The sequence below is a fragment of the Allobacillus halotolerans genome (assembly GCF_018967645.1).
In the GTDB taxonomy this organism is placed as follows: domain Bacteria; phylum Bacillota; class Bacilli; order Bacillales; family Alkalibacillaceae; genus Allobacillus; species Allobacillus halotolerans.
Map to the genome: position 1 here is coordinate 189,715 of NZ_JAHLZF010000002.1, position 57,671 is coordinate 247,385.

At 39.8% G+C, this 57,671-nt stretch carries 55 protein-coding genes (2 of these 55 only partly in view); 17 read left to right on the forward strand and 38 right to left on the reverse strand.

All coding sequences use genetic code 11. The annotated features are described in order from the left end of the window. From curA to KQ486_RS02640, 5 genes are all read right to left on the reverse strand, one after another. Nucleotides 1-631, reverse strand: partial view of an NADPH-dependent curcumin/dihydrocurcumin reductase gene (gene curA, locus KQ486_RS02620; protein ID WP_144163732.1) — the 5' portion only. It extends 389 nt beyond the left edge of the window; 631 of the gene's 1,020 nt are visible here — the first part of the coding sequence; its start codon is at nt 629-631; its stop codon lies beyond the left edge, outside the window. A 172-nt stretch (nt 632-803) separates the two neighbouring features. Beyond that, nucleotides 804-2,087 carry an acetyl-CoA hydrolase/transferase family protein gene (locus KQ486_RS02625; RefSeq protein WP_144163731.1) on the reverse strand — a complete coding sequence of 428 codons (1,284 nt, stop codon included), beginning with the start codon at nt 2,085-2,087 and terminating at the stop codon, nt 804-806. Nucleotides 2,088-2,217: 130 nt separating this feature from the next. Further along, on the reverse strand, nt 2,218-2,802 hold the full coding sequence (locus tag KQ486_RS02630; protein ID WP_144163730.1) for a hypothetical protein: 585 nt from the start codon (nt 2,800-2,802) through the stop codon (nt 2,218-2,220). Beyond that, entirely contained in the window at nt 2,786-3,025 is a 240-nt protein-coding gene (locus KQ486_RS02635; RefSeq protein ID WP_144163729.1) for a hypothetical protein, read from the reverse strand. The genes KQ486_RS02630 and KQ486_RS02635 overlap by 17 nt, the downstream gene beginning before the upstream one ends. A 191-nt stretch (nt 3,026-3,216) precedes the next feature. Next, nucleotides 3,217-3,546 carry a hypothetical protein gene (locus KQ486_RS02640; protein ID WP_144163728.1) on the reverse strand — a complete coding sequence of 110 codons (330 nt, stop codon included), beginning with the start codon at nt 3,544-3,546 and terminating at the stop codon, nt 3,217-3,219. Between the two features lie 327 nt (nt 3,547-3,873). On the opposite strand from KQ486_RS02640, the gene KQ486_RS02645 reads away from it, so the two are divergent. Next, nucleotides 3,874-4,920 (forward strand): C45 family autoproteolytic acyltransferase/hydrolase, encoded by a 1,047-nt coding sequence (locus KQ486_RS02645; RefSeq protein WP_375713318.1) that lies wholly within the window; start codon nt 3,874-3,876, stop codon nt 4,918-4,920. Nucleotides 4,921-5,539: 619 nt separating this feature from the next. Here KQ486_RS02645 and KQ486_RS02650 read toward each other — a convergent pair. Then, nucleotides 5,540-5,830: a DUF3450 domain-containing protein gene (locus KQ486_RS02650; protein WP_216686694.1), complete on the reverse strand. Its 291-nt coding sequence runs from the start codon at nt 5,828-5,830 to the stop codon at nt 5,540-5,542. A gap of 108 nt (nt 5,831-5,938) precedes the next feature. Next, nucleotides 5,939-6,436 carry a CarD family transcriptional regulator gene (locus tag KQ486_RS02655; protein WP_144163725.1) on the reverse strand — a complete coding sequence of 166 codons (498 nt, stop codon included), beginning with the start codon at nt 6,434-6,436 and terminating at the stop codon, nt 5,939-5,941. A 138-nt stretch (nt 6,437-6,574) separates the two neighbouring features. Here KQ486_RS02655 and KQ486_RS02660 point away from each other — a divergent pair, with 138 nt between their 5' ends. Continuing rightward, nucleotides 6,575-7,012, forward strand: coding sequence for a MarR family winged helix-turn-helix transcriptional regulator (locus KQ486_RS02660; protein WP_216686695.1), 438 nt, complete (start codon nt 6,575-6,577; stop codon nt 7,010-7,012). A gap of 65 nt (nt 7,013-7,077) precedes the next feature. Here the strand turns inward: KQ486_RS02660 and mqo are convergent, their stop codons facing one another. From mqo to KQ486_RS02695, 7 genes are all read right to left on the reverse strand, one after another. After that, nucleotides 7,078-8,604 (reverse strand): malate dehydrogenase (quinone), encoded by a 1,527-nt coding sequence (gene mqo, locus KQ486_RS02665; protein ID WP_311379121.1) that lies wholly within the window; start codon nt 8,602-8,604, stop codon nt 7,078-7,080. Between the two features lie 204 nt (nt 8,605-8,808). Continuing rightward, on the reverse strand, nt 8,809-9,705 hold the full coding sequence (locus KQ486_RS02670; RefSeq protein ID WP_216686697.1) for a 3-hydroxyacyl-CoA dehydrogenase: 897 nt from the start codon (nt 9,703-9,705) through the stop codon (nt 8,809-8,811). Nucleotides 9,706-9,770: 65 nt separating this feature from the next. Next, on the reverse strand, nt 9,771-11,429 hold the full coding sequence (locus tag KQ486_RS02675) for an ABC1 kinase family protein (RefSeq protein ID WP_216686698.1): 1,659 nt from the start codon (nt 11,427-11,429) through the stop codon (nt 9,771-9,773). Between the two features lie 56 nt (nt 11,430-11,485). Then, nucleotides 11,486-11,788, reverse strand: a complete 303-nt coding sequence (locus KQ486_RS02680) for a phasin family protein (RefSeq protein ID WP_216686699.1) — start codon at nt 11,786-11,788, stop codon at nt 11,486-11,488. 136 nt (nt 11,789-11,924) lie between these two features. Further along, nucleotides 11,925-13,121, reverse strand: a complete 1,197-nt coding sequence (locus KQ486_RS02685) for an aminotransferase-like domain-containing protein (protein WP_216686700.1) — start codon at nt 13,119-13,121, stop codon at nt 11,925-11,927. 1,074 nt (nt 13,122-14,195) lie between these two features. Further along, nucleotides 14,196-15,578, reverse strand: a complete 1,383-nt coding sequence (locus tag KQ486_RS02690; protein WP_216686701.1) for a YjiH family protein — start codon at nt 15,576-15,578, stop codon at nt 14,196-14,198. 183 nt (nt 15,579-15,761) lie between these two features. Continuing rightward, nucleotides 15,762-16,901, reverse strand: a complete 1,140-nt coding sequence (locus tag KQ486_RS02695) for a TIGR04053 family radical SAM/SPASM domain-containing protein (protein ID WP_216686702.1) — start codon at nt 16,899-16,901, stop codon at nt 15,762-15,764. A gap of 692 nt (nt 16,902-17,593) precedes the next feature. Here KQ486_RS02695 and KQ486_RS02700 point away from each other — a divergent pair. After that, entirely contained in the window at nt 17,594-18,484 is an 891-nt protein-coding gene (locus tag KQ486_RS02700; protein WP_216686703.1) for a fructose bisphosphate aldolase, read from the forward strand. A gap of 58 nt (nt 18,485-18,542) precedes the next feature. Here KQ486_RS02700 and KQ486_RS02705 read toward each other — a convergent pair whose 3' ends face one another. The 9 genes from KQ486_RS02705 to KQ486_RS02745 form a co-directional block, all read right to left on the reverse strand. Continuing rightward, nucleotides 18,543-19,691, reverse strand: coding sequence for a dicarboxylate/amino acid:cation symporter (locus KQ486_RS02705; protein ID WP_144162752.1), 1,149 nt, complete (start codon nt 19,689-19,691; stop codon nt 18,543-18,545). A 207-nt stretch (nt 19,692-19,898) separates the two neighbouring features. Further along, a complete protein-coding gene (locus KQ486_RS02710; RefSeq protein ID WP_144162754.1) occupies nt 19,899-20,810 on the reverse strand; it encodes a glycine betaine ABC transporter substrate-binding protein in 912 nt (303 codons plus the stop codon). A gap of 604 nt (nt 20,811-21,414) precedes the next feature. Beyond that, nucleotides 21,415-22,053, reverse strand: a complete 639-nt coding sequence (locus KQ486_RS02715; RefSeq protein WP_144162756.1) for an SGNH/GDSL hydrolase family protein — start codon at nt 22,051-22,053, stop codon at nt 21,415-21,417. 399 nt (nt 22,054-22,452) lie between these two features. Next, nucleotides 22,453-23,361, reverse strand: a complete 909-nt coding sequence (locus KQ486_RS02720) for an ROK family protein (protein WP_274236399.1) — start codon at nt 23,359-23,361, stop codon at nt 22,453-22,455. Nucleotides 23,362-23,392: 31 nt separating this feature from the next. Continuing rightward, nucleotides 23,393-24,670: a TRAP transporter large permease gene (locus KQ486_RS02725; RefSeq protein ID WP_216686705.1), complete on the reverse strand. Its 1,278-nt coding sequence runs from the start codon at nt 24,668-24,670 to the stop codon at nt 23,393-23,395. After that, nucleotides 24,671-25,147: a TRAP transporter small permease gene (locus KQ486_RS02730; protein WP_216686706.1), complete on the reverse strand. Its 477-nt coding sequence runs from the start codon at nt 25,145-25,147 to the stop codon at nt 24,671-24,673. It abuts the gene before it with no gap. Nucleotides 25,148-25,172: 25 nt separating this feature from the next. After that, on the reverse strand, nt 25,173-26,261 hold the full coding sequence (locus KQ486_RS02735; RefSeq protein WP_216686707.1) for a sialic acid TRAP transporter substrate-binding protein SiaP: 1,089 nt from the start codon (nt 26,259-26,261) through the stop codon (nt 25,173-25,175). 15 nt (nt 26,262-26,276) lie between these two features. Continuing rightward, on the reverse strand, nt 26,277-26,945 hold the full coding sequence (locus KQ486_RS02740; RefSeq protein WP_216686708.1) for an N-acetylmannosamine-6-phosphate 2-epimerase: 669 nt from the start codon (nt 26,943-26,945) through the stop codon (nt 26,277-26,279). A gap of 25 nt (nt 26,946-26,970) precedes the next feature. Then, complete coding sequence (locus KQ486_RS02745) at nt 26,971-27,846, reverse strand: N-acetylneuraminate lyase (protein WP_216686709.1); 876 nt, start codon at nt 27,844-27,846, stop codon at nt 26,971-26,973. Nucleotides 27,847-28,076: 230 nt separating this feature from the next. Here KQ486_RS02745 and KQ486_RS02750 point away from each other — a divergent pair, with 230 nt between their 5' ends. The 4 genes from KQ486_RS02750 to KQ486_RS02765 all read left to right on the forward strand — a co-directional run bounded on the left by KQ486_RS02750 (nt 28,077) and on the right by KQ486_RS02765 (nt 30,691). After that, nucleotides 28,077-28,919, forward strand: coding sequence for a MurR/RpiR family transcriptional regulator (locus KQ486_RS02750; protein WP_216686710.1), 843 nt, complete (start codon nt 28,077-28,079; stop codon nt 28,917-28,919). A gap of 110 nt (nt 28,920-29,029) precedes the next feature. Next, nucleotides 29,030-29,728, forward strand: a complete 699-nt coding sequence (locus KQ486_RS02755; RefSeq protein WP_216686711.1) for a DUF421 domain-containing protein — start codon at nt 29,030-29,032, stop codon at nt 29,726-29,728. A 193-nt stretch (nt 29,729-29,921) separates the two neighbouring features. Then, nucleotides 29,922-30,161: a DUF2249 domain-containing protein gene (locus KQ486_RS02760; RefSeq protein WP_216686712.1), complete on the forward strand. Its 240-nt coding sequence runs from the start codon at nt 29,922-29,924 to the stop codon at nt 30,159-30,161. Between the two features lie 53 nt (nt 30,162-30,214). Beyond that, on the forward strand, nt 30,215-30,691 hold the full coding sequence (locus tag KQ486_RS02765) for a hypothetical protein (RefSeq protein ID WP_216686713.1): 477 nt from the start codon (nt 30,215-30,217) through the stop codon (nt 30,689-30,691). Between the two features lie 194 nt (nt 30,692-30,885). Here KQ486_RS02765 and KQ486_RS02770 read toward each other — a convergent pair whose 3' ends face one another. After that, a complete protein-coding gene (locus KQ486_RS02770; protein ID WP_216686714.1) occupies nt 30,886-31,800 on the reverse strand; it encodes a DMT family transporter in 915 nt (304 codons plus the stop codon). A 201-nt stretch (nt 31,801-32,001) separates the two neighbouring features. Between KQ486_RS02770 and KQ486_RS02775 the strand changes: the two genes are divergently transcribed. From KQ486_RS02775 to KQ486_RS02795, 5 genes are all read left to right on the forward strand, one after another. Further along, nucleotides 32,002-32,259 (forward strand): DUF2249 domain-containing protein, encoded by a 258-nt coding sequence (locus KQ486_RS02775; protein WP_216686715.1) that lies wholly within the window; start codon nt 32,002-32,004, stop codon nt 32,257-32,259. Continuing rightward, a complete protein-coding gene (locus KQ486_RS02780) occupies nt 32,256-32,474 on the forward strand; it encodes a DUF2249 domain-containing protein (RefSeq protein ID WP_216686716.1) in 219 nt (72 codons plus the stop codon). Before KQ486_RS02775 ends, KQ486_RS02780 begins: the two co-directional genes overlap by 4 nt. A gap of 2 nt (nt 32,475-32,476) precedes the next feature. After that, on the forward strand, nt 32,477-33,715 hold the full coding sequence (locus KQ486_RS02785) for a hypothetical protein (RefSeq protein ID WP_216686717.1): 1,239 nt from the start codon (nt 32,477-32,479) through the stop codon (nt 33,713-33,715). 23 nt (nt 33,716-33,738) lie between these two features. Further along, the gene (locus KQ486_RS02790; protein ID WP_216686718.1) at nt 33,739-34,029 is read left to right on the forward strand and encodes a metal-sulfur cluster assembly factor; all 291 of its coding nucleotides are present in this window, start codon (nt 33,739-33,741) and stop codon (nt 34,027-34,029) included. 423 nt (nt 34,030-34,452) lie between these two features. Beyond that, nucleotides 34,453-35,856 carry a purine-cytosine permease family protein gene (locus KQ486_RS02795; protein WP_216686719.1) on the forward strand — a complete coding sequence of 468 codons (1,404 nt, stop codon included), beginning with the start codon at nt 34,453-34,455 and terminating at the stop codon, nt 35,854-35,856. Nucleotides 35,857-36,375: 519 nt separating this feature from the next. Here the strand turns inward: KQ486_RS02795 and KQ486_RS02800 are convergent. Next, entirely contained in the window at nt 36,376-37,578 is a 1,203-nt protein-coding gene (locus KQ486_RS02800; protein ID WP_216686720.1) for an IS110 family RNA-guided transposase, read from the reverse strand. A gap of 297 nt (nt 37,579-37,875) precedes the next feature. On the opposite strand from KQ486_RS02800, the gene KQ486_RS02805 reads away from it, so the two are divergent. After that, nucleotides 37,876-38,223, forward strand: coding sequence for a DUF3221 domain-containing protein (locus tag KQ486_RS02805; protein WP_216686721.1), 348 nt, complete (start codon nt 37,876-37,878; stop codon nt 38,221-38,223). Nucleotides 38,224-38,337: 114 nt separating this feature from the next. Next, nucleotides 38,338-38,520 (forward strand): hypothetical protein, encoded by a 183-nt coding sequence (locus KQ486_RS02810; protein WP_068446700.1) that lies wholly within the window; start codon nt 38,338-38,340, stop codon nt 38,518-38,520. A 256-nt stretch (nt 38,521-38,776) separates the two neighbouring features. Here the strand turns inward: KQ486_RS02810 and pdxA are convergent, their stop codons facing one another. From pdxA to KQ486_RS02850, 8 genes are all read right to left on the reverse strand, one after another. Next, complete coding sequence (gene pdxA / locus KQ486_RS02815; RefSeq protein ID WP_216686722.1) at nt 38,777-39,772, reverse strand: 4-hydroxythreonine-4-phosphate dehydrogenase PdxA; 996 nt, start codon at nt 39,770-39,772, stop codon at nt 38,777-38,779. After that, entirely contained in the window at nt 39,765-41,066 is a 1,302-nt protein-coding gene (locus KQ486_RS02820) for a four-carbon acid sugar kinase family protein (protein WP_216686723.1), read from the reverse strand. The genes pdxA and KQ486_RS02820 overlap by 8 nt, the downstream gene beginning before the upstream one ends. 21 nt (nt 41,067-41,087) lie before the next feature. Further along, nucleotides 41,088-42,074: a 2-keto-3-deoxygluconate permease gene (locus tag KQ486_RS02825; protein WP_216686724.1), complete on the reverse strand. Its 987-nt coding sequence runs from the start codon at nt 42,072-42,074 to the stop codon at nt 41,088-41,090. A 217-nt stretch (nt 42,075-42,291) separates the two neighbouring features. Further along, complete coding sequence (locus tag KQ486_RS02830) at nt 42,292-44,010, reverse strand: sigma-54-dependent Fis family transcriptional regulator (protein WP_216686725.1); 1,719 nt, start codon at nt 44,008-44,010, stop codon at nt 42,292-42,294. A 539-nt stretch (nt 44,011-44,549) separates the two neighbouring features. Further along, on the reverse strand, nt 44,550-45,809 hold the full coding sequence (gene codA, locus KQ486_RS02835) for a cytosine deaminase (RefSeq protein ID WP_216686726.1): 1,260 nt from the start codon (nt 45,807-45,809) through the stop codon (nt 44,550-44,552). A gap of 3 nt (nt 45,810-45,812) precedes the next feature. Continuing rightward, nucleotides 45,813-47,066, reverse strand: a complete 1,254-nt coding sequence (gene codB / locus KQ486_RS02840) for a cytosine permease (RefSeq protein ID WP_216686727.1) — start codon at nt 47,064-47,066, stop codon at nt 45,813-45,815. Nucleotides 47,067-47,513: 447 nt separating this feature from the next. Beyond that, nucleotides 47,514-47,963 (reverse strand): hypothetical protein, encoded by a 450-nt coding sequence (locus tag KQ486_RS02845; protein ID WP_212370542.1) that lies wholly within the window; start codon nt 47,961-47,963, stop codon nt 47,514-47,516. Nucleotides 47,964-48,376: 413 nt separating this feature from the next. Further along, nucleotides 48,377-48,859, reverse strand: coding sequence for a nucleoside deaminase (locus tag KQ486_RS02850; RefSeq protein WP_216686728.1), 483 nt, complete (start codon nt 48,857-48,859; stop codon nt 48,377-48,379). A 227-nt stretch (nt 48,860-49,086) separates the two neighbouring features. Here KQ486_RS02850 and KQ486_RS02855 point away from each other — a divergent pair, with 227 nt between their 5' ends. Both KQ486_RS02855 and KQ486_RS02860 read left to right on the forward strand, forming a co-directional pair. Then, nucleotides 49,087-49,839: a spr1630 family ClpXP-sensitive toxin gene (locus tag KQ486_RS02855; protein ID WP_216686729.1), complete on the forward strand. Its 753-nt coding sequence runs from the start codon at nt 49,087-49,089 to the stop codon at nt 49,837-49,839. Nucleotides 49,840-49,866: 27 nt separating this feature from the next. Then, nucleotides 49,867-51,048: a spr1629 family repressor/antitoxin gene (locus KQ486_RS02860; protein ID WP_216686730.1), complete on the forward strand. Its 1,182-nt coding sequence runs from the start codon at nt 49,867-49,869 to the stop codon at nt 51,046-51,048. Between the two features lie 83 nt (nt 51,049-51,131). On the opposite strand, the gene KQ486_RS02865 is transcribed toward KQ486_RS02860, so the two are convergent. The 4 genes from KQ486_RS02865 to hutG all read right to left on the reverse strand — a co-directional run bounded on the left by KQ486_RS02865 (nt 51,132) and on the right by hutG (nt 56,469). Then, nucleotides 51,132-52,472, reverse strand: coding sequence for a YjiH family protein (locus tag KQ486_RS02865; RefSeq protein WP_216686731.1), 1,341 nt, complete (start codon nt 52,470-52,472; stop codon nt 51,132-51,134). Between the two features lie 70 nt (nt 52,473-52,542). Beyond that, on the reverse strand, nt 52,543-53,805 hold the full coding sequence (gene hutI / locus KQ486_RS02870; protein WP_216686732.1) for an imidazolonepropionase: 1,263 nt from the start codon (nt 53,803-53,805) through the stop codon (nt 52,543-52,545). A 27-nt stretch (nt 53,806-53,832) separates the two neighbouring features. Then, nucleotides 53,833-55,488 carry a urocanate hydratase gene (gene hutU / locus KQ486_RS02875; RefSeq protein ID WP_186278610.1) on the reverse strand — a complete coding sequence of 552 codons (1,656 nt, stop codon included), beginning with the start codon at nt 55,486-55,488 and terminating at the stop codon, nt 53,833-53,835. A gap of 36 nt (nt 55,489-55,524) precedes the next feature. Then, entirely contained in the window at nt 55,525-56,469 is a 945-nt protein-coding gene (gene hutG / locus KQ486_RS02880; protein WP_216686733.1) for a formimidoylglutamase, read from the reverse strand. A gap of 138 nt (nt 56,470-56,607) precedes the next feature. Here hutG and KQ486_RS02885 point away from each other — a divergent pair, with 138 nt between their 5' ends. Continuing rightward, entirely contained in the window at nt 56,608-57,489 is an 882-nt protein-coding gene (locus KQ486_RS02885) for a LysR family transcriptional regulator (protein ID WP_216686734.1), read from the forward strand. A gap of 153 nt (nt 57,490-57,642) precedes the next feature. Here KQ486_RS02885 and KQ486_RS02890 read toward each other — a convergent pair whose 3' ends face one another. Then, nucleotides 57,643-57,671: the end of a cytosine permease gene (locus tag KQ486_RS02890; protein WP_216686747.1), read on the reverse strand. It continues 1,246 nt past the right edge of the window; 29 of the gene's 1,275 nt are visible here — the last part of the coding sequence; the start codon falls outside the window, past its right edge — the gene reads right to left on this strand; the stop codon is at nt 57,643-57,645.

The following is a 57,671-nucleotide window of genomic DNA, read 5'->3' on the forward strand; positions in this document are numbered from 1 at the left end:
TCTTTAAATCTTCTGCTAAGTTTTTCGTTGTTTTGTAATTGATTCCTTCGTCAAAACCTAATTCATCTTTTAAAAACTGAATCTTTTCATCAGATCCCGCAATGCCGACAACATGTGCACCTTTGATTTTAGCAATTTGTCCGACAATCGAACCGACGGAACCGGCTGCACCAGATATGACTACCGTTTCGCCTTCTTTCGGTTGGCCAATATCTAACAAGCCAAAGTAAGCCGTCAATCCCGTCATACCTAGGATTCCTAAATGTGTCGAGATTGGAGCTACTGATGGGTCAATTTTACGAATTTCATTCGCTTGAGCGACATAGTATTCTTGCCAGCCAAAGTTTCCGATTACAACGTCACCAACTGTGTAATGCTCTGACTTCGATTCGATCACTTCACCGATTGAACCGCCTTCGATGACTTCATTTAATTGAAAAGGCTCAATATACGATTCTGCGTCTACCATTCTTCCACGCATATATGGATCGACGGAAACATATAGGGTGCGAAGTAAAACTTCATCCTGCTGAATTTCGTTGATTTCTTCTGTCTTGAATTGGAATGTCTGCTCATCAGGCATTCCCTTTGGACGTTCTGCTAACGTAATTTGTCTATTTTTTATTGTCATGGAATTCCCCTTTCAATTTATCGAAGTCGTTTCTTTTCATAAGTATCACAACACAGCGACCTTCTTAAGATTAATCTAGTTCTAGCGTATCACAGCTTCCAATTCGTATGTCAATTCAGACCACTTAAAAAAGCATGCCGCAATTAGATGTGCGGCATGCTTTTTTTCTTTCTTATAAATAACCCATGTGTTTAGCTTCCTTGGTCAATTGCTCCCTGAATTTTGGATGAGCAATTTCGATCAGAGCCTTCGTCCGCTCCCGAATTGTTTTGCCTCGAAGTCTTGCAATACCGTATTCCGTAACAATATAATCAACATCATTTTTATGCGTTGTCACTGGGGCACCCTGCTGAAGCGTTGGAACAATTTTCGTGATCTCGTCATTTTTCGCAGTGGAGTGCAGGCAAATCACACCTCTCCCATTCTCAGAAAAATGTGAAGCGAGTTGGAAATCTGATTGTCCACCTGTTGATGAAAAATACGTGTTACCCACTTTTTCCGCATTTACTTGTCCTAAAAAATCAACTTCGACTCCAGCATTCACAGTCACCAAGTCGTCGATTTCTTTCAGCTTACATGCATTGTTCGTCTGGCTAACTGGTAGCATATAAATATCATCGTTTTCATGCATGAAGTCGTATAGTTTTTTCGAACCATAAGCGAATGTTGCAGTCATTTTCCCTTTTTTGAATGGGTTGTTTTCATTCGTGACTGCTCCACTCTTAAATAATTCGATAATCTTTTCAGGAATCATTTCCGTATGAATCGTTAAATTACGGTAACCTTTCAAGTTGTCAATGATCGCGTTCGGTATCGAGCCAAACCCAACCTGCAATGTGTCACCATTTTTAATCAAACTAGCGACATGGTCACCAATCTTCATATCCTTCTCTGACTGACCGGGTGTACTAGGTAACTCAGGTAATGGTTGATGATGCTCAACGATTGCTGTCACGTCAGAAATATGGATTTGATTTTCGCCATATGTCCGTGGCATGTGCTCATTGACTTCCACTAAAATCGTCTCTGCCTCTTTCACCATCGAAATGGTATGATCTGCGTTTGTGCCCATTGAAAAATAGCCATTTTCATCCATCGGAGAGACAACAGTCATCACGACAGGTTTTCGAGCAATTTGTTTCAATAATTTTGGTAGATCCGAAAAGTGATTCGGCAATAAATCTATTTTTCCTTCATTGAATGCTTTACGTTCAGAAGCCCCTAAAAATAAACTTGTTATCTTTAATTTATCTGGGTCAACATCAATTAATTCACGGGTGGTCAACATCGTAAATAGACGGTTGTCACTTAAGCCGTCATGATTCTCCAATTGTTTGATCAGTGCATCCGGTTCTGCACAGCCTAACGGAGAAATAATATCGGTTCCAGGTTGAATATGTTGAACAGCTTCTGCGACTGATTGTAGTTTTTCATTGTATAAGGCTTGATAATTCATCTGATTTCCTCCTTGATGTCAATACGAATCATACTATAATAAAATATTTCCCTGATCGATCTATTCCAATCAAAATAAAAACCCGTCGTTAAACGAGATATAAGAAAAACAGGCCCTCCAAAATATAGATTTACTTTTTTAACCATTCATTGATAAGCTGATCCGTTTTTGTTTCCTTCGCTTTTCTCATGAGATATTCGATGTCCATGATCTGATCATCCTCTTTATGGATAAAGAACATTCGCTCCGCCCATTCGTAATCTTCCGTCCATTCAGGATGAGCTGATTGAGAAACAATCGCTGATTCCAAACGATGAATGATCAAATCTTCAATTCCTATAACAGATACTTCTCTGCCACTATCTAATTCAATTTGAATGACTTTCTCTAAATTCCCTTCTAAAAAGTTGCCGGGTATTTCGAGGGAAAGTTCCAGTTTTTCATGATACCAGACGCGACCTTCCCTTTTAAAACCTAATTCTTCGGTTAGAAGGGAATCTATTTGGGCCCGTCCATCTGATATCAAATCAATATCCTGCGTTGTATAGTGATTTCGCGTGTAAATTTCAACAGATAAGCCACCAACGATAATCGGAGTTATTTTACTTTCACTCAAATAAGATGTCAATAACCCACATAACTCCAACATACGTTCATGCTTACTTAACAGATTTAACTTAGAAAACTCTGCTTTCAACTCACTCAGACGGATCATAATACATTCTCCGTTTCCCAATCATTTTCATTTTATCTTCTTTTTTGGCTCGGTCTACACTTGCTTTAGCGACGGCTGTCAGTGCTCTCCGTTCATCTGCTGATCGTCGCTTAATTTTTTTTACTTGTGGTTGTTGTGCTTTACGAGAATGAATCCGTTCATTTACTTTTTTTCGATTTTTATCAATGTTTTGTTCGATTTGCGACATCTTAATATACCGCATAAGAACCCACACCTTCACAATAGTCTATATTCATTTTAACTGAATGGTGAGTAGATATCTATTATCTCTATCATTGCTTAATAAAAATTCCACACCAAAAACGGCATCAATTATTTGAATCATATGATTGATGCTATTTTTTATTTTTCTAGATGGCTATGCCCCTCCCTTTTTTTAATTTAAATTGAGTCTTAGACACTGAAGAACCATAAACCGCCAACAATCCAAAAAAACAAAACATAGAGAATAAAAAGAGCCTTATAAAGCTTATTAACTTTCGGCGTCACTTTTTCTTCATCGAAATAACCATGTAATTCAGCGGGGAAATAAATCAATAAAACCCATGGAAAAGTAATTCCTATGAAGAAAAATGGATTTCCGAATTCGGCAACCATCACCTCACTACCAAATAGGAGAAGTGGGATGAATAAGAAAGTAGATATAACTAAAATCAATCGAACAGGTTTACCTTTTTCACTAAACAAGAAACGATCTGCTTTCTTAAATGGATCATTTCCCATATCCTTATCATCACCCTCTAAGAAAATTATGTATTAGGTTTATTCATTTCAATTCTTATCTCTTTAATAAGTGTAAACGAAATTTTAAAGAGATGGTAATTGATTAAACACCCCTGGAAGAATATGGATGTGTTCAGAAATGAGTTGGTTTCTTCACATTTACTTTTGGATAAGTCGCTTACTCGACTATTAAGGAATATTACTATATGTTGTGCTCTATCCATTTATGCTTTTAAGTATATCCAACAGTCACAAGCATTCCAATTCTCTTCTTACCATTCTTGGATTAAACTGACTGTACAATGAAAACAACAAGGAATGAAATCCATGAACTATTATAGCGACGTCATACAATACCGTGGGAACCATTACGATTTTGGCTATTATCAAGGTAAGTTACTACTTGATTCCCCGATTATTCATAACCGAAGAAAACAATGGGGTCCGAAGAAGGACCGTCATTTTATTATTGATCAGGACAGTTTCGAGCAGGTCATGAAACAATTTTCTCCAGCTATTTTGGAAGAAATTCACGGGCTTGCTGATGCGCTTGAAATGAATTTGACGGAGGCTTATCGACTCTTTGGTGGGTACTATCATGAGTTCGTCCGGAGTGGTTGTTCGATTTTCACAGAACCAGATTTTATGGTCAGAAATTACGACAGTCATCCTGTAGGTTACGAAGGAAGGTACCTATTTTACAAACCGACTGATCAAGGATTCGCTACACTTGGTCCTTCCATGCAAATTACCGGCCGAATCGATGGGATGAACGAAAAAGGTCTTGTCATGGGCTACAACTTTACCCATAGTAAAAAATCAGGTAATGGCTTTCTTTGTAATATGATTGGGCGATTGATTTTAGAGAACTGTTCAAACGTCGAAGAGGCAGTCGACTTACTGAAAGAAATTCCACATCGACATTCATTTAGCTATGTACTTCTGGATCCGAGTGGTGAGTCATTTGTCATAGAAGCTTCTCCAAGAAAAGTCATTGCCCGGAAATCGAATGTATGTACGAATCACTTTCATTTACTTGATGAAGAAAATCGATATCGACAAGAAGAAACGAGACAGCGTGAGCAAACCATTCAAGAACAGCAAAAGCATTCAACGAACCCAATGGAAGCTTTTCGTGTGATGAACGATCCTCAATATGATGTTTTCTCCAAGAAGTATGATGCATCCGCTGGTACCATTCACACATCTGCCTACTTTCCGAAAGAGATGAAAGCTTGGCTTGTCATCGGTGCAAATCGCATGCCTGTTATTTTTGATTTCAATAAATGGCTTCAAGGAAACCAGGTTCTTGTTAAACGAATGAAAGGCGAACTGGATTATTCGAGACCTTTTGTGAATATGGAAAAACTATAAATTTCTCAGCCTTGGAATCTTTCCTTGGCTTTATCATTCAATTACCACCCGTATGCAAACAAAAGAACACGATGACCAACGAGAACCCTTGTATGCTAAAGTGGAGACCGATCAATAAAAATGATAAGTATCGTTTCGAATAAATCTGTAATTATTTAAAAAAGAGTAATGTGTCGAGTGGAATTTATAAAGATTTATCAATCGCTCGGATCATAGCTCCTTCGTCTTTTTCTTGTATTAATTGTATAATGAGTATATAATGAGAATAGAATATGGGCAGGGAATGAAGAAACCCTTTCGGGAATCTTCAAACCCTGTGAAGTTACCGGGATTTCCGCTTTGCAGAGCGGGAGTCCTTTTTCCTGTTACGATAGTTCATTTTTGCAACAGCAAAATTGATAATAGCTATTACAAAATTAATGACTGACGTAACAATGATCAGCACTTCAACCATACCTATTCACCCCTTTCCAGAAGAAAGAATCTTCTTCCCTTAAACAAATTTAATTGTTTGGAAAAGGGATAACTCTATTATACCATAAAAACAGACCAACCAGAACAAGGGTTCTTATTTTATGACACCTTTTCCCTCGCTTAATAATTTAATCATAACCCGTATTTAAAATGAAGCGATGAAATGAACTTGACGGAGACTTATCGGCTTTTTGGTGGGTACTATCATGAGTTCGTAAATTTGTGCGAGCCGCTCGATAAACTGTTCCAACCGCTCGATAAACTGTTCCAACCGCTCGATAAACCGTTCCAGCCGCTCGATAAACCGTTCCAGCCGCTCGATAAACCGTTCCAGCCGCTCGATAAACCGTTCCAGCCGCTCGATAAACCGTTCCAACCGCTCGATAAACCGTTCCAACCACCCGACAAGGCGGTTTCGTTTATTGAAATGTTTCAACAGGCAACCTATTATACTAAACTACACGCAAAAAAAAGCTTGAGACTAAATGTATGTTCAATCACACATTTTGATCTCAAGCTTCATTTGTATATTTATTTCATCGATTTATTGTGCAACTAATTCATCGATTCGTTTCACGACTTTTTCATATGGTTTGTTCAAAACAATAGCGACTTCTCTAAACAGAATGTCTTGGATGTTTTTCAGCAGTTTGCCATCCAGCTCACTAAACTTTCGGCCTTCTTCTTCTGTTTCTTGCTTCTTGCGTAACAACGTACTTGCTACCTTCGCAATTTCCAAGCGGTCACCTTGATTCAAAATACTTTTATAATCTCTCGTTCTTTGTTGGGGTCTTTCAATCCATTCAACCCCTTCTCCACTGAAAGTTTCGATGACTTTTTCAGCTTCTGATCTGTTCATGATTCGTTGCATGTTTTTTTGTTTACTTTCAACAGGAGCATGAATTGTCAAATTCTGATCATTATCAACCGGCTGTAACATGTAATACTTCTTCGTAACGCCACCATACGTTTGATCACAAATATCTTCTACCCGACAAATTCCATGTGATGAATAAACAATCAAATCTCCAATGCTCAGCATTATATTGGCTCCCTTATGTTGAATTGTCAACTTAGTTTACTTTAAGTATATCTCTTTAAAACTTTTTTGTCAACTAAGTTGATTTAATGCCCATCTTTTTGTATAGTAGCTTAAGAAAATAAAATAGGAGTGAACAGAGTGAGCTTCAACTTACATCAATTAGATTTACTTGATTTAATCAGTGAAAGGTATTTAAAATTACGTAAAATATCTGAAGCACAGTGGAATAGTCACCACGAACTCCCCATTTCAAAATCTGAATGGTTTATATTGTTACGAATATACCAGGAGAAAGAAACAACCGTTTCCTTTATATCCAAAAGCGTCGATATTACCCGCCAAGCAACCCATAAGTTCATCAAGCAGCTTCAAGAAAAAGGACTTGTTGAAGTAGGCGAACAAGAAAACAATCGAAAAGAAAAACGTATTCAACTAACAACTTTCGGAAAAGAATGCTATGAAAAAAATGCGCAATTACAAGCGAATTTAGAAAAGGAAATTGCCGAGCACATTGGTCAAGAACGACTAGAACAGCTAAAAGATATCTTAAAGATGAACTGGGGAATCGAACAATAGATTTTTTCAATTGTACATAAAAAAGGAGCATGAACTGTCACTTCGACAGTTGATGCTCCTTTTTATTATGAATGAGTTGCTTCAAACTCAACGTCATGAAAATCTAATTTTTTAGCAGTAAACTCTTTCATTTCACGTACAAGCTCTGGATTGTCCCTCAATGACTGACCGTAGGATGGAACCATTTCTTTTAATTTCGGTTTCCACTCTTCAACACGATCCGGGAAGCATGTTTCAATCAATTCGAACATAATGGAGACAGCAGTTGACGCTCCTGGTGATGCACCTAGTAAAGCTGCCATCGAACCGTCTTCCGAACTGACCACTTCCGTACCAAATTTCAGGATTCCTTTACCTTCTTCTGTATCTTTGATAATTTGTACACGCTGTCCAGCTGTTGTCATTTCCCAATCTTCATCTTTCGCTGTCGGGATAAACTCACGCAACTGATCCATCCGCTTCTCTTTCGATAACATTAGTTGAGAAATGAGATATTTGGTGAGCGTGAAGTTTTTCATTCCTCCCGCTAACATCGTCGTTAGGTTATTCGGTTTAATCGAACTGAACAAGTCTGCGTTTGATCCCGTCTTCAAAAATTTCGGAGACCAGCCCGCAAACGGACCGAAAAGCAATGACTCCTTCCCTTCGATCATACGTGTATCCAAGTGTGGAACGGACATCGGTGGTGCTCCAACTGGTGCTTTTCCATACACTTTCGCATAGTGTTCTTTAACTAGTTCTGGTTTTTGTGTGTAAAGGAACTCCCCACTGACCGGGAATCCGCCTACACCTTTACTGCCTGGAATGCCTGTCTTTTGAAGTAAATGGATACTTCCGCCACCGGCACCGATAAACACGAAGTTCGCTTCATGGAAGGTGACGTTTCCGCTTGCGACGTTTCGAACTTTCACTTCCCATGTGCCATCTTCGTTTTGTTCAAGTTCGTCGACACTATGCTTGTAACGAAGGTCAACGCCTTGGGTTTCCAGGTGTTCGAACAATTTACGCGTCAACGCACCAAAGTTGACATCTGTTCCATCGTCGATACGTGTTGCAGCAATGGGTTCACTAACTTCGCGTTCTTTCATCATTAACGGAATCCATTCCTTCAATTGTTCAGGGTCATCAGAGAACTCCATATTTTCAAATAGCGGGTTATCGACTAATGCTTCATACCGCTTTTTCAAGTACTCGACATTTTCTTTTCCATGAACAATGCTCATATGTGGTAGCTGAATCAAGAACTCTCTCGGTTGATCCATGAGTCCCTTCTCAACTAAATAAGACCAAAACTGTCTCGACTCTTGGAATTGTTCGTTGATTTTCAAGGCTTTTGCCGTTTCGATTGTTCCGTCCGGCTTTTCTGGTGTATAGTTCAGCTCGCATAAGGCTGAATGGCCCGTACCAGCATTATTCCATTCGTTAGAGCTTTCTGCACCAGGGCTGTCCAGCTTTTCAAACACTTTAATGCTCATTTCCGGAGCCAATTCTTTTAAAATAGATCCCAATGTCGCACTCATGATTCCTGCGCCAATCAAAATCACATCTGATTTATTTGTTGTTTCACTCATAAGTAACCTTCCCTTGCATATTGTAGTGAGTGTTCGCTTATGTAAGCGCTGTCCTTCAGCACAATTTTATTATTCAAACATAACTTATAAACGTTATATATTATATCACAAATATTTACATGCTTAAATACCTCTTGTGTGTTTTGTGACACATTGTCAATCAAATTTAAGAAAAAGCGTATAACCTCTTTATCGAAAAAGGTTATACGCTATCCTTAATTGGTCCTACTTTTTCAAGAAATCTGGATCTTGATAAGATGGGTTTGGGTACGTGTAAAACCCTTCTCCTGATGAAATGCCCATTTTTCCTTTGTCGATATAGTTTTCTTTTAGATAATCTGCAATCTTCTGGGAGTCTGGATCACCATGTTGACCTTTTTGAGCGTTAATGTTGTATGGGGTCGTCATGCCGATAATGTCTAATGTTCCCATTGGGCCTCTTGGTGCGCCCGTGGCAATCATCCATGTTTTATCGATTGTTTCAACATCAGATACTTCATTCACTAAAAGCGACAAGCCTGAATTCAAGAAGGGTACAAGCAAGCTATTTAAAATATACCCTGGCTGTTCTTTGTGTAGCTCTAGTGGGACCATACCGATTTCTTTTGCAAATTCAACAACTTCGTAAAAATGGTCCATATTCGTCTTTTTATGTCTCATGACTTCCGCCGTATTATTGATCCAAATTTCGTTGGCAAAGTGCAAGGCGAGGAATTTTTCCGGACGACCTGTCGCTTCTGCAAAATCGCTTGGTAGCAATGTGGATGAGTTGGTCACAAAGACCGTTTTTTCTGGAGCAACTTCTGCTAGTTTGTTATAAAAGTTAATTTTGATATCTGTTCTTTCTGGTACAGCTTCAATCACTAAGTCTGCATCCTTCGTTGCTTCCTTCAGATCTGTAAAAAAGGTAATGCGTTCATAGGCTTGCTGCGTCTCTTCTTTCGTTGCATCAAGATCTTCTTGATAACGCTGCATCCATTTTTGATAGCGTTCTTTTGCTTTTTCAATTGCTTCATCGTTAATGTCATACACTGAAACAGTGAATCCATGAAAAGCTGTTTGATAGGCAATTTGACTACCTAATACGCCGCTTCCTGCTACTGTTATATTTTTAAAGCTCATTGAAACATCTCCTTGTGAAAAGTTTTATTACAATACTATTTTACAATAACTATTTTGTTTTTCCACTAAAAACGTCCAGAACGGAATATCGAGTAGATCATCCATGCCAGCATGCCGACAGCGATCACAAAGCCAATTTCAAGAGCGGGTATATCCCATAGTACAGAGCCTTGGCCGGCAATGGCAGAACCGATGATGATACCGGTCATAATCAAACTGAATGCTAACAAGATGATACTGAAGGATAATAAATTACTGACTCGATCCATTTTTGACAAAATATAGTTCAATGCCGGAATTCTTAACTCGACAGGTATCTTACGTTCCTTCGCTAATGCCGTCAGCTCTCTAACAATTTCTGGCATCTCTTCAATGACATCGGCGTACTCATCGACTTGATCATAGATCTCTTTTGCAAACCGCTTCGGATGGTACTTATCTCTTATTAGTTTTCGACCAAATGGTTCAGCAGCTGTGATGATACTGAAGTCCGGATCCAACTGGGCAACGACACCTTCTAATGTCAGCATCGTTTTTCCGATTAGCGTGAAATCAGAGGGCACTTCAATTTGATGTTTATGAGCGATTTGAAACATATCGGTAATCGATTGCCCTAAACTGATTTCACTGAATGGAACGTCATAATATTTGATGAGGAATTGGTCGACATCACCTTCCCATTCATGCTCATCAATATCGGCGGGAACGACTCCCATGCGTTTCATTGCTCGAGTCATCTTTTTTGTGTCTTGGCTTGTCATAGCAATGACGATCGAAGCGAGATTTCGTTGCATATCCTTTGATAGTCTTCCTACCAATCCGAAGTCCATGAAGGCAATTCCGTTTTCTTCAGGTAATGCAAAAAAGTTTCCGATATGAGGGTCGGCATGAAAATAACCGTCTTCAAACATTTGATAAAATATGGCTTGGACGAGTTTTTCAGCGAGCCACTTATTATCACATTGTGCTTGCGCTAAACCTTCTTGGTCATTTAATTTAATGCCTTCAACATATTCCATCGTCAGCACTTTTTTGGTTGTATAATCCCAATATATTTCTGGAATATACACTTGCGGGTCGTCTTCAAACTGTTTGGCCATCAGATCTGCATTCCGGCCTTCATGCTCATAATCCAATTCACTCGTAATGGATTTTTTAAATTCTTCGACCACATCGACAACCTGATAGCGCTTCGCCCAGTCTAAGCGCTTTTCTGCCCGCTCTGCCATTTCATGAAGGATTTCCAAGTCGATATGTACTTGTTTACCGACATTGGGACGTTGGACTTTCACGGCTACTTTCTCACCAGTTGGGAGAACAGCTTCATGTACTTGCCCAATCGATGCAACGCCTAAAGGTGACTCTTCGAATGAATAGAATAGTTCTTCCATTTCCCCTTCCAGTTCATCCTCAATAATCTTCCTCACTTGTTCAAAGGGAACAGGAGATATATGGTCTTGAAGTTTCGATAATTCCATTCGGATATCTTTTGGAATCAAATCTGGTCGCGTGCTCGCAAGTTGCCCGACTTTAATGAACGTCGGTCCAAGATCTTCTAAAAATTGGCGTATTCGTTCACCAACCGTTTTATCCTCCAAATTTTGATCACGATTGACCAATAAGCGACGAGGCAATGAAAAAACACGGTCCAAACCTAATTCCCTTACGAAATAGCCAAAACCATTTTTCGTAAAGGCTGTAGCAATATCCCGATATCTAGCCATATGACGCATCTGCTTTCGAATAATTCTTATCCCCTCCTTTCCATTTCCAAAACCTTTTACTGATCCTTATTGAGCTGGCGTTCCAACTGATGAAGACGGTTTTCCAATCGCTCATAATCCTCTCGTGTTGGCACATCTAATTCTTCAAGCTTCTTTTTCAATTTCGCTTGTGCTTTCTGGTTCCACTCTTCTTGGCTTTGTTCGCCCTTCGACTCAATCTCTGATAATAAACTGTTCGACTCTTGTTGGGATAGCTCCCCTTTTTCACGCAATTCTTTTAAAATTTTATCAGCTTGCTCTTTCCCGACAGCTGCCAGTCCTGCACCGATTGATAAGCCTTTCTTGAATAAGTCGCTCATGTCGACAAACGCCTCCCGATCAATTTTGTCTTTGTGTTGACAATACCCTATACAAAACAAACGGAAACTTTGTGAGTAAAAGTTAGCAATTGAAAAAGGATTCGTGTGTGAATGCTCCACAGACGAATCCTTTTTTCTATTGATCTATATGCTTTTTAATGACTTGGCTTAACTTTTCAACAGCTGTTACCATTTCTTCACGGCTGACATAGCTAAAAGATAGCCGCAAATAGGATAAACCTTCTTGTTCATGAACGAAAAAATGCTTACCAGGGACATAGGCAACACCTGCTTGCATCGCCTCATTCAATATTTTTGATGTATCCACACCTGGTACATGCACCCATACAAAATATCCTCCAGAAGGATTTTTCCATGTGGCAATATCTCCCATATACTTTTCAAGCGATGAGATTAAGGTTTTGCAATTTTGTTGATAGACTTTTCGAAGCATCTCGAATCGTTTTTTCATATCTGTTTGAGATAGATATGAACCCAGTGTTGCCTCGGCAAACGGATGACCTAAGTCTTTTTTAAACCAAGCGAGCGGCTCGAGTAAATCACTTCTTGCAGCGACATAGCCGACACGCAATCCGGGAGCCACGATTTTGGAAAAGGATCCGATATAGAACACGCGACTTCCGCTATCCATTGCTTTAATTGGTGTAGGTCGTTCGCCGAAATACAGTTCACCGTAGGCATCATCTTCAATAATCAAAAAATCAAACTCACTTGCAAGTTCCAATAAATGCCTTCGACGATCGATCGACATCGTTGTTCCTGATGGATTATGAAAGCTCGGAATCGTGTACACTAGTTTCGGCATCGGCAGGTTCTTCTCTTTTCGGTCTTTCAATGTTTTTTCAAGCTCTTCTGTTTGCATTCCATTTTCATCGATAGGAACAGTGATGTAATGATCTGTATAATTACGGAATGTTTCCAAGCCTTCCATATAACTTGGGGATTCGACGACAATCCATGTATCGCGGTCAATAAATGTCCTTGCGATTAAGTCAATCCCCTGAATGGCACCCGCTGTCACGAGAATCTCTTTCTCCAGGAGGACAACTCCCCGTTCAGCCAATCGCTCACGAACAAATTTTTTCACCGTATTTACTTTCTTACTACCCAAATACTGAAAAGGGAGGTCTTTCTCCTCCTCAATTAAATCCTTCACTGCCTCATTCATCTCTTCATACGGAACGAGACTATGCGCTGGATAACCCGCATTAAGCGGTATGCTATGATCCGGAACAGGAGGCATCCATTCGCCAGGCGGATCATGCTTAAGAGCAGCTTTCGTATTTTTGGTGAAAAATGATTCAGGTTCCATTATGTATTCACCCTTCCATTCGGTTTTTCGTTAAGTTGATCACTATTTTCTTTAATATAAACGTATTCTGCAAGTGTATAATTTATTTTTGCTCTGTTTTTGTTCGATGGGACATTGCGTTATGCGACCTATTTTTGAAAATATACGTCCCAGCGATTGTGATATGCTCCCACACTATGTGGATATGCACCCTGGTGTGCAATTTATGCGACCGATGCGGTAATATATGGACCCGAATCCTAATTATATGGGCCGCTCCTATTTTTCGTGGAGAAGATGGATCGTTTAACCGGGATATGCGACCTATTTATGAAAATATGCGCCCCGGCGATTCCGATATGCTCCCACACTATGTGGATATGCACCCTGGTGTGCGGTTTATGCGACCGGCGCGGTATTATATGGATCCGAATCCTAAATATATGGGCCCCGTCTAGTTTTCGTGGAAAAGACGGATCATTTGCCCGGCTTATGCGACCTATTCCTGAAAATATGCGCCCCGGCGATTCCGATATGCTCCCACACTATGTGGATATGCACCCTGGTGTGCGGTTTATGCGACCGGCGCGGTATTATATGGTCCCAAATCTTAAATATATGGTCCGCTCCTATTTTTCGTGGAAAAGATGGATCGTTTGCCAGAGATATGCGACCTATTTTTGAAAATATGCGCCCCGGCGATTGTGATATGCTCCCACATCTTGCGGATATGCACCCTGGTGTGCGGTTTATGAGACCAGTGCGCCAATATATGGACCCGAATCCTAAATATATGGGCCGCTCCTATTTTTCGTGGAGAAGATGGGTCGTTTAACCAGGATATGCGACCTATTTTTGAAAATATGCGCCCCGGCGATTGTGATATGCTCCCAAACTACGTGGATATGCACCCTGGTGTGCTATTTATGAGCCCGACGCGGGAATATATGGACCCAAATCTTAAATATATGGTCCCCTTGCCAAGTTTTCGTCCCGTTGTTCCACCTCACAAAAAAACGAACAGAAAGTATTCAAAAATTTGAACACCTTCTGTTCTAAAGATAAAGGAGTTACCGTTAACTTTCAATTACAGATTTAAAAGAATAATACATGAGCCATTAAAGCAGCGATCGGCAATGTTATTACCGTACGTTGAACGAAAATGATAAAGAGCTGACCAAACGATACAGGTATTTTCGATTTAATCAACAAAATACCAATTTCGGACATGTAAATGAGTTGTGATAACGACATGACTCCGATGACAAAACGGGTCAATTCGGATTCGATTCCACTTCCGACAACAGCTGGTAAGAACATATCGGCAAATCCGACGAGCATGGCCGGAGCGGCTGCCTGTGCTTCAGGAATTTGCAAAACCTGAAGCAATGGAACGAATGGATAGGATAAATAATCAAAGATTGGTGTAAATTCAGCAATCATCAATGCGATCGTACCGAGTGCCATAACGAGAGGAATTAAGGAGAACCAAATATCAATGACATTTTGCACGCCGCTTTTGACGACACTTTTATAGCTTTTAACTCCTTCTGCTTTTTCCACTGCTTTTTGAAAACCCCATTGAAGTGTTGAAATTCCATCAGGTACTTCTTCATTAATTTGCTTGCCTACGGGTCCATAATACGTATCTTTTTTCCATGAAAGAGGAGGGATTCTCGGACAAACTACTGCAGCGACAACTCCACAAACAACCACCGTTGCATAAAATTGAACGAACATGTGATCAATACTTAAGAAACGTGCAATGACTAAGCTAAATGCAATTGAAGCGATTGAAAAATTCGTTGCCACGACAGCCGCTTCTCTTTTTGTATAATAACCGGATTCATATTGTTGAGTCGTTAGCAGCACACCAACGGTTCCGCTCCCCATCCACGAAGCAAGCGCATCAATGGATGAACGTCCAGGAAGCTTGAATAATGGCGCCATCACTTTACGCACGACGGTTCCGATAAAATCCATTAAGCCGAATTGCAATAACAAAGGCATGAATAAACATGCAAATAAAAACCAAACCATCAAAACTGGTCCTAAATCAAATAATACCGTACCTCCCGTCAACCCTGACCAAATAACTTCCGGTCCGAGTTCAGTCAAGGTGAGAACGGCAAAAATTGCTCCGAAAATACGAAGTACCAACCAAATTGGCGATACATCCAAGAGACCTGTCAAAAAAGAACTGTTTTTCACCGCATTGATTGGAACGCTTTTTATCCATACTGTAGCCAGGGCAGACAAGACAACAACTGCCGTAATAAACAGCGGAATATAGTCGGCAACTGCTGCTTGCAGCGCATCAGCCATAACACCAAGGCCGATCGTTACCGTTCCGTCCACTGAGAGAGGCACTAAAAATAAAAGCACCCCAATGAGTGATGGGACTAAAAATTTCAAGGTTTGTTTTACTGAGTACCCTTTCTTCACACCGAACTGTTCAACGTGCTGAACTTTTTCCATCGTGATCCTCCTTCTGCCCTCTTCGTTTTTATCATTTTGAATAATGTATCATATTTATGTATAAATAATCAATACTATTTTATAAATAAATTTATTTCTTCACTCTCATACTTTTTAAATTACATAAAAAAGAGCGCCTATCTAAGGCGCTCTACATATAACTATTTTTACATGAAAGTATAATTATTCATTCGAAATTTTTCTAGCTCTCTTCTTTTCCTCACGCATCGCTTTTGGAATATACACGCAATAGGGTTCACTTTCCATGTAGTCACCGGTCATCGCATAAGCACGAGAACGTGAGCCACCACACACATGTCTGAACTCGCATACACCACATTTCCCTTTATATTGATCAGGATTCCGTAAATTTTTCAGCACATCGGATTCACGATAGATCTCTTTTAATGATTGCTCCTTCACATTTCCGACTTTGATCGGAAGCAGTCCACTTGGAAAAACTTCGCCGATATGTGAAATAAAAATAAACCCATTTCCGTCATTGACGCCTTTCGGTGCTCGACCTAAACCATCAATGCTCCCAGTCATACCTTTGTTTAAAGCATCTTCATAGGCAATCCCGTTTGAGTTAGCTACTTTTTCGCGCATTTTTTGTTGGATGACGACACGACGGTAATGCTGACCTGCTGTTGTTTTAATATCGAATGGAGCACGTTTTGAGTATTCATACAACCAACGAAAAACACGTTCATGGTCGGCTGGGGAAATCATATCATCTCTTTGGCCCCGTCCAATCGGAACAAGAAAGAACACACTCCAAAGAACACATTCCAATTCTTCCATCAATGCGGCCATTTCTTCTAAATAGTCGATATTATAGTTTGAAATAACGGTATTGATTTGTAATGGCATTCCAAGTGACTTTAAATGATCGATTGATTTCATCGTCAAATCGAATGACCCTCTCGTCCCTCTGAAAAAGTCGTGCACTTCTGCATTATGTCCGTCTAAACTGAACGCCCAACGAGACAGCCCGACTTCTTTTGCCTTATTCATCGCTTCCTTGGTGACATTCGGTGTTGCAGACGGTGTCATCGATACACGAACGCCTTTTTTTACAGCATACTCTGCAATGTCAAAAACGTCTTCTCGTTCCAATGGGTCTCCTCCGGTAAAAACAAGCATTGGATTATTCATCTCATATATATCATCAATTAACTTCTTACCTTGTTCAAATGTCAATTCTCTAGGATCTCGGTAATACTGCGCATCTGCTCTACAATGTAAACATTTCAGTGCACAAGCTCTTGTTAATTCCCATATGACAATAAACGGATCTTGATCATAATCTCGCTGAAACATGACACATTCCTCCTAATGGATGAACAAATAGTCTTTACATTTGATTTCATCGTATCAGCTATTTTCATTGGCTGATATGATTCAAATCACAGTTCAACTGGAACATTTTTTATAAAAATAAGATGAATGGGAGAACGTAAAAAAGCTCTATAGGACTTTTCCTATCAATTTTGTCGTTGCTCGAAGGGATAGAACATCTCTATAAGACTTTCCGTCGGATTTTTTTCTTCATTCGGGGGTATAGACTGCTTCTATAGGACTTTCCAACACGTTTTTTTCGACGCTCGGGAGTATAGAAGGCTTCTATAAGACTTTCCACCACGTTTTTTTCGACACTCGAGGGTATAGAACGCATCTATAAGACTTTCCAACACATTTTTTTCGACGCTCGGGGGTATAGAAGGCTTCTATAAGACTTTCCAACACATTTTTTTCGACACTCAAGGGTATAGAACGTATCTATAAGGCTTTCCACCACGTTTTTTTCGACACTCGAGGGGTATAGAACGCATCTATAAGACTTTCCGCTGTAATTTCAACGCCGCTTGAGCGGATAGGCGTGAGCATATGCAGCTGATACGTCATAGACCCGACTGATTACGTGTATTCCTTAGGATGTGGCTGTATTAGATGGTCAGAAAATGTTAGAATAATGAGAGGGCAAAGACAATCAATAATAGGAGTGAGTTTAAATGAACGAAAATCATTTCAACAGAATGAAAAATGATGATGGATTCGTTGCTGCATTGGACCAAAGTGGTGGCAGTACACCAAAAGCACTTGCTGCTTACGGTATTCAAGAGGATGCTTATTCAAACGAGGATGAAATGTTTGATCTTGTCCATGAACTTCGGACAAGAATCGTCACTTCACCAGCGTTTTCTTCGGATAAAATTTTAGGTGCAATTCTTTTCGAACAAACGATGGATCGCAAAGTCGAAGGTAAATATACGGGCGATTACCTAGCAGATAAAGGCATTGTTCCATTTTTGAAAGTCGATAAGGGATTAGCTGAAAAAGAAAATGGCGTTCAAATGATGAAGCCTATGCCTGAGCTAGATGAGCTATTACGTCGTGCGAATGAACGTAATATGTTTGGGACGAAAATGCGTTCAGTCATCCATGAGCCGAATGAAGAGGGAATTAAAGCGGTTGTCGACCAGCAGTTTGAAGTAGCGAAACAAATTATTGACGCTGGGCTAGTTCCAATCGTTGAGCCAGAAGTCGATATCAATAGTTCTGATAAAGAGAAATGTGAAGAGATATTGAATCAAGAAATCCTTAAACATGTCAACGAACTATCTGAAGACGAAAACATTATGCTTAAACTGACTATCCCGACAAAGGTCAACCTTTATAAAGAGTTGATTGAACACCCTCGTGTTGTTCGTTTCGTCGCCCTTTCTGGTGGTTATTCACGTGAAGAAGCTAATGAAAAATTAAAAGAGAATGATGGCATGCTTGCCAGTTTCTCTCGTGCACTTGTCAGTGAATTGAATGTCGATCAAACAGATGAAGAATTCAATAAAACACTTCAAGAAGCCGTTGACTCCATCTATGATGCTTCTGTGAATAAAAAATAACGTAACATTTAATAAACCTGAGCCTTCATTTGAAGGCTCAGGTTTGTTTTTTATTTATTTAGTTTAACTTCTTTGTAAACTTGTCGACCATTATGGCGATTGCACCGTCACCAGTAACGTTTGCAGCTGTACCGAAACTGTCTTGCGCCATGTACAACGCAATCATTAGACCTAGTGCTGTTTCGCCAAATCCTAGCATGCTACCAAGTAATCCTAAAGCAGCCATAACCGCTCCACCTGGCACACCCGGTGCAGCAATCATAATGATTCCTAGCATCATAATAAATGGAAGCATTGTAGCGAAGCTTGGTAGAGAAAGCCCTTCAGTCAACATCATAACCGCGACGGAGCATGTAACGATTGTAATTGTACTACCTGCTAAGTGAATCGTTGCACTTAATGGGACCGCTGAGTCCGCTACTCCATCAACGACATTGTTTTGCTTTGATTGTCTTACAGTTACTGGAATCGTTGCCGCACTAGACATTGTTCCTAACCCGGTAAAGTAAGCTGGTAACATCGTCTTTAACGCACGGAATGGATTTCTTCCAGTAATCCCTCCAGCAACTACATACAAAATCAATATCCAAATCCAATGAACGATAACTGCCATGATGAGGACGACTCCGAATGTCTGAAGCGTTCTGAACACCGCCCCATCGGCAGCTAGCTCACCAAAAATACTCGCGATGTAAAACGGTAAGAGCGGAATGATAATTTTCCAGATCAACCGCTCGACAATTTCTTTACCTTCGTCAAAAAACGCTCTAATTGTTGGAGTATGTATGCGCGTAATTCCTATACCGAAAACAAAAGCCAATACAAGCGCTGTCATGACTCCCATAATTGGATCAATTGTCAACTCAAAGAATGGTTCAAAGCCAGCAGTCTCTTCAGCACTTCCTCCACCTTCATTCACAAGCATCGGGATAATAATAATTGCAATAAAAAATGCCAGTGTACCCGCTAGAACTGTTGATGAATATGCAATCGCGGAAGTCACGCCGAGCATCTTCCCCGATTCCTTCCCAAAGCTCGCTAGTCCACTAATAATGAAAAAAACGATAATCAACGGAATTGTAAATCCTAAAAATTGGCCAAAAATTTCTTTAAATGTAACGATGATACGAATTAGAAATTCAGGAGCAACCAAGCCTACAGCAATTCCCAAAATCACTCCAATTAGTAATTTTACTATTAACTTCACGTGAATTCCCCGTTTCCATTTTTGACGTAGTATAGCATTGAAACAAAATCACGACAAGAATAAATTCGTATACCTTCATTAATTTTGCTTTTAATATAAGTATAATCTGCTATTGTATCATGTTATGTTTCAGAATATAAAAAAAGAAGCCAGGAAATATTCATTGTGACATTAGTTTCCTGGCTTCTTTATGAATTTTCTATTCTATTATTTTTTAGGTTCTAAGTCTTCAATCGAGTCAATATCCATGTAAGTCGGTACACCTAAACCTATTTTCGCACCTTCTAGGTTCTTCCCTAAATCTTCATATTCGCCTTCATATTTTTCGTAGAAATCCCTGTGCGTTTGCGGCATCCAAGGAGCTAAAGAAGCATCTGCGTCTCCAGCAGATACAGCTTGGAAAACGATTTGTGGATCAACGGGTGTCAATGTTACATTAAACCCTTTAGATTCCAAGGCAATTTTAGCGACATGGGCAGATGCACGTTCAGAATCCCATGGAGTCAACGCTAACTCAATATCCTGACCATCAACAGAGTCTACACCTTCAGACCAGCTATCGACTGTTTCTTGGTTTTCGTCAACCCAATCTTGTGCTGCTTCTTCAAAGTCTTTTTCTTGAGCTGCTAGCATGATCGATTCCATATCGTCTACTTCCCAGAAGAAATTATCAAGAATTTCATACGCTTCAGGCATGTCTTCTTTTAACCCTTTACGAGCAATTGTAGTGATATATTCTTCCCCACCGTAGACACCTTTTGGATCATCAATATATTTAATGTCATACTTTGCGAACATATAATGCGGGTTCCAAGCTGCTACAATAATTTCTTCTTCATTATCAAGCGCTTCACCTAGTTCCGTCAACATGGCTGCTGTAGAGGATTCTTCATGTGTCCAACCCTCAAGGTTGTCATACTCTTCCAACGCCTTATTTGTCGCCTGGGAAATTCCAGCGCCAGGCTCAATCCCAGTGATGGTGTACTCAACTTCTTCACCAACATTCACATCGCCATTTGATTCACTTTCCGCACTACTTTCATCTGCATCTTCTCCACCACAAGCAACTAATGCCAATGATAATCCAGCAACAATTCCTAATTTTTTCAGTTTCATCATAATAAACTATTTCTTCCTTTCTTATTTAAATTCTTTTTGAGATTTTAAGTATATTAAAAGAGATCGATCAAAACCCTCCTTAATCTTTATCTCTACCCACCCTTTAATGTTACAGTGTTTTAATTTTCTAAACAATTCGCATTTTCGGGGTTTATTCAGCAAATGAGCTACTAACCTGTTAGATACACATCTTATTCTGAAATAATAAAAGATAGCGTTGAAATCATCTAAATAGCTACTGAATAGTCTCGGTGCTTTAGCAGACTAACTTAATAAATCAGAGAAATCAGTAGAAAACCTTGTAATAATGAGATGGCTATAAATAGAACCTTTTGTGCTGATTCTCCGTCTTTCCAGCGATTTTAATAATAAGGGTCCAGAAAAAACACGCCTTCTTAAACACATAAAATAACACCCTACCATTTACTTTTTCATGGTAGGGTGCTATTTTCGATATTTTGAACTAGATTATAATAGATATTATTCAGTAGGTTTAAGTTTTTCAACCGATTCAATTTCCATTTAAGATGGTACGACCAGATCGACTCTAGTGCCTTCCAAATTCGGTCCTAGGTCTTCGAGTTTTTTTCACCATTTGAATCATTTACAGTAAGAAACGAACCTTTTCTAATACGAGCTCGCTTAATTGTTTATGACCGTTTTCATTTAAGTGCATGTAATCAACTTGGTTCATGGTGATCGATTTACTAGCATCCAAGAAAGATAGATTCGTATCATCCAAAAACGCTTTCAAGTGACCTGGTAACTCCCTCGATTTCACGTCACAATTGAAACCCATCGACTTCCGGACCTCAGTCTTTTGATAGTCTGAACCGATTACTGGTGGGGCAATGACTAATACTTGAGTTGATTTGTTGTAAATTTCCTTGTGTGCGTGTTGAGCCTTTTTAGCCAGTCTAGTAATACCTTGAGCAATATTGTGAGCCGTCAGTCCAAACCGTTCTTTCGTATCATTCGTTCCTAACATAATGATGACCAATTCTACAGGTGCATGGCTCTTTATACAAGGAACGATATAATCCATTCCGTTCATTCCTTCTAGTAAGGGATCGTCCATGACACTTGTCCGACCAGGAAGCCCTTCTTCGATAATTTGATATTCATCACCTAATTTTTCTTGTAAAAGGCAAGGCCATCTGACTTCTTCCGGAAATCTTCTCATTGTTTCTGCATTTAATCCCCAAGTATTCGAATCTCCAAAACAAACGATCCGTTTTCTCATAAATAACGGTACCACCTTATCTTGATATTTTTTGATATGCACCCGAAGCGTGATTATATGTCCCTTATTTTATCTTATATGGGTTTAAATTCGGAATTTATGTAACCTATTTGGCATGATATGTGACTTCTTTTTGGTGATATGCACCCCCATAAAAGATATATGCGCCCTGGCATGAATATTCCCGAGAAAGATGACTATATGCACCCAAATTACAGTTATATGAGCCAGATCCTCTCGATATGCACCCTCAACTGAACTTTATGCGACCTATTCGGAAACTTATGGGACCAAATAAAATAAATATGCGCCCAAAACCGAATTAAATGCGCCCAAAACAAGTATGGTTATTGGATAAAACAAAAATCACTACATTATGCAGTGATTTTTGAGTCGTGCTTATATTTCCTTCATATATTGCAATAATTGATAGACAGCACCTTGTAAGTTGGCGTCGTTTCCGTTTTGAGCAAGTTTAATCGTTAAGGATTTCTCAAAAGATACCATAATACGATTGTTTACTCGCTGTTCCAGTTTCTCCAGCAAATAATCTCCTTGCTCCGAAACGCCTCCACCGATGACAACCATGGGTGGATTGAAGATATGTACCAACGTTTTGATTCCTAAGGCAACATCATCTACCCAGCGGTTAATGACAGACTCTGCTAACTTGTCCTCATTTTTGGCTCGCCAAAACAAATCCGGTAAAGAATCATAGTCTTCGATGATGTTCCGTGCCCGCTTACTTAAAGCTTGACTGGAAGCGTATCGTTCATAACATCCTTCATCTCCGCACGTGCATGGCTCTCCTCCTGGATAAAGGTTCATATGACCAAATTCACCAGCAGAATAAGCAGCTCCATCATAAATCTCTCCATTAATCACAATCGCACCGCCAATGCCTGTGCCAAGTGTCATGCAAAGAAATTGATCAACCTGCTTTGCTGCACCTTTCCAATACTCCCCAACAGCTGCACAGTTGACGTCATTATCCACTGTGACAGGTAAACCGAATTCAGATTCTAATTCCTGTTTGATATTCAAACCTGTATAGCCTGGAAGCGAATCAGTCGCATAAATGACTGTTCCTTCCTTACGATTGATTTGTCCAGCAGTACTGACAGCTATACCAGAAAGTTTATGATCGGCTTGCAATTCCCACACAAGATTTTTCACTTGATTAAGGATTGCTTGGCCGCCGCCTTTTACGTCCGTTGGAATCTTTGCCTTCTTTAAAATCTTGCCATGATCATCCAAGACACCGTATTTGATACTTGTTCCGCCTATATCAATTGCTCCTGCTAACACGTTGCCTTCCTCCATTCATTTTCTATTATTACTATCTTAAGATGTCGACGAGGAATGTTGAGATTCCAGGGAGAAAGACGAGTAATAACATAACGACAACGATTGGTATAAGAAATGGTAGGACACCTCGGTACATGGTTCCAACCGGTATATTACCAACCCTTGATACGACGAATAATGCCATTCCCATAGGAGGCGTCAAAATACCGATCATTAAGTTTAGAATGACGAACGCACCGAAAAAGATCGGATCGATTCCAACACTCGTGACGACCGGAATCAATACTGGTACAACAAGAACCAGCAATGCCAACGCATCGATAAACGTTCCTAATATAATCAAGAGTAAACTGATCAATAATAATAAGAAAATCGGTTCCTCGGTAATTCCTAGAAATGTGTCAGCTACTTTAATCGCCACACGCTCTCTTGCTACGAATTGACCGAAAAATTCAATCGCCGCAAGCATAAGGATGACGACACCTGTCATTTTAAACGATTCAACAAAGTTTTCGTATGCCTTTTTCAATGTCAGTTCTTTATAAATAAAGAAACCAAGGAACATGGCATACACCGTACTGACAACAGCAGCTTCAGTCGGTGTGAAAAACCCCGAGAAAATACCTACGATGATAATTAAAGGTGTAAGCAATGCCCAGAACGCTTCCAAGAAACGTTTCCAGATTATTTTTAAATTCGCACGTTCAAGAACTTTGTAACCGCGTTTTTTCGCCATAACAAATGTCGTCACGAATAAAGCAATGGCGATTAAAAGACCTGGAACCAACCCGGCAATGAACATCGATGCAACTGACACGTTAGCGATGGCTGCATAAATGATCATGTTCAAACTTGGTGGAATAATTCCACTTAAAATGGAAGTCGCTGCCGTCAAGCCACCATTAAAATCATCATGGTAACCCGCTTTACGCATGGTGCGAATTTCCAATTGGCCAAGGCCACCTGCATCTGCCAATGAAGAACCTGACATTCCTGAGAACATTAAACTAGCTGTAATGTTCACGTGTCCGACTCCACCCGGAATATGTCCGACCAAAGCTAATGCAAAGTTGAAGATTCGATCGGTAATTCCTGAAGCATTCATCAATGTACCCGTCAATATAAAGAAAGGTATAGCTAATAATGTGAAATTATTAATCCCATCAATCAATTGAGCGGCAGAGGCAAAAATGAGGTTCCAGTCACCTAAGGCAAAGTAGGCAAGCGCAGCAATGAGTAACGTAAAACCGACAGGAATTCCGATGAAGAGCAACAGAATCCATATGATAAAAATAATCGCAATCTCCATCTATTCCACCTCCGCTGCTTTACTTTGACGCCATTCTTTAATCAATCGCTCAATTAAACGAAAGATCATTAATCCAGTTAGAATTGGTAGAGCCGCATACATATACACATACGAAATCTGTAAGGTTACCATTTCTAAATGTTCTTGTCTTTCGACGACCGTAAAACTTATATAAAACACCGTAATCAGTGCAGCCAAAATCAATAATTGGTTGAATAAATAAACCCATTTTTGAATTTTAGCAGGTAACTTATTTACGAAAACATCAATTGCCACGTGACCTTTATCTTTAATTCCAGCTACAATGCCTAAATATCCTGCGTAAATAAAAAGAAGTTTACTCAATTCCTCTGACCACACCAAGGGAACACCGACCCCTTGGCGTGACAGAGTTTGAGCAACTAAAACAATTAACATGATTAGAAATAGGGCACTGCCGATTATTTCTTCTAAGTTGTCATAAATTTTCTTTAACATGAATAATCACCTTCATGGTTTATGTTTATTCCGCTGCCCCTTGAATAACTTCCATATATTTCTCTGCATCTTCACCGATATCTTCATAGTAGCTAGGGTAAGCTTCAGAAACAGCTTCTCTGAACTCATCTAAGTCCGGCTCAGTAATCGTTACGCCTTCTTCTTCAAAGAAGGAGATTAATTCATCTTCCTGTGTTTGGAATAACTCCGTATGATGATCTGTTGCTGCATCAATTCCTTCTTCTAAAATTGTGCGAAGATCTTCAGGAAGATCTTGATAGGTCTTTTCACTTACCACATACGTGTTGTCATTAACAACGTGATTCGTTAACGCAATATAATCTTGAACTTCATGGAAACTCTGTGCTTCAATTGTTGGAAGCGGGTTTTCCTGTCCATCTACCTGACCGGTTTGTAGTGCTAAGTAAACTTCACCGAAAGCCATTGGTGTAGGGTTTGCACCTGTGTATTCAGCATAGTCAAGCAATGTTTGTGCTTCTGGTACACGAAGGCTCATACCTTCCATGTCAGCAAGTTCCTCAATTGGAGAGTTGGAAGATGTTACACGCGTTCCGTTGTAAGCACTATCAATAACACGCATACCATGTTCTTCAACTAACTCAGCACGTAGTTCTTCACCGAATTCAGTGTTGTATACAACGTTTTTAATGTGATCGAAATCCTCAATTACATAAGGCATTGCCAATAGTTCTGCACGTGGGATCCACTCACCGAAACGTCCCATCTCTGCAAGCGTAATATCTAGCGTTCCATCCTGCAATTGGCCAAGCATAGACAGGTCATTACCTAATTGCGCATCTGGGAAGATGGTTACCGTCAAACGGCCATCACTTTCTTTTTCAACATAATCCGCTAAAAACTCAGCAGCTTTGTACTCATTTGCCTGTGTGTTTGGCTGCATACCGAATTCCAACTCATACGATTCACCGGATGCTTCACTGCTTTCACCATCTTCACTGCTGCTTTCACTACTACTTTCTTCCCCATTCTCTTCGCCTTCGCTCCCTGAAGAAGAATCTTCATCACTACCTCCACAAGCTGCAATAACCAACAATAAAGCTAAACTTAAGAAAAATAACAAACTTTTTTTCATAATTTTTCTTCCTCCCTATTTAGTTTCCACTTCATTCATTTTTTGAGAAAACTTCTCCGTGATTACTTGCGGTCGCGTGATGGCACTGCCGACGACCACCTTATAAGCACCTAGTTCCAACGCCTTTTTCGCTTTCTCTGGAGTATCTATGTTTCCTTCTGCAATGACAGGTACGTTAACCGCTTTCAATGTTTCTTCTAAAACCTCAAGCGGAACATCCCCTTGTGTATACGGTGTGTAACCGACTAATGTCGTAGCAACAATATCAACACCAAGCTTTTCGGCATGCACTGCTTCTTCAACTGTCGAAACATCTGCCATGAACTTTTGGTTTGGAAACTTTTCTTTCACTTCACGAAAGAATTGATCAAAGCTTTTGTTGTGTGGGCGAATTCGATTTGTAGCGTCAAACGCAATAACTTCGACGCCTTCTGTCGCTAACTCTTCTACTTCTTTTAACGTTGCGGTGATCCGAACTTCATTGTCCCCATAATCTCTCTTGATAATCCCGATAATCGGTAGATCAACCTCTTGTTTGATTGCTTGAATATCTGCGACTGTATTGGCACGAATACCACTCGCTCCACCTTGATAGGCCGCCAATGCCATTTTGGACATAATCAGCGAACTATGAAGCGGTTCTTCTTCTAAAGCTTGACAAGATACAATTAATTTTTTGCTCATCAACTTATACTCCCACTAAGATGATTTATTTCCCTGAAGCTAAGATGTCAACGATCTCTGTTGCTTGTCGTTTTTCATCATCCGTTAATTCTTTGAAAGGGAACTTCATAAAGCCAGCGTCGACTCCTTGTTCTTTCAGTACATGTTTGAGTGTCTGATAAACGCCGATGTTTTCCATTTTAGCGATTACTTGATTCATTTCTAGCTGTAAGCTTTGCGCTTTTTTAAGATCTGAATTTTGAATCGCATCAAATAACGCTTTCGCTTGTTTCCCAAGTAAACTGTAAGTACTGCCGATTGCTCCATCTGCTCCAGAAATAATGAATTGAAGCAGCATGTCGTCTGCACCGCCGAAGAACACTTTATCCGGATACAGTTCTTTCAACTTCGTGAGTCTAGAAAGGTTTGTGTCGGAATATTTGACGCCAATGACATTTGGAATGGCCAATAACTCACCATAGTCATCGATTGTCATTTGTGTTCCAGTTAGCACCGGAATGGAATAAACAATCATTGGATGATTCGTTTCTTCTGTGATCCGTTGATAGTAAGACTTGATTTCTTCAAAACTGAACTTGTAATAGTAAGGGGTAATCGCTGACAATGCGTCATATCCAAGTTCCTTGGCTTCGTTACCCAATCTGATCGCTTCTTCTATGTTTAATGAACCGATCTGGCCAATCAGCGTTACGGCATCTCCAGCTTCATCTTTGACGATTTTAAGCAGTTCTTTTCTCATGGTTTCATCCATTAAGAAACTTTCTCCTGTTGAACCGCCGATATATAAGCCGTCGACTTTCATTACGTCAATATTCTGCCGAACCACCTCCCGCAATCCTTTTTCGTTAAGGGTTCCATCTTCATTGAATGGTGTAATCAAAGCTGTCATGATCCCTTTCATACTATACCTCCATCCAGCAACATTTTTAAGAATGCGCTTTCATTCTTGATGATTTATGTGTATCATACCAAATATGAAAGAGTATTGTCAATAAAATTTGAAAAAGTGGAGTTTAACTCCAAAATGCAAATTTTTTAGACAATTTATAGTATAATTTCAACTATTCAGCTTCATTCGAATCTGCAAAAATGAATATATTTAAGCCAACTCGACAAAAAAGGAGGATTTTCATGTTTGAAAATTTCAATCAAACCACCGTGGATTTGACCATTCTAATGGAACAGCATAAAAACACGTTTACTAAATCTGAACAAAAATTGTATACCTATATTAAAAAAAATTTAGATTTAATCGTATATCAGTCACTGACTGAACTTGCGAATGCCTGCCATGTCGGAGAAGCAACCGTGTTGCGCTTCTGTCGGAAGCTAGGCTATAAAGGATATCAAGGGTTTAAACTAGCTTTGGCAAGAGAAATTTCCATGCGTGACCAAAACATCAGTGATGATACCTATATTGATAAAGTGCGAAATAATATGGTCCAAGCAATCGAAGATACCTATAAACTAGTCGATGACGAACAACTTCAACGAGCAATCGATCAAATTGACCAATCAACAAATGTCGTAGTTTTCGGTGTCTCCTCTTCTGGAATCGCTGGATTGGATATGCAAAATCGTCTGATGCGGATTGGAGTCAATATCGAAACTATAACTGATTCACATAACCAAGTTCTTCGAGCAAACTCCGTGAATCAAGATACGGTGATTATCGCAATCAGCTTGACCGGGAGCACAAAAGATATCATTGATGCAGTGGAAACGAGCAAAGATAACGGCGCAAGCATCATTGCAATTACGAACTATACGGAATCTCCATTATCGAAATTCGCAGACATTGTACTACTGACCTCCGCGAAGGAAAATCCTTTAGACAGTGGCTCGCTTGTTTCGAAAATCTCGCAACTGTTCGTTATTGATTTATTATGTACAGGAATCACCATGAGAAATTATGAAGATGCCAAAAAGACAAAAGAGAAAATTGCGCAAACCATTTCGAATAAATTGTACTAATATTTAGTTGACCAACAATATGTTCAATCACGCTTCTTCCTCCTCATAGTTCGAATTGCACTGGGCATGCTATGAATCAAGATTGTATACCTATAATGGAGGAATCTGATATGAACCTCACTGAGTTATTGATTCGCATTACTGCTGGTTTTATTGTTTTATTTATTTTAGCAAGAGTAATGGGCAGGAAAGAAATCAGCCAAATGACATTTTTCAATTTTGTTTCTGCAATTGCAATTGGCTCAATAACCGCCAATATGGTTCTTAATAGCAATATAAGTATACGAAATGGTTTCATAGCATTAATTAGTTGGGCACTCTTTACGATTTTTATTGGATACATCGATATATTTTCAAAAAAATCTAGAAAATTAACTACCGGTGAACCAATCATTGTCATTAAAGAAGGAAAAATTATGGAACATTCACTTCGAAAAACTCGTTTAGATGTGGATCGTCTACGCTCACTTCTTCGTCAAAAAAATATTTTCGCCATTTCAGATGTTCATTATGCCATTTTTGAAACGAACGGCAAGCTCTCTGTCATGCCAAAAGAAGGACAACAGCCAGTTACCAAAGCTGACTTGAGCATTCCTAAAAAAAGCCATGTTTATCCCACTTCTACCGAAATCATTTCGGATGGTGAGATTAACACAGCCAACTTAAATCGATTAAATTTGGATCAGCAATGGTTGGACTCAGAGTTAAAGAAAGCAAATATTAAAGAATTGAATGAAGTGTTCTATGCAGAAATAAACCAAGACGGAACACTCTATATCGACCGTAAAGACGACCCGATGGTGCACTAACAACTTGATATCAACTTCCCCCTCGTTATGTGATTAACGAGGGGGTTTTTATTTTTGTACGTGATTTTCTGTTTTCATTAGTGAACCGGATCCATTGAAAATAAATTTTTTTTGGTTTAGTGAGATATATCACAACGTTTCTTTATAACCATCTTTATACTGTAGACATACGAAATAAAGGAGGAATGTACAGATGAGCAACTTACAATATGCAGCAGAGGTTCATGCACCTGATATTGAGCCTAGAATTCGTCATCCAAGAATTTTCGAGGTGTTTGATGGCTTAGAATCTGGAGAATATATGTTATTAACGAACGACCATGATCCAACTCCTCTCTACTATCAGTTCATGATGGAAAGAGAAGGAACGTTTGTATGGGAATTCATCGAGCAAGGACCCGTCACCTGGCGAGTAACGATTGGTAAAAAGTAGTCTCAAAAGATAAACCCAGAAACCCGGTTCATGTCACCTTGGAGGGCTCCCCTATGAGTTATTGGTTTTTCTTCAATTCCATTGTGTTTATTTATGCGAGTTGGCAGGTTTTACAGCACTTTTCCTACCAGCCAACCTATACGCATATTCTCTTTGGGTTTCTGGGATTATTGTTTTTTCTATTCAACTGGACTCGGCATGCTGTATTCTCAACGATCAGAACGAGTTCAAATCGTCCAGCGAAAATTAGGTGGGTAAACCTCTCAAAAGTCATTCGACCCTACCACCGATGGATTGGCACATCCGCCCTCGTGATGATTATCATTCATGCGGTTTTGATCATCCAACGTTATGGAATCTACTGGACAAGCACAAAGATGCTTTCGGGCCTATTCGCGTTAACGACGCTTATTGCTGTTGTCTTATCTGGTTGGTACCGACTGGTTAAACCGAGCGGATGGATTCGACGACTTCACTTGCGGTTAGGGTTGCTATTGTTTGTTTTGATCGTATTGCATTTATGGTTTTGAGTACAATGCAGGTTGAAAGGCTCATATATTTAGAAATTAGTCTCATAAATCAGTTACTTGGACGCATTTCTTTACGTATTGGTCGCAAATCGTTTACCAACGGGTTCATATTCGTAAAAAAAGGCTCATATTTTCCCAAGTAGGGAGCATATATGCAACAGCTAGACTCCATGCCACCCCTAAACTCCCTAAAATCAAGCCTGTTTCAACCGCCGTTTACGACGCATCTCCTCATAAGCACCTGAACCGAAAAATACACCGACCAAAATTAAGAAGAATCCAAGAACTTGAGCAAAGCCAATCACTTCATCTAAAAAAAGAACCGCACTGATCAATGCAAAAAATGGATTTAAGTTGAGAAAAATTGCCGTTGCAGCCGGACCGACTTTTCCAATCGAATCATTATAAAACATATGGCCTAATGCGGTTGCAATTACTGCAGATGCTAAAAAAATTGCCCAGATGCCGATATTTGATTGACCAAACAGGCTATCTAGACCATTCGGTTCCAATACTAAACCAATTCCCAAAAGACCAATCGATCCAATGACAAGCATATAGCCCGTTAATAGACGAGGGTCCAATGTCGGAGAAGCCTTTGCAATAATAATAAAACTGATGGCCTGAGCAATCACCGAAAGAAATACATGAACGTCCCCGATGGATATCTCACTTAAACCTTCATTTCCGATAATTACGATAAATGATACCCCTGTTATACCCAATAAGAAACCGACGACGCGAACCCACGTCAATCGATCTCCTAGAAAAATAACTGCCATAATCGCCGTCATTAACGGCACCGTCCCTAAAATCATACCACCGTTGGAGGCAGTTGTCTCTGTCAGTCCTACAGACAAAAAATATTGGTGGCCAACAACACTGAATAGGCTAGCGATTGCGACTGTGCGCCACTCTCTTTTCGTCAACCGACGAACTCTTTTCATGAACGTTAAAAAGATAAAAACAAATACACCAGCGACAAATATTCTGGCAGCCGTCATCGTGACTGGAGTGAAATTTGTCACTAATATTTTAGTCGCTGTGACATTGAACCCCCATGCAGCAACGACTAAAAATAGAATCAAATAAATTTTTGCTTTGCCCAAACGTCATCCTTCTTTCTATGTATCGTTCAATTATTCATTGATGGTAACACAATATCCATCCATACTCCACGACGGCACGTTTGTAGAACGACAATTTTTAAAGACTAATTGTTAAAAAGTGATTTGTATCACTACACCCCTAAATGATAACCATTATCATTGAATTGTAGATTCAATTCACTATAGGAAGGAATGATTGATATGCAGCAATCCTTTATTGAGATCGATGTTCGGGACGATCTTGCATTAAAGAAAGAGCCTTTCGATAAAATCATGGGAGCGGTCAAGCAATTACAAGATGGCCAGTCGCTTATTCTCCATGCGCCATTCAATCCTGTGCCCCTACACAAAGTATTGGGACGTAAAGGGTTTGACCATACGGAAGAAAAAATTGAAAAGAAACATTGGCGAGTCGTTTATACCAAAAAGCCGGTAACACCAAAGGAGGGTCGTATATGAAAATATTAGATAATCGCGGATTGGAGCCACCTCAACCAATGATGCGTACTCTCAAAAACCTCGATCAAATGACGGACGGTGAAAAAATAGCCATCATTAATGATCGCCGTCCCATGTTTTTGTATGAAGAGTTGGATGAACGTGGATACAAGCATGAAACTGAAGCACAAGGTGATGGGAGCTTTAAAATCACCATTACGAAAGTCGGTGAGTAAGCATGTCTGGCATCAAGTCTGATACAGCCATTAAGCTGCCGATCAGCTTTATCCTATGTGCGTTGGTCGCTTTCGTCACATCGCTATTCATTTTGTTGGTCAACTCACAAGAATTACTAGCGGGGCAATTTCGTTTCCCAGAAATTTGGATGGGCGCCCATTTTCTATTGCTCGGATTTGCAGTAATGATTGCGATGGGTGCTATGTACCAGCTTGTTCCCGTTGCTTTTTTGACACCGATTTGGAACCAATCGTTTGGATTTGTTCAATTTTATGTGACAGTCGTCGGGATTATATTTCTGTCTATTATGCTCGGGATAAATCCTAGCTTGGCCATCTACGGCGGAATCCTTACTGTGATCGGCATTTTAATGTTTACCTTTCAAATGTTGAAAACATTAGCCAAGCGAAAAGAAAATACAGCGATGTCCCACCTCGTGTTGGCAGCGATTCTTTGCTTTCTTTTGACGATCCTTGCCGGATTGAGTCTTACTTGGAATTTCGCTTTCGGTGGGATGGCTAATCATTCATCGATTTTGTATTCCCACATAGCGTTCGGTGTAGCAGGCTGGTTCACTTTATTAATCTTTGGCTTTTCTTATAAGTTAGTGCCTATGTTCAGTCTTTCTCATGGTGCATCGATGAAACGGGCGAAGCCATCCTTTTATATGTATGTTTTCGGCTTACTGTTACTCATTCTTTCCTTTTGGCTCAACCAGTCATTCATTCAACCATTGAGTTGGTTATTCTTATTGATTGGTTTCGGATTGTTCGCTTTGGATATAAAGGAAATTTTAACAAAACGACTTCGAAGAAAATTGGATAAACCCTTTCATTTCGCAACGCTCGCTATCATAAATGGATGGGTGATCCACGTGGCCGCTTTCTTTATTAGCCTATTTCATATCGATGACCCTGTCATTTGGTCATGGTTGATTTTTCTTTATATCTTCTGTTGGATTATTTTCAGTATTCTCGGTTACTTATTTAAAATCGTTCCATTTTTATGGTGGACACACAAATATGCAGAACGGATTGGAAAGGAAAGTGTTCCAACTTTAAAAGAAATGATCAATGAAAAAGTAAGTGGTTATCTATTTATCGTTTTTTATGTAGCCCTATTCGGTATTTTAATAAGCACTAGTATTCAAAGCGGTGTTACGCTCTTTTTCTTTCTTGCAATTTTAACGGTGAACGGATTGCTTTATGCGCTTTCCATCGTAGCTGTCTTATTTAAATAATGAAATCGAGAGGAGAATTTTTCATGAATGATCTCGTACAGGATGCTTTATACGATGTGATTGACCCAGAACTTGGAATCAACATCGTCGATCTAGGACTGGTTTATGGCATTGATGTCGATGAAGACAATAATGTTCGAATCACAATGACGCTCACTACACCTGGTTGCCCACTACACGAAAGTATTGAAAATGGTGTCAAGCATCGCGTCAGGGAAATTGAAGGAATCAATACTATTGATCTACAACTTGTTTGGGAACCAAGTTGGGACCCGACAAAAATGAGCTTGAAGGCTCGAAAAATGCTGTGGTGATCTGTACTTAGGGAAATGGCTATCCTCGTTTCTTTTATCGGGAACGAGGATTATTTTATAGAATTTGAGATTCAATCTCCCCCATGCTTCAAAGTTGGGACTCGTCTTCCTGATGAATCTGCCATGAAAGGCAATTAGGTAGGTATTTGTTAGATATAACAAGCAATCTGGCGATATAAAAATCCTAGGTGTGTTATAGGGCAAATTACAACATATAAACGTGTTTGAGAACAGTTGAGCTTATTGATATGTTTATAGAGGTTTGTGAAGAAAACGTGTCTCTTGCCGTTGTTATGGTAAGTAGAGACAACAATGGAAGAATGATTTTGTTATCAAACGATCATTTTCCCAATATCCCAATAAACGATCCTCCACTCATGCAATATTCCATTTACTACGAATGATGCAAGGGAGTTGATCAGGTTGAGTACAAACACCTCTATAACAGATAAGAATCAAACGGAACAGACGAGTGATGACTATTCATTGGATAGGGTACCTCTCAACAAACGAAATATGGGATGGTTGAGTATTACAAACATTACGTTCGGAATTGCTACGGCAATTTTTTATTTTCAAATGGGAAGTGTTATGGCACTGCAATTCGGTGCAATTAACGCCATTATTTCAGCCGTATATGCAATTATCGTCGCCGGAATTCTTGGCACGTTCATTGCTTATTTATCTGCCAAATCAGGAATGAATGTCAATTTATTGTCCAGGGGTGGTGGATTCGGCTATATAGGCGCATCGTTAACCTCCTTTATTTACGCTACTAATTTCATTATGTATTGTGCGTTGGAAGGTTTGATTTTAGTTTCTGCCGTACATGAGTTTTTCCCTGTTATTCCTGAGTGGGTACTAATTCTTTTCTTCGGTTCCATTGTCATTCCATTGAATTGGTTTGGAATTAAGCAATTGGATAAACTACAAAAATGGTCCTTACCACTATTCTTCGTCTTTTTAATTGCAGCAATCGTCTTAGCTGCCCTTCAAACCTCTGAATATGACGGATACTTTTGGACGTATATGCCAGAGAATGTTCAAGTTGGCGGATCGGCCTTATTACTATGTATTGGGATGCAACATGGAATTATGGGGTTAACCCCGTTACTTGCTTCAGACTATGCTCGTTTTCTCAAACCAAAAGATACGAAGTTTGGAATATTTGCAATCGGATTTATCCCACAGATTTTTTGTTTTGGGGTAATGGGTGGACTTGGCATTTGGTTCGGCGTTCGTTTAGGTGAACCGAATCCAGGCGTTTATATTGTCCTTCTGTTAGGTTTTTGGGGAGCATTATTTACGATGCTTACACAGGTACGAATTAACGTCACGAATATTTATAGTGGCTCTTTGTCATTATCAAGCTTCTTTGAGAACATCTTTCATTTCAAACCGGGACGTCGTTTCTGGGTTGTCGTAACAGGTCTTAGCGCCATTGCGCTGATGCTTGGTAAAATCGTAAATCATCTCGATACAGTGATGACTTTCCAAGGTGTTTTCTTATTAGCATGGGCTTCCGTTCTTGTAGCAGATGCGGTTATTGTCAAAAAGATCCTTAAAATCGGTCCAGGATATTATGAAGCTAGGCAAGAAAACTTACACAAATGGAATCCGGTTGGTGTTGGCGCATTAGTCATTTCCACAACATTGGGTACCATTGCTGCACTTGGATTTATCGGTCCATTTTTACAAAGTACCGCAGCTTTCTTTGCTTCAGTGTTGGCGGCGATTTTAACGGTTGTTATTGCAATTGCTACGAAAGGAAAATATTACATTTCCGAAGAAGCAACCGACATCGAAAAAGAAGAATATATTGCCTAGAACAATATAAAAAAGCACGCCCGTTTAGTAAGTAGTTCACTTACCGTGGAGAAAATTTAAAATAAAACCCTTTTTGGCATACCAATTAGCATATTAGTTGGTATGCTATTTTTTGTTGTCATATCAATATTTTAAACGAATTAGTAATCACTTTAGCATAGGAAATCGCATAGCTTTTAACATAGCGACAATAAATATTGTCAATGTGTTATATCCTTTACTATTTACTGTGCTAAAATCGATGTGAATTACTGTTCAATTTCGTATGTGTTTTAACAAATGAGTTTTAAACTAGTGAATAATTTGTAATCACTTACAACTCTTATATGTTAAAATAAAGGGGAACAGAATAAATACCGGAATTGTTGATTAGAATGTATTGATCTATATTGCAACAATACCAGCTAATAGCTGTCAATAATTAAGGCTAAAAAATTTTAAAAAAACATGTTACACTAAAATTGAACATACTAAATAAACCCTTTGATTAAAAGGAAAAAAACAAAGAAATTTAAAGCATTACACTAGGTCTACAAAGTCTTCTTGACGTTTTAACATGGCATGAATCCAATGAACAAGCTTGTTTGCACAAGCAATTATAGCGACTTTATGTGGCTTGCCTTCATTTCTTTTACGTCCATAAAAAGCAATGAGTTTTTTATTTCGTCCCTTGGCTAAACCACACTGAACAGCCGTGTAAAGCGTTTGTCTCAATCTCGATGAACCTCTTTTTGTAATACGATTGATCGAAGCTTTAAATTTACCTGATTCAAAAACAGATGGATCCAATCCTGCATAGGCGACTAGCTTCTTAGGATGCTCGAACTGGTTGATATCACCAACTTCGGAGAGGATTGTTGCCGCAATCTTATCTCCGATACCGGGTACGGATTGGATTAATCTGTATTCTTCGAATGACTTTGAAAGCGCATTTATTTCTTTTAATAATTCGGCTAGGTGAGTCTGATACTGGAAAATCATATGAATATACATGCGCAAACTAACCAGTTGTCCATGGCTAATTTGAGATTGATAAGGATTGCGTCTTGCTGCTTCTTTTAATTGTTGAGCTTTGTTCAGAAACCAATCATAAGAACGCCTAGCTCCAAATTGTCCCATCTCCTCAGCTAAACTTTCTTCAGAGACCCTATGAACATCTAAAGCAGTGGGATAACTCAATAAAGTATTCAAAGAGAGTTTCCCATAAAGATCACTAAAAACACTATGGTATTCTGGGAATACTTGATCCAAAGCTACTTGAAATTGAAGCTTTATTTGAACATAACTATCTGTTAAAGCACTGTGTTGTCTTGTTAATAGACGTAAATTAAGAGCTTTCTCTGTTTTCCTTTGATAGATTTCAAGGTCTTCCTTGTAGTAAAGCTCTCCTAAATGATACGCATCAGCCTTATCCGTTTTTACTTGACGCAAGCTCATCTTTCTCGACTCAAAAGAAACGACTGGATTAATTAAATAATACGCTATATCCTGATTTTCAAGGAATTGAAGCACAGGTTCATGAAAGTGTCCAGTAGATTCAAAGATTACAGCCGGAGGCTGCCCAGAGGCTTTTTCTAACTCTTGATAAAAACTATGAAATGTTTGAAGACCTGGTAAATCGTGTGTGAACTTAAAGCTTTGCTTATACACTTCTTTTCTTTGTAGAAAGGCTTGAACTTGGCTTTCGCCTTTTGCAACATCCAAGCCAATGACAGGGTCCATATAAATCACACTCCATTTAATAGATTTGCCGGTTCGCCTCTTTATCACTTATAGTGTCATAGCTTCGCTTGTTATACGGGATCTAAGTCCCAACCAGCCTCAAACATGTTTCTATAAGGAGAGGGTGGACAGTATTGCGGACGGGATCGATGTCCCACGGGCCAGATCGTCCTACCCCGGCTACCTTAAGCATAAAACCTATAAAAAATAGGTCAACCAGAGATGACTGGCTAACCTTATAATACGAACGGGCCATTTAACGGAATAACTGATAATTTTGCACAAAAAGGTGATTTTATGAAAAAGGCGATGCTTGCATTAATTATAATTATATTATCTAGTGTTTCACTATCAGGATGTGGTGATGCTGATATGGAGGGAATTGTACTTAAGACAACTGAAAACTATGTTCAGGTTGCAACAGAACTGTCTCCTGATGAGTACGAGGAAATTAAGGATAAACCAGCTGGACAGATTCAAGATGAAGATGTACTTGGAGATACTTACCGTGGATTGATTAATTTGACTTACGACAATCCCGAAAAGTTTAGTAAAGGCGATGAAGTTGATATATGGATTGATGGGGATATAAGGGAATCCTATCCTTCAGGAGCTACGGCTAAAAAAATCTCTTTAAAAAAATGATTATGAAACAATCGGGTGCAAGAATGGAATAATAATTACGATTTTTCTTGGCTTATCGGGCTACTATATAATGTTGGTTATGACGCCCAAGTTAGGAAAAAGGGGGTGTAATAATTGAACTGGGCAGTACTAAAAGATGCAAAATGGTGGTCATTAACAGCAACGTCTTTATTATTAGGGGTTATTGGCATAGTGTTGGCAGTATACAATAATAGCTACTGGGCGTATTTTGTTATTATTTCAGCGATATTCACGCTTTTAGGCTCGAATAGAGGAGATCAATTAACGGGTTTGTAAAGCAAACGGGCGCGATTGTGGAATAACAAAATTAATATATGAAAAAGTCGCTCAACAATATGAGCGACTTTTTTCATTTTAAATTTATACTAAAACGTATGTTATTTTGTATGCTGATTTCGTTGTGATTTATGATGTTAAAATCCTACTGAAATACGGTGTGATTTTAAATGCTAATTTTATTGTTAATTTGCTTTTTCTCCACCAAAAGTGAACTACTTACCCGTTTAGGCGTGCTTTTTTTGTTGAATTTTGATTATCGCTTCGGCGCTAATTCAATGGCTTGATCTAACGCTTCCAGCATACTTCTTTCATCGGCAATTCCTTTTCCAGCAATATCAAATGCTGTTCCATGGTCGACACTTGTTCGTATGATTGGAAGGCCGACAGTGATATTCACACCCGCTTCAAGGCCTAACACCTTGATTGGCCCGTGTCCTTGGTCATGATACATCGCTACAACGATATCAAAATCACCTCGTTGTGCACGGAAAAATAATGTGTCCGCAGGAAGTGGTCCTTCGACATCAATACCTTCTCCTGTTGCCCGTTCGATGGCTGGAATGATTTTCTCTTCTTCCTCACCATAGCCGAACAATCCATTTTCACCGGCGTGTGGGTTAATGCCACACACACCGATTTTCGGCTGGTCAATCCCTGATTTGCTCAATGTGTCATGCGCTAAGCGGATAACTTTATATACACGTTCCGGTTCGATCATGTTTATTGCATCAATTAATCCGACGTGGGTCGTCACATGGATGACTTTCAACTTAGGAGATGAAAGCATCATGGAAAAGTCTTTTGTATCGGTCAATTCCGCCAGTATCTCTGTATGTCCTGGGTAAATATGACCACCTTTATGCAGCGCTTCTTTGTTCAAAGGCGCTGTACAAATGGCATCGATTTTTTGTTCGTTTGCCAGTTCAATCGCTGTACGAAGATATTCAAACGCAGCATGACCTGCTTCACTGGAAACCTCACCAATGGGAAGGTCTGCTGGTAAAATATCTAAATCAATACAAGCAATTTCACCGTATGTTGCTGTGAACTCCGTATCTTTATCGATCACTTTAATAGACGCTTCTATCTTTAAATTCTCTACTGCTTTTTTCAGCATTTTCGCATCACCAATGACGATTGGTGTAGCTTCTCTATATATTCTCTCTGTCTGTAAACTTCTTACGATGATTTCAGGACCGACGCCAGCCCCATCACCCATTGTAATTCCTATAATTGGCTTATTAGACATGGTTATGAACTCCTTTTAATTCAAGCATCGCATGGTGTATGGAAGTTTCAGTTCCAAACGCGCCTGCCTTTGTAATGACTAAGTAGTCTTTTTCCGGACCGATCAATGTTCCTAAAGGAATGCCTGTTTCCACCTCTTGAATGAGTTGAAAACCAAGCCCTCCCAGATGACGAGATGTATCTTTTGCTGTATCGCCACCCGTTAAAACAAAGCCTGTCAGATTTCTATTTCTCAAAGCTACTTGTTCGACGATTTCACCAATGCCGTTTGAGATTCGTTCACCAATTCCGTTTTTCGTTAAATCAAGCTTTGCACCGATTTCTTTTACCTCTGTGCGAGCTTTCTCATTAGAAGGAACATACAAGACGACATCTTTCTCTATTGCGAGTCCTTCTAAACAACGTTCAATATACGTTTGCCGAGCTTGATTCCATTCATCTGAAAAGAAGATTGTCGGGTCGATTTCAACGGCTTCGATCTGTAGTTGGTTTGCTGCATATTGAACTTGCCCTTGTGTTACTTGTGATAAACTCCCACAAACTGTCATCACACGTTCCGCTTTTCGTTGGACTTGTTCACCGACTTCGCTTTCAAGACCTAATGTCTCTGGAATGACTTCCGCCAAACCAGCTGAACCTGCCCAAATAACATTCCGAGAAATCGAGCTCATTTTCTTCGCACCTTCTCGGAGGTCTTCAAACGATTCAGCATCGCAGACAAGGTAAGTGATTCCTTGGACTTTAAAGTCTTCAATCTTCTTCGCAAATGAGTCATGGTCTAAATGAATATCTTCTTGGCGAATTAAACCTACCGGCACGCCGATCTCTTCTTCAATCAATGCTGGAATCGATGAATTTTTCACCGGGTGTTTTGGATCTTTTGCCGTTTCTGTTTCTGCCAACTCCACGCCATTGACATAATGGATCCCATTTTTTGTCGTTCGTCCAAGTGATGGGAATGCTGGCGCGATGAAGATAAATTCAGGGCCAAAGACTTCTTCTAGTGTCTGTAACTCTGTACCGATATACCCTCTTAACGTCGAATCCATTTTTTTATAGATCGTAGTAAAACCTGCATTTTTCAAATATTCCCCAGCCTGAGTTGTGATGGATATTGCATCTTTCTTCGCTAAAGCACGCGAATTTGTATCAATCACCAAACCGTGGTTAAGCCTATTTGAGGCTTGTGGAATATCGAACAACACAGACGTAGGTATTCCCTTTTTTGTCAATTGAACACCTGAATCATTCGCGCCCGTCAGATCATCCGCTATAATTCCTATTTGTAATCTCATTGTTGATAACTTCCTTTAATGTTATTCATGCACCACATAATCGTCTGGTATATTCACACCTTTTTTCTCCAGACGTTTTACAAGAAATCCGATATAGATCGGTAGTAAGATTGCGGTCGTTACCGTAGATGCAGCTACCTGCACGGTCGCCAAGTCAACATTTGTTGCAAATGTTGCACTTGCCGCGGCAATTGCTGCTGGTGTTGCTACTGCGTTACCTGCTGTAGATCCTTCAGCCGCACCAGCAATCGGGTTCCATTTAAGTGCTTTAAAGACAAAGTACCCTGCTGTACCCGTGATAAATACTGTTGCTAAACCAAGAAGGACGCCAGAAAGCCCACCATTAATGATTGCATTGAAATCAATTCCCATACCAAGCGCAAACGCGAAGAATGGAATTAACATCGAGCTACCTTTATCCAAGAATTTACGCATTTCATCATCCAAGTTCCCTAACACCATACCCACAATGATTGGCAATAGTACGGAAATGAATGAAACGAATGAGAACAATCCGTCAACAAAGCCCATTGCACCGAAGATCGCCAATGCAACCATCGTAAAGAACGGACCATCATTTAAAGCTAACAGGGAATAAGCTGCACGGTCTGTTTTATCACCATATTGACCAACCAATGCAACGTACAAACCACCATTACTATTTGTCATAGCAGCGATGATTGCAATTGGCGCCAAGCCTAGCCACAAGCCGTTATCGCCAGCAAACATGTATGCAAGCAGTCCGAAAATTGCCCCGACAAACCATTTGGTCGCCAACAAAGTCGCACCTTTTCCTAGACTGACACCGACATTGCGGACATTAATTTGCGCACCTGTACATAACAGGAATAAGGCAATCAATGTTCCGGCACCATCAACAAATAATTGTTGTGTGAAGTTACCGATTCTCAATAAATCGGGTGCAAATGTATTGAGTGTTGCGGCAAGCAATAATGGGACAACCATCATGCCGCCCGGAATTCGATCCAATGTTGCTTTAATCTTCATTATTCTCCTCCTTCATATGTAAATCGTTTAATTTTCGAACACCAATAAAGCGGTTACACGTGTAATAATAATTTAATCCGATTAAAAATGCAACATTATTTTATAATAATATTTTAATAATGTGCTTAGCGTGTTGTTTGTGTTGCAAAATGAAGCAAAAAAAGAGAATCTTTAGAAGATCCTCTTTTTTATTGGTTCCCTATATTTTTATTTTTTATTATTCATCCCTTAATTTCCGCCACAATGTTGAACGATTGATTCCTAACCTTTTTGCTGCTTTCGTTTGGTTTTGATTTTCTTCCGTCAACACTTGCTGGATGACCTGCTTTTCAATTTCTTTTAATGTACCTTCCATCGCTAATGGTTTCACTGAGTTATTTGATGCAGAAAGCTTATTCATAACCTTATTAACATCGGGGACATCAATATAATATCCATTCGCTAAACTACTTAATTGTTTCACAACCGCTCGTAATTCTGGAATATTTCCCTTCCAATCATATTGTAGCAAGCATTGAGCGGCCTGATCGTTTACCCCGACGGTTTCACTTCCCTTTTCCATGTGCATCTCTGTCAAGAAATAATCAATAAAAGCCAATATATCTTTTTTACGCTCTCGGAGTGGTGGAAGGTAAATGATTTCGTCATCGTAATCGCTCACAGCATCGGTCTCCAGCAATTCTTCCTGTAAAAGTATGATTTTAATTCTCTTCGATAAGCCGGTCAATCGGTATACGAGATCTCTTTGGACATCGGAAGAAATCAAATCCATATTTTTCACAATCACTGTTCCACTTGTCAACGAGTGAAGTATTTCCTCTAAATAGGTAAAGCTTTCATTCGTAAATAGCGATCCTTGAATCTCTAAAATTGGTGCGGTTTGATCAAAACGTTTAAAATGAATTTGTTTGGCGACTGTAAACTTCCCTGTTCCCTTCTCTCCTACAATACAAGTCATTTCGTCAGTCGCCGCTGCATGACCAATCTTCTCTTCAAGTTGGTGCACGCGATCACTGTCTCCAATCAGTGGTTGATTTGCTGGGTCGCTCATCATAGATATCACTTGCTGCCCGTTAGGATTATACGTAGTTGCATTCAATTGAATTCCAACAATCTTCTCTGTCTTGCTAACGAGAAAACCTTGGAGTTGATAGATACGCGATTCACATTTGATTTCTTGCCACTGAATTTGTTGTTGATCAAGAACTCTTCTGACAAGTTGGATAAACGATTCTGCATGTACCAACTTCTTCGTTGGGTCTATTTCGGCAAATGAACCATTTTGTTCGAGAACTTTCCCCTCTTCATCCACTAACATCACCGGAAGGGGCATCTCATTAAGGACTTGCCGATAAATATGATGGCGATAATTAACTCTTCGAAAGAAGTGGTGGATTCGCTTTGCTTCGTCGATGGCATTCATAATCGCTTCTCTTCCGGAAGTAATCAAAACACCTCGTAAACCAAGCCGCTGAGCAACCTCGATCGTTATAACGTCACCAATGACAACAGTGAATCCTTCTTGTTTTAGCCGCTCTAAATTAGCTTGCACTTCAGTTGATGACTGTATGGTAACCATTTTTACGTCGAAATCTAAAATATTACAAATAGTCGCTGAACCTTCAGATATATTTTTAAAACCTACGAGAGCTACACCAGATTTCACCCCACTGATCAAGGTAAACACACGAAGCATATCGTAACCAGTAATATCAATGTGTACGACAGGAATGGAAACGGATTCTTGAATCAGTGACGCCGTTCCACCACGACTGATAATAATGTCATAGCCTTGCTCTTCCGCACGCTTGGCTTCAATGACACCCTTTTCCAAGTTTGCTACTGTCGTATCCAATTGAATATCATCTGGAACCTCGATATTCTTCGCTGTTTCGGCCAGACCGTTATATGGTGCTACGAGTAAAACCTTAATCATAAAAACCCCTCATCCGTTGCATATTTCAACAATTGTATTATGCCATAAAGTGGTTTTGGTGTCATGCTTTACGGGAGGGATTTTTTAAGAAACTGAAGGGGCGTGGATTAACACTGAAGACACGTGGGTTAACACTGAAGCGGTGTGGTTTAACACTGAAGACGCGTGAATTAACACTGAAGCGGCGTGGATTAACACTGAAGGTGCACGAATTAACACTGAAGATGCGTGGTTTAACACTGAAGACGCGCAGATTAACACTGAAGGTGCGTGGTTTAACACTGAAGCCACACGAATTAACACTGAAGCCGCGCAAATTAATGCTGAAGTCATAAGATCCAATGATGGACTATTCAGGCATAGAGAGAAAAAATCATGCGCTATCTTCGAACAGAAGCGCACTAATCAAAGGTAGCGAGTAAAAAACGCACAGTACCCACGAATAGAAAGGTTCCAATCGTGGGTAGTGGTTAACTTTATCTTTAATAAATAATTGAATTGTTCTGTTGCTCTTCGGCTCATTTTAATCCTGAAGATTGTTAATTTAAGCTATAGTCAATACGTTTCTCATCATCTAAAAACAATGACATTTCTTTTGGTTTTGTTTCTGCAATTTTTCTTCCGTTTCGATAAGAAGCTAGCACTTCTGCTTGTGTTCGAATTGCATCATATCGATTCGTCGCATTCAAGATAATAAAATTCGCCGGCTTACCTTCTTCAATTCCGTATTGATCTTGGATGTCTAAAGTAACCGCGCTATTTTCTGTAATATAATCAAATGAATGAACGATTTGGTGGTAGCCCATCAAGTGGGTCACATGTATCCCCATAAGCAGTACTTGCAACATATTCCCCGTTCCGATCGGATACCACGGATCGACGATATCATCATGACCAAAGCAAACATTAAGGCCCGCTTCCGTCAATTCTTTCACCCGGGTTACACCACGACGTTTCGGATAATCATCAAACCGACCTTGTAAGTGCGTATTGACGAGTGGATTCGCAACAAAGTTGATATTCGAGAGACTTAGGATCTTCATTAATTTCGATACATATGCCCCGTTATACGAATGCATCGCCGTCGTGTGGCTTGCTGTCACTCGGTTGCCTAGCCCTCTTTCAAACGCCTCTGTCGCAACAACTTCAACAAAACGCGACTGCTCATCATCAATTTCATCACAGTGAATATCGACGAGCTTATCATATTTTTCGGCTAGGTCAAATGCAATTTTCATCGATTTCACACCATACTCACGGGTGAACTCAAAGTGCGGAATGCCACCGACGACATCCGCCCCCATCTGTAACGCTTCCTCCACAAGCTCTGCTCCATTCGGATAAGATAAATACCCTTCTTGAGGGAAAGCAACCAACTGAAGGTCGACATAGTCCTTCATCTCTTCTTTCACTTCGATCAAAGCTTTCAAAGCTGTTAATTTTGGATCACAAACGTCTACATGCGTACGAATGTGTTGGATTCCTTGACTGATCTGCCACTGAATCGCTTTTGTCGCTCGTTGTTTCACATCTTCAATCGTTAACGATTTCTTTCGCTCAGCCCATGTTTCAATGCCTTCAAATAATGTGCCGCTCTCATTCCACTTTGGCTCACCTGCTGTCAGTGTCGTATCCAAATGAATATGCGGCTCAATAAATGGTGCGCTGACAAGCTTGCCACCTACGTCCATTGCGCCATCGACCGGCTTAGCTGTTTCGATTTTTTTAAAAATTCCATTTTCGATATAAATGTTCCATAAACCTTCTCGTTTTGCTAGTGAAGCATTTTGAATAATCATTTATTAAACCTCTTTTCCTACAATGACACTCGTTTTCGTTCCCATAACGCGTTCAATGATGAATGTTAAACCTGTAAATAAGATCACCGAACCGATCATGCCATTTAGTGGTGGAATCCCTGGAAGAAACTGCGCGGCCGCAAATCCACCAACCCACGCGATAATCGCCGGCCACCGAACAGCTTGGAATGTTGTCTCTTTCAGTGGTGCATAGTGTCCTTTTCTTAAAATAAAGAAATCCGCAAGTAAAATCGCGCCAATTGGCGGTAGGGCAGCTCCTAATAAGGATAACCAGCCGACGAAATTATTGTATAACCACATCGCAAAGATTGTTCCGATGATTCCGTTGATAATGACGAGCTTGCTTTTTTTCATTTTCGTGATATTCGAAAAGCCTAAGCCAGATGCATATAGCGCGTTATCATTCGTCGTCCAAATGTTTAACCCGAGAACGATAATCGCTGGAACAATTAACCCTTGCACAAACATGACCTCTGAAATGTCTCCAAATCCAGTAGCGATTGCCCCAACTGCACCGAATAAGAACATCAACGAATTTCCGATGAAAAACGCAATCAATGTAATGATGACGGCTGATTTTTTCGTTTTCGCAAACCGAACGAAATCAGGAGTCAATGTTCCTGCACTCGCAAACGATCCAACACAAATCGTTAATGCGGCGGCGAGTCCTAATGACGTTTCGGGTTGATAGTTAGCTAATTGAGCGATGCCACCTAGATCATCAACTGCAATTCCAATGGATACACTTCCGATAATGGCGATGGCAGGAACCGCTATAAAACTTAAAATGGCCAAGGCCTTCATGCCATAAAACGCGGATGCCGTCATGACAATACCTGAAAGGATGACTAACAGCCACATATCAATGCCTGTCACCTTGTGTACAGGAACAGCGAACATTGCCAAGCCCACACCGAACCAACCGACTTGTGTTGCGCCTAGTAAAAATGAAGCTAAATACGAACCCTTTTCACCAAATGCGTATCTTGCAAGCAAGTGTGTCGACAAACCCGTTTTTGCAGCCATATACGCTAAGCCACTCGTGTATAGCCCAAGAATTAAGTTTCCTAATAACACCATCCAAATGAACTCTTGGAAGGTTAATCCCAATCCTAGTTCGCCACCCGACAACATACTTGCTGAGAAAAACGTTAATCCCATCATCACCGCAAACATTTTCATAAAACCGACCCGATGAGATTGTGGTACTGCACGTAATGAAAATTCATGATCCATATTCAATTCCCCCTTGTCTTTTCACTGGCACCAAGTCGAACAAGGAGATTCACAGATTTTCGCACAAAAAAAGCTCCTTGCCCGACCGACAAGAAGCTTTTAGAAATAGAATGACGTCCTGCAACTTGCATACACGTATCCCATTTCTAAACCGTTGTCCTTGTCAGTCTCTCTGGACTGAATTAAAGGTACCCATATGTGATTGTACTCATTATTGCAATGTGATCGTCGATTGTCAAGATGAAGTTGGGCTTAGTTTAAAAATTCTTCTTATGAAGCTCACTGACTTCCGCGGCCAATTCAGGGACCGGACCATCTATCTCCGCGTCGCGAACCACCTCTTGAATCGGTAAATTGTAAACAAGTGAATCCTACATCCGTACGGTTTAGTGTAGTGGCAAATTTAGGTCTACATGTATCACTTTTGAAACGTCTAAACTCCTATTATCAGCCATAGTATTTAATTATTTTTGGTTCGTAGTTTGATATTACTTCAAAAACATCATCTCCAGTCAGATATAAATGATGCTCTACTGTGGGATAAAGTTGTTTATTAGCTATATGGTTATCGTCAAATGACTTAATATAGGAAGAATTAGATACTTTAAAAAAATATGGGGATTCATCTGAATTTAAATAGGAAAAATCTTGATCTAACCTACTCAAATCTGACCTCCCTATCTCCGTTCCATACCGAAAGCTCCAAACAACGTACTCTAAAGGGCATTCCTGATCATACACAATTTTTATTCTATTACTATAAAAGTCTTTGAAAATTATGGTCAATGAATCGGGCTTGCAAGCCACTTCCTCCATAACTATTTCTGATGGGTTTTTACCCTTTAAAGTCATGTCAGGTTGCCAAACATGGAGTTTTTCTCCATTTTTTTTCTTCATTATAATCAACTACCTTATTTATATCTAATTTTGTCCCAAACCCTCGAGTTTGATGCTGGATATTGCAGAGTTGGTTTACCTGTAGATGTTGCTCTTGGATAATATGTTACAGTCTTTCCATATTAAACTTTAACAGAGCCATCACTTTTAAGTTTAAATTATGATGATCAAATTAAATCCAGAATCTATAACTCCAACTTTTAATTAGGAATCGGTTCTTTACTTCCATTTGTCATTACGACAATTCTGATCTACTCTTTAAACCTTTGTACAAGCGTAAAGTGCTTCATACCCCAGCTCACCAACTCGATAAACTGAACGCTCATACATTTGAAAAATACCTAGTGTTCCAATACAAAAAAAGCCAGTTATCCAGTAACGATACTTAACATTCACCCTACTTACTCAGCCAATTAAAGATTCTTCTGATGAAGCTGAACATGAAGCTCACGGACTTCCTCTGCCAACTCAGGGACAGGACCATCTACTACCGCGTCACGAATCACCTCTTGAATTGAAAGGTTCCGAACCGGTGAAGGCCCAACTCCCATTTCATTCATCCACTCCACCAATTGCTCAGACGAGCTCGCATATACAATTCGTCCTAGACCGACCCAACCATGAGCCGCCGCACACATCGGGCAATGCTCACCAGACGTATAAACCGTCGCCTTGCTTCTTTCCTCAGGACTCATATTATTCGCCGCCCAGCGCGCCAAAGCAAACTCCGGGTGCTGGGTATGATCTCCGCCAGCCACATGGTTGTGGTCTTCATGGAGTACCTTCCCATCCGCAGAAACAAGAACAGAACCGAATGGCTCATCTCCTTTATCGAGCGCCTCTTTAGCTAATTCAACACAACGGCGTAAGTGCTTTATATCCACTTCAGTAATCATCGGAAAGCCCCCTCAATATTTTTATTACCAACATTTAAGTTAGCATACTTTTAGATGGCGAACACATTATACGCTTATCAAGCAATAGGATAATTACTAAGTTCTATATAATTTATAAAAATAAACAATTATCATTAAAACTTTAAAAAATAAAACAAAAATCATTTTATTTTTAATTTATTTCATGTAAAATGATACCAAGAATAATTTCAGGGGGAGTGTTAGATTTGAATCAATTTAAATTTAATCCGCAAGATAGTCAAATGATTGTAAATGGTATTGTTGAAGGGTATCGGGAGTATATTGAACATCGTAAAGACCGTCACGAAATTATGGCAATTAGTTCTGCCTTTGCTTGGACAAAAGGAAACTTCATAGAAAGTAAAATTGCACAAATCAGCCCTCTTCTTAGTCTAAAATACAAGTTCGCAAAGGCAGGATTAACATGGGATTATTTGCAATTTATTCATGAAGATACAAAAAAACTTTTTCTCATTAAAAATGCAGCTTATTTTAACGAAGATAACTTCTCACAGGCTTTATTACCCAATCAGCAGAAAAGTAAGGGCCCTCGTAGAACCTACCTACACGAACTATCAAAAATAAACCAACATATTGAATTTACGTCTGACTATCAACCCAAAAGTGAATATGAAATAACTGAGCAACTATCTTTATTTATACCCGAGAAACAAATAAGAGATGATTTAGAAAAAATTCAAAAAGACTATAATGAATTCCACATCCTAACGTACAGCATTGACGACGCATATCAAATCTCTGAAATCATTCATTATATACCCAACCCGACGAATAACATTGCATACAGAATCGAGGACCTGTCAAAATATATCTCAGGTGCAGAATTAACAGATGAGGAACGTGAAGTAATTGCACCAGATCAAGATAGTGATATAATTGACCCTGCAGCATATGATATAGGAATCATTGAGGATGAGAACGAAGAAGAAAGTAATTAATTTTTTATTTTAGTAAGGGGGAGCTTTATGTTTATTGGTGAAAATTTAGCTAACCTTCGCATCATGCACGGATATTCACGAAAACAGCTCTCTGAAAAGTTGAATGTAACAGAGCAAGCCATCTGGCAATACGAAAATAATTACACGTCTCCTAAAATGCAAATAGTTAATGATTTGAAGTCAATCTTTAACGTAAAAAGCAAATTCTTTTATAAAAGTGACGTATTGAATCGATACTGTGAACCAAGTAATATCCCAGTTATGAACATTGCATACCGGTCTAAAATAAAAAATGTAATTTCAAAGACACAAGCAGAAGCCAAACACATTGAATATCTGGATAGCTTTGTTAATTATCTTACGACGAAATTATCTCTTCCTACTCAAAGAATCATTCAACTAAGAGACGAAGTTATTAACTATCTAAATACGACATCCGATGATCGAGAAGTACAAATAAGCACAGTAGCTGAAATTGCACGAAGCAAACTAGGGTTTCGAGATGACACAAATGATGACCTGATGTTTTTAGTTGAAAAAAGCGGTATCTTTATATTTGAAAAAGCAATTGGAGAAGAAATCGATGCTTATAGTTTATGGACTAACAGTGACCGACCTTTCATTATTTTAGGTAATATGAAAAGGTCTTCTGTTCGAAGAAACTTCGATATTGCACATGAGCTTGGTCATTTGCTTCTTCATTATAAAGTTGAATTCACTAACCTTGATACAAAAGAACATAAAAATATAGAAAATGAAGCAAATCTTTTTGCGGGTGCTTTTTTATTACCAAAAAAGTCTTTCTTGCAAGATATGGAAACAGTTTCTCGTGTTACTAATCCCGATGCTTATTTAGATTTAAAAAAGAAATGGAAAACATCACTTCAAGTTTTAGGTTATAGAGCGGCTAATTTAGGTATACTGGACTCCAAAAATCACCGTAATTTTTATGCTGCCTTACATCGAAAAGATTATCTAAAAAGAGAACCACTCGACGAATCTTTATCGATTCAAAGACCGCACAAAATTAAATCAATTATTGATTTAGTGACTAAAAAGGAATTAATTGATCTACGTGAGATGATGGAGAAAGACTGGATGGTAGAAGTTCAATTTTTTAACCGAATAACCGGTATTGAAGTAGATTTTTTTAATAATTATCTAAAAAAGGATTATGACTTTGAACTGTTACATGTTGAAAATTCATAAAATCTTCTGTAACTAAAAAAGGTAGAACCCTATTACAATGGGTCTACCTTTTTTCTTGTTATTTAATTCAATTGAATCTCCCGTCAAAGCAGTAAAAAAGCGATCGGTGTTGCGATCAAAATCGTAAGAATTGTTCGTTCGATCCAAATGATAATCAACTTAGGAATACTGACTTCGATATCCGTTGCCAAGATTGTTGGAATCGTTGCAGAGAAGAAAATAATCGCTGAAACGGATAGAACCCCCATGACAAATTTCGTTACTAAAGAGGCATCCACAACCATCAATGCCGGCAAGAACATTTCGGCGATTTCTACAGCTGCTGCTTTGGCTGCCAATAAAGGCTCTGGAAGTTGAACCAATAGCGTAAATGGATAGAAAATATAGCCGATTATATCAAATACAGGTGTGTAAGTAGATAGGATTAATCCTAAAAGTCCGACAGACAGAATGGTTGGCAAAATGGACGCTGCCATAATAACGCCATCTTTGAAATTGATCCAGACGTTTTTCAGTAATGGTAAGGAATCGTTTGCGACAGACATCCCTTCATCCCACGCAGCTTTGAGTCGATTTCCCTTAGGTTGAACTTCTGGAGTTCCCTCTTGCCCTTGGTAATAGTCTTCACTGACTATGTTTAATGGCCAAATTCTAACTGTGATAGCGGTTACAAGAAAAGTAACAAACAATGTGACCCAAAAATACGTATTCCATATGTGCATAATGTCTAGCGTGCTGGCTACGACCACCATGAATGTTGCTGACACTGTCGAGAATCCAGTTGCGATAATCCACGCTTCTTTCAGTGTGTACTTCCCTTCTTTATACACGCGGTTGGTGATCAACATCCCGATTGAATAACTTCCTACGAATGAAGCCACTGCATCAATTGCTGATCGACCCGGTGTTTTCCAAACAGGTCGCATGATCGGCTGAACCAAGACACCGATGAACTCTAAAAATCCATAACCGACTAACAAAGCCAAAAAGACTGCACCGATTGGGACTAAGACGCCAACTGAAGTAACTAAGTTATTAAAAAGAAATGGACCTAAACCTGGATTGAAGAGCCAAGCTGGTCCGAAATCGAACACGAGCATGAAGGCGAATATGGCTCCAGCTATCTTAAACATCGATAAGCCAATAACGACTTTATTTTTGTTCCACGTTTTATTCGCAAAGGGGTAAATCGCTCCGAAAACGATAACCGCTAGAATATAGTACGGTACGGCAGCTGTGAAATTCTCTCTAATAAATGTCACCATATGATCAAGCATAATACTCGATGAACCATTGATCGTAATGGGAATGAAAAACATAAACGCTCCTATAAAACTGTAACCGATAAACTTAAGTATATTATGCCAATTCGTGTGGTGCTCCTCCTGTGGTTGATGCACTTGCTTTTCTGCTTCCATTTGCATAACCTCCCATAGGTAAAATAAAGCTCTGTTAAAAATCTTTAAGATTTAACAGAGCTGCACAACATAACATCTAGTTTTCTACGACTACTTTTCCTTTTTTAATTACTTGGTCAATATGGTTCATGCCATAGTTGTACGATAGTTTGAGATAGTTCGACACACCGAAAATAGCTACGTCCGCTTGTTTTCCCACCTCCAAACTACCGATTTGTTCTGCTTTACCAATGGCGTGTGCAGCGTTAATCGTTGTTGCGACCAACACTTCTTCTGGAGTCATGCCCATTTTCAAACAGCCTAGGTTCATAATGAATTGCAAAGACAATGTCGGGGATGAACCTGGATTGGCATCTGTCGATAGGGCTACAGCAACGCCTTGGTCGATCATCTTCCTTGCATCGGCATACTCAGCCATCAAGAAAAATGCTGTTCCTGGCAATAGCACACCGATGACATTTTTTTCTGCCATTTGTCGGATTCCTTCATCAGAAGCTTTCAATAGATGGTCAGCTGAAATGGCTCCGACTTCAGCGGCTAATTCTGCTCCACCGTATGGTTCGATTTCATCGGCATGAATTTTCGGAATGAGACCATGTTCTTTTCCAGCTTGTAAAATACGCCGTGATTGCTCAGGTGTAAATACACCTCTTTCACAAAACACATCATTGAATGTAGCTAACCCTTTCTTGGCCACTTCAGGAATCATCTCTTCAATGACACGGTTGACGAATGGTTCTGGGTTTTCCTTTTCATCCATCGGAATGGCATGCGCACCCATGAAGGTAGAAACGATATCCATCTCATGGTCTTCAGCAAGCTTTTTCGCTACTTCCAGTTGTTTCATCTCATGCTCAATGGAAAGTCCGTAGCCACTTTTGGCTTCTACGGTTGTGACTCCATACTCAAAGAATGTATCGAGCCGCTTCTTCGACTCTTCATAAAGTTGATCGAAGCTTGCTTCCTTCGTCGCTTCAGTCGTTGCATGAATCCCGCCACCAGCATTCATAATTTCCATATAGGTTTTGCCTTTGAGGCGCATCGCATATTCATTCTCTCGCGTACCTGCATGAACGAGATGTGTATGTGGATCGATTAATCCTGGCGTTACTAGCTTACCAGTCGCATCGATTACCTTTGATTGAGCAACTAACTCCGCATGGTCTTTTTCGATATCCTCAAGCATTCCCACTGCTTGAATCGTTCCATCCTTTATCAGGACACTGCCATTTTCAATTACCCTTAAGTCGCTCATTTTTTCTCGTTTCGCGGGTTGGTTAGAATAACCCTTCGTCGTCACTAGCTGTGATGCATTTTTGATAAGTAGTAGTTCTGACATGTGAATTCTCCTTCTCTATGAAATGACTTATTGATCTAGTAATGGGATATGAACACCTTTTTCACGTGCCGTCTTCTCCGCTAATTCGTAGCCTGCATCGACATGACGCGCAACACCCATCCCTGGGTCTGTCGTCAATACGCGTTCCAGTCGTTGTTCCGCTTCTTTCGTTCCATCTGCGACAATGACCATCCCGGCGTGTAACGAGTAGCCCATTCCGACGCCGCCTCCATGGTGTACACTTACCCAGGTCGCACCGCCGACACTATTAATCAGTGCGTTTAAAATTGGCCAATCAGCGACCGCGTCACTACCATCTTTCATACTCTCTGTTTCACGATTTGGCGATGCGACTGAACCGGAATCTAAATGGTCTCTACCAATTACAATCGGAGCTTTCAATTCGCCGCTCGCCACCATGTCATTAATGATTTTTCCGAAACGGGCACGTTCGCCATAACCTAACCAACAAATGCGTGAAGGAAGCCCTTGGAAGCTAATCTTTTCACGCGCCATACGAATCCAATTGCAAAGTGATTCGTTGTGACTAAACTCCTTTAAAATGACTTCATCTGTTTTATAAATATCTTCCGGATCTCCCGATAAAGCCACCCAGCGGAACGGCCCTTTTCCTTCACAAAACTGTGGTCGGATATAGGCGGGAACGAAGCCTGGGAAATCAAAGGCGTTTTCAACACCTTCATCTTTAGCTACCTGACGGATGTTGTTTCCATAGTCAAAGGTAATCGCACCTTTCTTCTGCATATCGAGCATCGCTTCTACGTGTTTTGCGATGCTTTTTCTAGAAAGTTCAGTGTACCTTTCAGGATTTTCATTTCTTAATTGATTGGCTTTGTCTAATGTCAAGTCTGTTGGAACATAACCGTTTTTCGGGTCATGGGCAGACGTTTGGTCTGTCAGAACATCTGGAACAAACCCTCGCTCAATCATTTCAGGTAAAATTTCCGCTGCATTGCCTAGTAAGCCAATGGATAACGCCTCACCACGCTCACGAGCATTTTTTGCCAGTTCAAGCGCATCGGATAAATCTTCGGCTTGTGTATCAAGATATTTTGTTTCGATTCGGCGGTCGATCCGGTGCTGATCAACTTCGACTGCAATACATACCCCTTGGTTCAACGTCACCGCGAGCGGTTGGGCTCCTCCCATACCACCTAATCCAGCAGTAAGCGTGATTGTTCCTTGTAAACTACCATTGAAGTGCTGACGCGCACATTCAGCAAACGTCTCATACGTCCCTTGAACGATTCCTTGACTGCCGATATAGATCCAGCTTCCTGCCGTCATTTGCCCATACATCATTAATCCTTTTTGATCTAACTCATTAAAATGCTCCCAGTTCGCCCAAGCGGGAACCAAATTGGAGTTTGCCAGCAAGACTCTCGGTGCATTTTCATGAGTTTTGAAAACGACGACAGGCTTGCCTGATTGAATGAGCAGTGTTTCATCATTCTCAAGCTGCTTCAGCTCTTTCACAATCGCGTGGTAACTATCCCAATTTCTTGCCGCCTTACCGATTCCTCCATAAACAACAAGCTCATCCGGGTTTTCGGCAACTTCTGGATTCAAGTTATTGTTCAACATGCGCAATGCCGCTTCCTGAAGCCATCCTTTCGTATGTAGCTCTGTCCCTTGAAATTGCTCAACTGCCGTTTTATTCATGGACTCAATCCTCCCGTTACGTTATTTAAAGCGTTTTCATTTTTTCCAAGAATCCATTCCTGCCATCACTTCTGCCACTAAATAAGACGCCAGACGAACCGTTTGCTCATCATGGTCAAGCGTTGGATTAACCTCAGAAATATCAAAGCTCAATAAATTTTTCCTTCTGGAAATATGATGCAATAATTTTTTCACCGTTTTCGGATCCATACCTGTCGGCGAAGGAGCACTGACACCTGGCGCGGATGAAGCAATAATCGAATCGGTACATAGCGTTAAAATGATATGGTCAAATCGATCTGAAAATGTATCAATTACATTAAACGTATCTTCAAAATTGTTATGCTCCAGCTCTTCTTCTAGCACATATTCGCAATCTAATTGATCTGCTGTATGAAACAATGCCGGTGTGTTACCGAATCGTTGAACGCCTAAGCACAAATAACCCGCTTTTGGATCCTGCTCCAATATTTGACGAAACATTGTGCCTGATGAAGGTTCCGCGTCATTGCGCAAATCAAAATGTGCATCGATATTGATGATTCCTAGCGATTGATCTGCTCCAAGATATTTTCTTGCCCCTAAGTAATGACCGTATAACGTTTCATGACCCCCACCTAAAATAATTGGTGTCCCATGACTTCCGAGTAACTTGGCCACTTGATTACCTAAAGAGGATTGTGCTTCTTCCAAATCACGTCCTTCACACACGACGTTCCCTACATCGATAAGCTGTGTATTGAAATGATTCGGGATTTTAGCAAGATGTTTACGAATTGCATCCGGCGCTTTCGAAGCCCCCTGTCGGCCTTTATTTCTTCGCACACCTTCATCACTCTCAAAACCGATGAAAGCAAAGTATGGGTCGCTATCTTGCAATTGGTCTACGCTCATCTGCTCAACGACTTGGTGTAATCTGAAACTGTCTGGGTTCTCATGACTGTCAATTCTCCCCGTCCAGAGATCCTCCTCTGCTCGCATGCTGCGTAATTCTCCTTTCAAACTCAATTTCAGAATATATTTACTATTGTAATTAGTGTAATTTATTTGTGATATAATTGCTAATACATATTTTCTATATTTCGATAACTTTTAACTATAGGTGGTGAAAAAGTAGAAATGGATACGAGACAATTACGCTATTACGTTGCACTTATTGAAGCTGGTACCTATACAAAAGCTGCCGAACAGCTACATATCTCTCAACCATCATTAAGTGCGACAATCAAAAAACTTGAAGAGAGTGTTGGGTTAACGTTGATCAATCGAGGTTCGCGGAGTTTGCAACTGACCCATGAAGGTAAAATATTGTACGAGGAGGCACGTCGATTTCTTCAACATTTTCAGCATGTAACCGATGAAATGGAACGATTGAAACAACAAGGACCGTTGGAAATTTCCATCGGTTTAATCGAATCGACGATCTTTTTCGTACCTGAAATTCTTAAGCAGTTCAAACAGGAATATGAAGAGGCAAAAGTTAGTTTGATGGAAACATTAAGTTTGTCGGATGTCGAGAAAGCTTTATACAACTTTGATATTCACCTCGCCATAACAAACCAGAACATTTTTCAAAATGATATTGAAACATTGCCAATCTATGAGGAAAAGCTCGTAACACTTATCCCTTCAGGACACCGGTTGGCTAATAAGCGCACAATTCAATTACATGACTTAGAAAATGAAAGCTTCATTGTTTGCAAAGAGGGTTTTCAAACACGACAAGACATTTTGAATGCGTTCAATCGAGCGGGCGTCCAACCAAATATTCAATTTGAGATTGAACGATTCGAAACAAGCTGTAGCTTAGTTGAGAAAGGATTGGGCATCACTGTCGTTCCTGAAAACTATGTCACCTACTCAAAACATACAAATTTAGTCGTCAAATCGCTTGCGGAAGACAATATCTCACGGACAGTATACTTAGCTTATGTAAACAATCGGTACATGCCACCGATTGTGAAACGATTTATTGAAATGATTGAAACGTACTTTAAATAACTCTTATTCTTTTTTTAAAAGGTCTTTGATGACGGATGCCTAACTCTTGTGCTTCCTTGCGTGTTTGTATACCAAGCACCAATCTTTAATAGCATAAAAACACCCCAAAAAGTTGAATTAACTTTTTGGGGTTTGCTCAGCTTATTCTCCAATTTACTGCTTTGAGTTTATTTTTGAAACGA

Coding starts and splice junctions, on each gene's coding strand:
- KQ486_RS02625 (WP_144163731.1), bottom strand. CDS start 2,087: ATGAATTATCAAGCCTTATACAATGAAAAACTACAATCAGTCGCAGAA.
- KQ486_RS02630 (WP_144163730.1), bottom strand. CDS start 2,802: ATGATCCGTCTGAGTGAGTTGAAAGCAGAGTTTTCTAAGTTAAATCTG.
- KQ486_RS02635 (WP_144163729.1), bottom strand. CDS start 3,025: ATGCGGTATATTAAGATGTCGCAAATCGAACAAAACATTGATAAAAAT.
- KQ486_RS02640 (WP_144163728.1), bottom strand. CDS start 3,546: ATGGGAAATGATCCATTTAAGAAAGCAGATCGTTTCTTGTTTAGTGAA.
- KQ486_RS02645 (WP_375713318.1), top strand. CDS start 3,874: ATGAACTATTATAGCGACGTCATACAATACCGTGGGAACCATTACGAT.
- KQ486_RS02655 (WP_144163725.1), bottom strand. CDS start 6,436: ATGCTGAGCATTGGAGATTTGATTGTTTATTCATCACATGGAATTTGT.
- KQ486_RS02670 (WP_216686697.1), bottom strand. CDS start 9,705: ATGAGCTTTAAAAATATAACAGTAGCAGGAAGCGGCGTATTAGGTAGT.
- KQ486_RS02675 (WP_216686698.1), bottom strand. CDS start 11,429: ATGGCTAGATATCGGGATATTGCTACAGCCTTTACGAAAAATGGTTTT.
- KQ486_RS02680 (WP_216686699.1), bottom strand. CDS start 11,788: ATGAGCGACTTATTCAAGAAAGGCTTATCAATCGGTGCAGGACTGGCA.
- KQ486_RS02685 (WP_216686700.1), bottom strand. CDS start 13,121: ATGGAACCTGAATCATTTTTCACCAAAAATACGAAAGCTGCTCTTAAG.
- KQ486_RS02690 (WP_216686701.1), bottom strand. CDS start 15,578: ATGGAAAAAGTTCAGCACGTTGAACAGTTCGGTGTGAAGAAAGGGTAC.
- KQ486_RS02695 (WP_216686702.1), bottom strand. CDS start 16,901: ATGTTTCAGCGAGATTATGATCAAGATCCGTTTATTGTCATATGGGAA.
- KQ486_RS02700 (WP_216686703.1), top strand. CDS start 17,594: ATGAACGAAAATCATTTCAACAGAATGAAAAATGATGATGGATTCGTT.
- KQ486_RS02710 (WP_144162754.1), bottom strand. CDS start 20,810: ATGATGAAACTGAAAAAATTAGGAATTGTTGCTGGATTATCATTGGCA.
- KQ486_RS02715 (WP_144162756.1), bottom strand. CDS start 22,053: ATGAGAAAACGGATCGTTTGTTTTGGAGATTCGAATACTTGGGGATTA.
- KQ486_RS02725 (WP_216686705.1), bottom strand. CDS start 24,670: ATGGAGATTGCGATTATTTTTATCATATGGATTCTGTTGCTCTTCATC.
- KQ486_RS02730 (WP_216686706.1), bottom strand. CDS start 25,147: ATGTTAAAGAAAATTTATGACAACTTAGAAGAAATAATCGGCAGTGCC.
- KQ486_RS02735 (WP_216686707.1), bottom strand. CDS start 26,261: ATGAAAAAAAGTTTGTTATTTTTCTTAAGTTTAGCTTTATTGTTGGTT.
- KQ486_RS02740 (WP_216686708.1), bottom strand. CDS start 26,945: ATGAGCAAAAAATTAATTGTATCTTGTCAAGCTTTAGAAGAAGAACCG.
- KQ486_RS02745 (WP_216686709.1), bottom strand. CDS start 27,846: ATGAAAGGGATCATGACAGCTTTGATTACACCATTCAATGAAGATGGA.
- KQ486_RS02750 (WP_216686710.1), top strand. CDS start 28,077: ATGTTTGAAAATTTCAATCAAACCACCGTGGATTTGACCATTCTAATG.
- KQ486_RS02755 (WP_216686711.1), top strand. CDS start 29,030: ATGAACCTCACTGAGTTATTGATTCGCATTACTGCTGGTTTTATTGTT.
- KQ486_RS02760 (WP_216686712.1), top strand. CDS start 29,922: ATGAGCAACTTACAATATGCAGCAGAGGTTCATGCACCTGATATTGAG.
- KQ486_RS02765 (WP_216686713.1), top strand. CDS start 30,215: ATGAGTTATTGGTTTTTCTTCAATTCCATTGTGTTTATTTATGCGAGT.
- KQ486_RS02775 (WP_216686715.1), top strand. CDS start 32,002: ATGCAGCAATCCTTTATTGAGATCGATGTTCGGGACGATCTTGCATTA.
- KQ486_RS02780 (WP_216686716.1), top strand. CDS start 32,256: ATGAAAATATTAGATAATCGCGGATTGGAGCCACCTCAACCAATGATG.
- KQ486_RS02785 (WP_216686717.1), top strand. CDS start 32,477: ATGTCTGGCATCAAGTCTGATACAGCCATTAAGCTGCCGATCAGCTTT.
- KQ486_RS02790 (WP_216686718.1), top strand. CDS start 33,739: ATGAATGATCTCGTACAGGATGCTTTATACGATGTGATTGACCCAGAA.
- KQ486_RS02800 (WP_216686720.1), bottom strand. CDS start 37,578: ATGGACCCTGTCATTGGCTTGGATGTTGCAAAAGGCGAAAGCCAAGTT.
- KQ486_RS02805 (WP_216686721.1), top strand. CDS start 37,876: ATGAAAAAGGCGATGCTTGCATTAATTATAATTATATTATCTAGTGTT.
- pdxA (WP_216686722.1), bottom strand. CDS start 39,772: ATGTCTAATAAGCCAATTATAGGAATTACAATGGGTGATGGGGCTGGC.
- KQ486_RS02820 (WP_216686723.1), bottom strand. CDS start 41,066: ATGAGATTACAAATAGGAATTATAGCGGATGATCTGACGGGCGCGAAT.
- KQ486_RS02825 (WP_216686724.1), bottom strand. CDS start 42,074: ATGAAGATTAAAGCAACATTGGATCGAATTCCGGGCGGCATGATGGTT.
- KQ486_RS02830 (WP_216686725.1), bottom strand. CDS start 44,010: ATGATTAAGGTTTTACTCGTAGCACCATATAACGGTCTGGCCGAAACA.
- codA (WP_216686726.1), bottom strand. CDS start 45,809: ATGATTATTCAAAATGCTTCACTAGCAAAACGAGAAGGTTTATGGAAC.
- codB (WP_216686727.1), bottom strand. CDS start 47,066: ATGGATCATGAATTTTCATTACGTGCAGTACCACAATCTCATCGGGTC.
- KQ486_RS02845 (WP_212370542.1), bottom strand. CDS start 47,963: ATGAAGAAAAAAAATGGAGAAAAACTCCATGTTTGGCAACCTGACATG.
- KQ486_RS02850 (WP_216686728.1), bottom strand. CDS start 48,859: ATGATTACTGAAGTGGATATAAAGCACTTACGCCGTTGTGTTGAATTA.
- KQ486_RS02860 (WP_216686730.1), top strand. CDS start 49,867: ATGTTTATTGGTGAAAATTTAGCTAACCTTCGCATCATGCACGGATAT.
- KQ486_RS02865 (WP_216686731.1), bottom strand. CDS start 52,472: ATGCAAATGGAAGCAGAAAAGCAAGTGCATCAACCACAGGAGGAGCAC.
- hutI (WP_216686732.1), bottom strand. CDS start 53,805: ATGTCAGAACTACTACTTATCAAAAATGCATCACAGCTAGTGACGACG.
- hutU (WP_186278610.1), bottom strand. CDS start 55,488: ATGAATAAAACGGCAGTTGAGCAATTTCAAGGGACAGAGCTACATACG.
- hutG (WP_216686733.1), bottom strand. CDS start 56,469: ATGCGAGCAGAGGAGGATCTCTGGACGGGGAGAATTGACAGTCATGAG.
- KQ486_RS02885 (WP_216686734.1), top strand. CDS start 56,608: ATGGATACGAGACAATTACGCTATTACGTTGCACTTATTGAAGCTGGT.